Raw genomic sequence first — 48,459 nt, forward strand, 5'->3', positions numbered from 1 at the left:
TAGTCCCTCGTGTTATCAAACCTCTGGACTTTGAGTCCAGAGTGGTTTAGTTGGTACCTTCGTGTTTTTTACGGTATGCCAGATAGAATAACTGTGGCAAAACGGTGAACGATAATAGCATACAAATGATCAAACCGCCACAAATCATAATCGCTAGTGGTTTTTGTACTTCAGATCCCATTCCATTAGAGGTAGCTGCTGGTAACAATCCTAACGATCCCATTAACGCAATCATCACAACAGGACGAATTCTGCTATACACACCTTCTGAAATGGCTTGTTTGAGCGGTAAGCGTTCATGAAGATTTTCTTTCATTACTGCTACCAGAATAATTCCGTCAATGGTACACACGCCAAAGAGAATTATAAACCCAATTCCGGCAGAAATACCAAATACAGTTCCGGTAATCCAAAGCGATAAGAATCCTCCAATAAAAGCAAAAGTAACGGTAGAGATGGCAATAAGCATATCTTTTACGTTTCCAAAGTTCATGTACAACAAGAAAACAATGAGTAATAATGCTGCCGGAACAATTACGGTAAGTTGTTTGGTAGCACGCTCTTTACTTTCAAATTCACCAGCCCATTCCACGCGTGTGTCTTTATCAAAATGCAACGCTTCCGATACGCGTTGTTGTGCTTCGGCAATGGTGCTTCCTAAATCACGACCGTCAATACTAAAGCCAACTCCGGTGTAGCGACTACTGCCTTCGCGGTAAATAAAGGCCGGACCCGTTTTAAAGGAAATATTGGCAATTTCTTTGAGTTGTACTTCTTGTCCGGTAAGTGTAGGAATCAAAATATCGCCAATGGCATCTTCGTCATCTCTGTAATTTTCCTGAAAACGAATTTGAATGTCAAACTTGCGCTCATCTTCATAAAAATAAGACGCTGTTTTACCACCAATGGCCATTTCTACTACGGTTTGAGCATCTTCTGTATTTACGCCGTATTGTGCCATTTTTGCCTCGTCTAACTGAATGCGGAGTTCAGGCAAACCAATGTTTTTGTACACTTTAAGATCGGTAATTCCAGGAACTTTTTGTAATACTTTGGAAAGTTGCTCTGCCTGATTTTCCATTTTGTACAGGTCGTTTCCAAATACTTTTACAACCAAAGAACTTTTCACACCCGCCACAAATTCTTCTACATTATCTTGAATAGGTTGGCTAAATCCGAAGTTGATACCTGGAAAAATTTGCAAACTATCTTTCATTCTGGCTAATAATTCTTCCTTGGTTTCGTCATGTTTCCACTCATCTTGTGGATACAATTGAATGTGAAATTCATTATTAAAAAATCCTGTAGGATCGGTACCATCATTAGGCCTACCGGTTTGGTTCAGCACAAATTTAACTTCATCAAAATTGCTGATTTTCTTTTTAATGGCTTTTCCTGTTTTTACAGATTCTTGCAAACTCACACTATTGGGCAACGTAGCTCGTACATACACAGCACCTTCATTTAACTGTGGAATAAATTCGGTTCCGTAATTCAGAAAATGAACCACACAAGCAATGAGTACAACGCAAAAACTAGTTAAGGTAATTTTCTGGTTTTTGGTAGTCCAGGTGAATAATCTGAAAATGTTTTTTCTGAAGAAATTTACAACCGGATTATGAATCGGTTTTACGTTTTTCTTCAACATTACTTTACACATGGCAGGCACAAACGTTAAACTCAAAATCAAAGAACCTAACAGTGCATATCCTAAGGTGTAGGCTAAAGGAGTGAACATTTTGCCTTCCACTTTTTGAAATGAAAATATAGGGAATAGCGCAATTATAAGGATCAATTGCGAAAAGAAAATGTGTGGAGCCACCTTACGAATACTGTTTTTAATGGTTCCTGATTTTGAGAGTTTGTTATAGCGTTCCAAGCCAAAATGTTCTGATTTTTCTTCGAGCTGAACGTAGACACTTTCCACAATCACCAGCGTTCCTTCTAGCAATAAACCAAAGTCTAAAGCTCCCATGGAAATTAAGTTAGCCGGTAATCCTTGGATTTTTAAGAGTGTGATACTGAATAAGAACGATAATGGAATTACCAATGCTACCGTAATGGTGGTACGCCAGTTGAACAAGAAAATCAATACAATGACAGAAACTAGAATGATTCCTTCTACCAGGTTTTTACTTACTGTTTTTACTGTGGTGTTTACCAATTCAGTTCGGTCTATAAAAGGTTCAATTTTTACATCGCTTGGTAGAATTGAAGTGTTTAGTTCTGTGATTTTGTCTTTCAAGCGTTCAATCACCGCAGCCGGATTTTCTCCACGAAGCATCACCACAATTCCTTCAACAACATCTTCTTTATCATCTAAACTAACCTGACCTAAACGAGGTTTGGCAGTTTTTTCTACATGTGCAATATCTTTGATTAAAACTGGAACTGTCCCGTTTACGTTGATCAAGGTATTTTCAATGTCTGAAATGGAGGTGAGTAAACCTACACCACGTACCACATAGGCCTGCGAACCTTTTTCAATAATATCGCCTCCTACATTAATATTGCTTTTAGAAATAGCTTCGTATACATCTAGTGGTGTAAAATCGTATTGTTTTAAAGCAACTGGATCAACTTGAATTTGATAGGTTTTTTCTTCACCACCAAAACTTTGCACATCGGCCACACCAGCAACAGAAAGTAGCTCGCGCTCAATGGTCCAATCTTGAATGGCAGTTAACTCTTTTATAGGTCTTTCACTATCAATAATGTATCGGAAAATTTCTCCGGTAGCGCCGTAAGGTGGATCAATGTCCGAACTAGCTTCTTCAGGTAAATCAACACCTTGAAGTCTGTTGGCAGCATATTGTTGCGCGTAGAAATCTTCTACATCATCTTCAAAAATAACGGTGACAACCGACAAACCAAAAAGAGAAATAGAACGTACATTCGCTTTTCTGGGAATGGTGTTCATCTCTTTCATAATAGGGAGCGTCACAAATTTTTCTACTTCCTCTGCACTTCTTCCCGGCCATTGCGTAATAATACGAGCACGCGTATTGGTGACATCTGGGAAGGCTTCTATAGGCGTGTTCAAGTAGCTCACTACACCTGCAATGGCCAGCAACGCCGTTAAAAAGAAAACTATAAGGGAATGGCGTAGCGAAAAGGCCACTAAGCCATTGGTGAATTTTTTCATGGATTTAGATTTTTAGAATTCAGAAATATGAATTGATATTACATACCAGCGTAAGCATTGTACCAAAGCAAAGCATCTTTTTGAATAATGGTGTCTTGCGGATTGATACCGGATGCTATGTAGTATCCATTTTTATCTTGTTCCAGAATGCTTACTTTTTTAGGTTGTAAAGCACAGTTTCCTTGTTGAGAAGCCGTCATTACATAATATTGATCGTTGCTAAAAATCACAGCATTTTTAGGAATCCATAAAGCGGTTCTGTCTAATTTTTTTTCAGCATTTACCGTTACGTTAAGTCCTGGTTTTAACTGCATATCTATATTTTTCAAAATGATACGCGCTTTGATCACATTGTCATCTGGATCGATGATATTAGAAATGTGACTAATGCTGCCTTCGTATGTTTTATCAGGAAAAGCGTTTCCGGTAATGGTTACAGGCATTCCTTGATGTATATAAGAGATATCTTGTGCATATATGTTGGCGTTGATCCAAACTTCATCTAAATTAGATAGTGTGAACAAAGGTTCGCTACCCGCATTGATCTGCAATCCTGAAGCCATGTGACTCCCAACAATATAACCACTTACAGGAGCAACAATTTCAAAAACACCCGCCTCCGGTTTGGCACTAAACAACTCTAGATTGGTTTGTAAATTGGCAATTTGCGATTCAATTTGAGCTACATCACTTTGTGAAGCAATCAAATCTTTTTCAGAAGAAATTCCGTTATTATAAAAGCTTTGGGTAGATTTTAAATCGCGTTCAGCTACTTTTAATTGCGCGTTTAATTGCTTTAACTGAGCTTGCATAGCGTTTAGTTCGGTACTTTTTATTGAAGCTAGTACCTGACCTTTTTTTACGTTATCGCCCAACGAAACATAAGTGTTGGTAATAATACCGTCTACCAAACTAACGTATTGCACCACATTGTTAGGGTTGTAATCAATTTTACCGTTCAGCGTAATGGTGTAGCTTACTGGTTTTTCTTCGGGTTGAATTAATTGAGCCAATTCGGTGTCTGATAAACAAGGAGCTTTTTCTTCGGCTACTTTTTCAGTTTGTTTTTCGCCACATGCTTGTAAAAGCAAAGCACTCACTAATAGGTGTTTGTATAGATTCTTGATCATTTTTTTATTTTTTTGGGTGTTGTAAGTTCATTCCGGTGATGTAATTGAGTTCTTCGAGCGCATTGAAAAACTGTTGCTGATTTTCGTAAAGAATCTGCATGTTCTCGATGTAAGCTTCCATAAAATCGAGATAGTTGATCATATTGATGGTTTGATCTTTAAAGAACTGATTGTAAGCTTCCATTGCGGTATCTAGATCTTTTACATAATCTGCATCAATATCTTCAAAGAAATCTGCCACTTGCTCTAAGTTTGCGACGCTTTCGCGCACTTTAGTTTTTACATTTAAAGTTGCTTGCTGATGTGTAAACTCGGCTTGAGAAATTTCAGCAGTTGCTTGTTGAATACCACCTTTATTTCGGTCGAAAATAGGAAGGTCTAAAGAAAAACCGACTCCAATAAAATCTTGCATAATATTCCCGCCACGGTCATATCCTACAGAAAAAGTAACGTCTGGGACGCGTTGTGCTTTTTCATATGCCAATTGATTTTCAGCTTTGTTAACTGCCAATCCGGTTGCTTTTAATAAAGGTTGTAATGCAATGGCTTTGTCTTGTAGCGTTTCAATTTGCAAAGCATAAGAAGTTGTGGTGTATTGAAACGTGTCGTCGAAAATTGCGGTAAATTTTAGCGTAGTATTGTCTGGTAAATTCAGCATTACCAATAAGTTTTGCTGTTGTGCATTTAAAGATTCCTGCTCATCAATAATCTCATTTTTCAGGTCGAAATTGGTAGCTTGTAATCTAATTAAATCAACTTTACTAACGTTTCCTTCCTCAAACTGATCGCGATAAGCTTTGATCAACGTTTCTAAAGAGTTCGATTGTTTTTGAAGTAGTTCAATGTACAAACGGCTGTATTCAAAATGATACAAGGTTTCTCTAAATTCGGTTCGTAAACTCAATAGAAAATCTTCTAGATACGCACTTGCCATTTCTTGAGAAACTTGTGCTATGGCCACTCTTTTTTTTCGTTTTCCTGCTAATTCAACCAACTGTTCAATTTGTGCAGCAACTTGCCTGTAGCGTCCAAAATCAGCATCACCAAAAAGTCCCGGTAATTGTTCACCGTTTCTTTTTTGATAGTCGGTAGCCCAAAGATTCATCTCGTCTACAGTAAGTGTAGGATTTGGCCATACTTTTGCCTGAATTATAGCCGCCTCTGCGATGTCTAGATTTAACTTTTCTGCTAACAACGATAAGTTGTTTTTTAGCAATAATTTTTCTGCCTCGTCTTGGGTAAGTGTCACAGTATTGTTTGTCTGAGCCGTTATTTTACCTAAGCTCAGCAACAATAAAATGTAATATACAATAGTTTTTTTCACTGTGTTTTGATTTTACACAGCAAAGGAAGTTGAGGAAGGTTAAGCACGCTTTTGTGCTACATTAAAATAAGATTAGAATGGCATGAAAACGCTTTTAAGGTATCGTTACCGTAATGGTGGTTCCGGTGTTTAATTGACTTTGTAAGTGCATTTGAATGTGGTGTGCTTCTAAAATGATGGCCGCAATGCTAAAGCCCAAACCATTTCCTTCAAAAGTTCCGGCATTGGTGCTGCGATAAAAGGGTTGTTTTAAAAACGCAAGTTCTTGAGGCGGAATGCCAATGCCTTCATCTTGAATGCTGATTTGTAATTTTTCCTGCGATTCTTTTAAAGTGATTTTTACAGGATTTTGGGAGAATTTAGCAGCATTTTCCATCAAATTAAAAAGCGCCATATATACCATGGTTTGGTTGACTTTGGCAGTAAGTATTGTTGTTTTTTCAGGTGGAATTTGTAAATCAATTTGAAATCTATCAGGATATTTTTGTTGAAGATCGTTAATGATCTCCCAGATAATTTCATCAATTCTTGTGGTAGTTTTATCTTGAATAGTACGCTGAATCCCTGAAAGTAATAGTAGATTTTTTAGAATTTGTTCCAGTCGGTGTGCTGCTTGTAAAACCGTAACGTTATTTTCTTGATATTCAGTAGTGGTTCTAGGTCTTTGTAGCGTAACTTCTAAATTATTGATAATGGAAGCTAATGGTGTTTTTAACTCGTGAGATGCATGATCAACAAAATTTTTCTGTTGCTGATAACTGTATTTAATTTCGTTCAACAGGTTATTAAAAGCCTCAAAAAGTTCTTCTAATTCGTCTTTTGTTTTAGGATACGAAAGCAATAATTCTGAAGTGTTTAAATCTAATAGATCTACTTGTTTGATAATGTTTCGTACTGGTTTATAAGCATATTTTGCAAGTTGTGAAGTAAACAAAATCAAAATAAACATACCAAAGATAAATGTAACCAACAAAATGGTTAGTAGCGATTTTTTTTGTTCTTCAATTAATTGATTTTTAGAACTTACCAATACCACAAAATCACCTTGATTATCTTTGTAAAACAACCCGTGGTAAAACACATCATCAATCTGAAAATTATAAATATTCTCATTCCTGATCTTATTCAGAATAGCTTTATTAACGTCAATTTGATCTTCCGTATTGAAAACAGTAGTGGTGTTTTGGTCGTAAATACTAATTTTACGTTCTGGATTGAGCTGATAAAATGCGTTTTGAATAGGAGAGAAGTTAGCCTTATTTAATTCATCTTTTTCCAGATAAAACATTCCGGATATTTGTGCTGTGCGCGACAAATCTTTGTAGAAAATCCGTTCGGAAGATTGGATAAATGACGTATAGATAAGTATGGAAATAATGGCAAAAATGCCTCCAAAAAGAAGGCTGCTAGTCCAGGTTATTTTGTGTTGAATTTTCATTCAGTATCGGAGATCATGTAGCCTCTTCCTTTGATCGTTTTGATGAGTTTTTTTTCGTTGGGAAGGTCTATTTTATTTCGAAGATAGGAAATGTACACGTCGATAATATTAGTATAGGTATCTTGATTGGTGTTCCAAACACTTTCTAAAATTCGGGTGCGCGAAACTACTTTGTCTTTCTCTTCTAGTAAACAACAAAGTAAAAAAAATTCTTTGGCAGATAGCTGAACATCAGTAAGACCACGAGTTATTTTGTTTTTAGCTTTATCAACTACAAGCGTGTCACAAGTTAAAATTTCGGAAGTAGTTTGCTGAATATTTTGAGAACGTCGGTACAAGGCATTGATTCTTGAAATGAGTTCTTTAAAGTGAAAAGGTTTGGTCATGTAATCATCCGCACCTTTGTCTAACGCTGCAACTTTATCATCGGCTTCGCCTAATGCGCTAAGCATTAAAACCGGAGTTTGAATGTGTTTGAAGCGAATCATTTCACACAACTGAATTCCGTTGAGTCCGGGCAACATCACATCCATAATGATGATATCCCATTGATGCCGAAAAATAAGCTCTCTAGCTACTACACCATCTTTTATCCAAGTAGTGGTGAAACCTTCTTCCAAAAGCCCTTTCGAGAGTGAAGCGCCCAAATGTGCATCGTCTTCTATGAGTAATATATGCATAATTCAAAAGTACATTTTTTTAAAAATGTATGGGAGTTATTAGAAATTGAAATTTTAGCTTAATATGTAAAACTTGGTCTTTATAACTCAATTGAGTTAGATATAGCATTGCAATTACGAAGAATTCTTGACGATGATCCAATTTTTTTGTGCGTATGCTTAATAGATATATGGATTATTTAGAGTTCATTTATTTACGAGTGTTAAGAAAATGGTAGGATATGGATCGTAGGTCTAAGGTTCTGATATGAGTCGTATAAAGCTATAACAGCATCCTTCCTTTTCGATTGTTGGAGGTACTTCTTCCCAACAGGCTTGGGATTTCCTATCAGGTATTCCGAAGCGCTGCCTCTTTTTGGGGTAGCAAAACACGCACGGTTCGGCTGAAACAGACAGCATAAGCCGCTCGTTCCTCTCTTTTATATGTCCTTATTCCTCCGTAACCGTGCAATCTGTGTCAGCATCCAAAAAAGATAACAGCTCAACGGCTCTATAGGAAGTAAATCCAACCCACGTTCATTGAAATCAGTACCTAAAAAATTGTTCGAAAAGGAAGCCTACAAAATCCAAAAAAGAAAAACGCTTCCGGATATAAAAAGTAAATCTGTTCACCGAGGTTTTGAAAGTCTTTAAAAGGCTTTTTGAAATGTGTTAACAACAGGTTTTGTGTTGAGGTATTGATGGGAAGGTGGTGGAGCTATTACTGAGTTTAGCAGTGATCAAGAAAGGAAGTTGAATTTTTTAAATCTAAATGTTATGAGTACAATCAGAAATTTTGTTCAGTTAATGGGTAATGCAGGAAATGCTCCTGAGATTACAGATTTTGAAAGTGGTAAAAAAGTAGCTCGTTTTTCCTTAGCTACCAATGAGAGCTTTTACAAAGAAGGTGAATTACAAACCGAAACTCAATGGCACAAAATTGTAGCTTGGGGGAAAACTGCCGAGATTATCGAGGGGTTTGTGACCAAAGGAAAAGAAATAGCCGTGCATGGGAAGTTAGCCACTCGTTCGTATGAGGGTAAATACAAACAGACCCATTACATCACCGAAATTGTAGCCAATGAGGTAGTACTATTGGGAAAACCTGAATAGTATGCATGAGTTATCAAGGTGAGTAAAGCGGAATCGCTTTCAAGGGTTCCGCTTTCTTTTTTATGAATCTTAAAATGAAGTAGGATGAAGCAGTTTGAAAAATATCAGGTACAAGAATTACAGGTGAGTTACTTAGGGAATTTACCGGCGAAAGCATTGCAGATAACCAGTTCGAAAGATGCCTTTCGGGTATTGCAACAGGCATGGAATCCCAACACCATTGGGTTTCAGGAAACTTTTCAAGTATTGTTACTCAACAATGCGAATCAGGTGAAAGGAATTTATAAACTGTCGATAGGAAGTGTTACAGGGACACTAGTGGATATTCGGTTGTTGTTTGGGGTAGTGCTCAAATCGGTTTCTACAGCCATCATCATAGCACACAACCATCCCAGTGGTAAAATGAATGCTAGTGAAGCAGACAAACAGTTGACCCGAAAAATCCAACAAGCCGCGGAATACTTAGATATCAAAGTATTGGATCATATTATTCTCTCTCCATTCAACGAATATATGAGTTTTGCGGATGAAGGAATGTTATAAATCACTATCTTTTAAGTGGCTTACATAAACTTTGCAAAAGAGTTACAAGGGTTATATCCTGTTATTCTTAGGAATGGCAGGATTTTTTTTACCCTTAACGTGCGTTGGTGTACAGAAGTGCTAAACTATTGCTAAAATAGCTACAACGGTTATTGATATGACTTATTTTCGTATCAGTGTTTGGGGGAATACGATTGCTATGAAAAAGACCCACTAATTTGAAAAATGAGGATATTGTGTGAGCACAGTATCCTTTTTTTATCAAACCTTTAAGAGTTACAATTTTACGCGTAGGTATAAATTTTACTATCTTCAACATCTCGAGACAATCCTTAACAGTGCATTCCATAAGCGGTAATTTTTGGATTTCCGCTATGGTTTTTTTTTACGATCGATCGTTTTCGGGATTTGACTTTCCTTGGACGTAAACGATGCGATACAGCAACGTTTATGTATTCAATTTTTTACATATAGAAGGTAGCCGACGAAGCAATTCGGAGGGCTCGAATTTTTTGGACCCTAGCGGGACGGAAAAGATTTCCATGTTAAAACCAAATAAAAAAGATAAAAAAATGATGTCATCAAAATTAAGTTTATGCTACTTGCTTTTTATAAGGTTTCTGCCTTTTTACAACAGCACATATACGTAGCACGAGTTTATTTCTAACATTGTTTAGAACGAGCATTTTGTTTTTGCCTTCCTCAGCTTTTCTTAAATAGTACTCCTTAAGATCGGGGTCATGTCGAACAGCGGCGAGGGCACACATATGAAGTTGTTTTTTAAGGGTTCGATTAGCAATAGGATGTGTTTTAGATTGTTTATGAACACTGGAACCAGAAGTATGCTCAAAAGGCACCACACCGCAGTAACAAGCGAGTTGTTTTGGATCTGTATAACGCGTAAAGAAATTTGTGAAAATGGTAAAATATACAGCCGTAATAATGCCTATACCTGTAACCGAGGTAACCAGTCCTATGGTGTTATTGAGTTGGTCATCAGAAAGAATGAGTTCTTTTAAATCCTCCTCAATACGGTTAATTTCGTTGGTAAAACATTTGATTGTTTTTTTAATGTTTTTCTCAGCGAGTTTGCCTAATTCTGGATCAAAAGCCTTCATTTCATTGGGATGCTTTTGTAAGTCAGCTTTGAATTGTACCAATTTTTCACGGACTTTAATTAATAGTTTTACCTTTTCAAGTACTAAAGGAATTGGTTTGTATAACTCTAATTCATTACAGTTTTTCTCGGCATACTTAGCTATTCGTACAGCATCAATCTTATCATTTTTACCACGTTGTATTCCAATACTTTTAGCAATTCTTAAAGACATTTCAACACAGAAATTAGCTTGTTTTTCAACAAGTTTAGCAATGATGATTCGACCATATACCCCCGTATGCTCCATGCAGATAAGCGTGTTTTCTAAAGAATATTTTTTATTCTTTAAAAGCCTGATAAAAGCGTTAACACCTTTGAGTGTATTTTCAAATTTGAAGGAAGTAGGTAATTGATCTTGTTCTATTACAGCAACATCAAAAGTACTTTTAGAAATATCAATACCTACAAAGTGAATAAAATTAGAATGTTCCATGATAAAATAGTTTAATATGAATAAAAATGAGTAGAGCAATCATAATCTGAACGCTTATCTAATCCCTGTTACTAGGTCTAAAAACCTGAATTTCCATCTGATGCAATTTCAGATAATAACCGGTAAAGGATGTAATCATTAGTTTTAAGTCTAAGAACTTTGAAAAGCAATTCAAGCGTCTTTACCGGCTGATTGTTATTCACTATCACAAAGATTATCATCTCTAAGCGAATAACCATAAGATTTTGTATTACAGGCACAAGTAAGTCTCAAAAGCGTTAATCTGAACAACTATCGAACCCCAATAATTAGGTCTAACACCTGGATTTCCATTTGATACAATTCAGAGATAACCGATAAAGGATTTTAAAATGATAAGCCTCAAACTTTGGAGTGCGTATAAAGCTCCTTTATCGGTTGAGTGTTACTTATAATTATGGAGTATTAAAAGAAGAAAAGAAACCCTTAGTGAAAGAGCTATCTTAACCGATGATAATCTCTATATAAGTAACGAATCAAAACTAAGGGGAAGAGCAAGAGGGTAACACGCCACGGGCGATGTTACAGTATTGAGATTGCTTGAAACCCTTGTCATTACTGGGGTTTGGAGCGATTGCTAACATGGTAAGATACAAAAGACTTCCTGGAAACGCTTCGGGAAGCCTTATAAACACAGTAAAAAGTTCCTGGAAGATGCGAAAAGAAGATGCCGAAAAATACAACTATACGAATATGTCGATCAAGCGTGTCACGGTGCAACACTTTGCAGAATTCTGTAAGGGATTAAAGCAAACGCGCTCCGAGGTATTGCAAGCCATGATTTACTTTTTTGAAGGGTATAAACTCTCTCCTTATGATACGTTGGATTCTCATTTGGAGCGGATAGAAAACACATTTAAAAAACGATTCAGTGCGATGATTTCCATCATCAAGGATATCGAAAAAAAGAAAATGGATCCGACTCATGAAATGTTGCAATTGCTGTTTCAGGAAGCGACCCGATGGGAGGAACCAAAATCGGAACTGAAACTGGAAAAAGGGAGTGATCCTTCCGACCATACCAAGCCTAAAAAAGAATTGCTTTTGGAGAAAATTAGACCAGAGGAGAGCAGTTCTTTGGATAGAAATTTGGATGCACAAGCTTATTATCAGGATCAATATTTTGAGGAGCAAAAACGGGTAAGAGAACTCACCCGAATGCTGGAAAAAATCTTTGCAGCGAGTTCCTATGTCGATCCCACTTTTGGAAGTGGGTATGTGAAAATTAGTATGGAGAAAAATGAATTTGAACACATGAAAATGAAAGCCTATGTACATCACGATCACACCACAGAAAACAGGGAGCAACTACCTGCAAAGCGCTTCGGATTTTGTTGCCTATTTGGAAAAAGAAAATGAAGGATTGGAAGAAGCTGCACAAGAAACCTTTTTTAATCAAGAAGCAGATGCCATAGCTGCTGAGAAAGTCATTCAGGAGATTGATACCAATACAGCGAAGCTCAAAAAAACAGAAGCGCGGTTTTATTCTTTGACGATTAATCCGAGTCAACGGGAACAAGCCATTTTACAAAATCCTAGTACGGATCTGAAAGCCTATACGCGGGAACTGATGAAGGAGTATGCGAAATCCTTTCATCGAGAAATTGATGGACGCCCGGTAAACGCTAAGGATCTGAAATACTTTGCCAAAATAGAGCACAGTCGTACTTATAAAGGTACGGACAAAGCGGTTCGGGAAAACCAATCCTATATTGCCAAGGTGGCGAAACTGGAAAATGATATTCGGAAAATAGAACGGGGGGAATTGGCAGGCAGTGTCAAGGCGACCCAACGGGAAATCGAACGTACACGCAAAGCAGCACCCCATCAACAAAATGGTCGGATGGTGGAAACTGGAATGCCCAAAGCAGGAGCGCAAACCCATGTGCATGTCATTATGAGTCGCAAAGATCAATCGAATCGCTATAGCCTGTCTCCGGGAAGTAAGTACAAAGCTTCGGAGGTAGAGTTCAATGGAAAAAAAGTCAAACGAGGTTTTGATCGGGATCGGTTTTTTCAAAAAGCAGAACAGCAGTTTGATAAACAATTTGGTTACAAACGGCATTATGTAGAACAGTACCAGGCACGGAAGACCTTACTGAAGAATCCTGATGCCTATGTGAAAAAGTTATGGCAGATGGCACCGAGTCAACGAAAACTAGGATTTCAAATCTTACGGGAAGCAGGAATTAAAACCAGTGTACCAACAGTACCAGTGAATCAGGCACAACTGGCGGCTAAAGTATTGAAACAAATTAAAAAAGGGGTGAGTCGTGCCATTCGTTCCGGCTCTATTGAGATATGACAACACAACTAGTAGAAATTATTATGTATTATGTAGCTCCGGGACTATTAATCTTAACCTTGGTGTTGGGACGGGTGTGGAGTGGACGTACACCGAAAGTACCACCAAAATATCGCTTGAAATTACAACTAGACAATGGACGTTTTACCATTGAGAATATCCGTAGAGGAATTTGCATCATTGGGGCTGCCGGAAGCGGGAAAACCGAGAGTGTGATTTATCCCATACTTCGCCATTTGGCCACGCATCAGTTTTGTGGCATTCTGCATGATTATAAGGATTTGGAATTAACGGAGATGGCGTATCCCTTGTTTGAACAGCAGCAAGTTCCCTTTTATACCATTGCGTTTGATACCTTGTACTATCGGGTAAATCCCATAGCACCTCGATACCTGCCCAATGAAGAAAGTGTACATGAGGTATCCAAGGTCCTTATGGAAAATCTATTGGAACAAAACTTATCGGAGGCGATGGGAAGCAATAAGTTTTTCTCGGATGCGGTGGAGGGCTTGTTGGCAGGGTTGATTTGGAAACTGAGAACACACTATCCTCAATTTTGTACGCTCCCGCATTTGATCGCAATTTTTCAGTACTTGGATACCGAAAGTTTGGAAAAGTTCTTGGGAGCTGATCTAACAGCCAATACCATGGCAAGCGCTTTTATCCATGGAGTGGATTCGGAGAAGCAAACGGCAGGAGTTCGTAGTACCTTGGCGAATGCCTTTAAAAAGATTGGCTCCCGAAAGTTATTTATGGCTCTCTCTGCCGATGAGGTTCCCTTGGATGTGAATCATCCCGATCGCAAAGCAGCGATCGCTATTTCTAACCACCCGAAATATGAATCTGCTTTTGCACCGGTGATTGCTACGGTGATGCACACGGTGGTGAAGCAAATGAGTGAACGGGGAAGGGAATCAGCTTTTATCTTGATGGAGGAAGCGCCTACCATTAAACTTTTACACATGCACCGAATCCCTGCAACCCTTCGGAGTTATGATATCACCACCATCTATGTTATGCAGGATAAGATTCAAAATGATATGCTCTATGGGGAGAAAGCCAGTAAGGCTATTATTAGTAATTTATCCTATCAGTTTTTTGGCAAGGCGAATGACCCGGATACCGCCAAATACTATGAACGATTTTTTGAGATAGTTACAAAACCTACTAGAAGTGTGAGTAAGGATGCCGGATGGAGTTCCAACAGTCGGATTACCAAAGGAGAAAAGGAGGTAAGCAAACACCGAGCCGATGAGTTTTTTAGATTACGTACCGGAGAGTTTATTGGGTTTGCGGATGGGAGAGATAAGAAGTTGCGGTTTCGAGTGCCGGTGATAGCGAAACAAAAACCACCGATTCCTAAGAAATACACGGAAAAGGATTTAGATACTAACTTTGAAAGAATACACAGAGAGGTGAGGGGGATGTTTGGGAGGTAAAATACTTAATATAGAAAGTTGAAGAGTATGAAATTTATATTTTTATATGAAAAAGATGTATAAATGTATTCTAATTTTTATCTTGTGCTAATTCTTTTAACTTAACATATATTATAAAGAGTTCCCAAGAATACACTATAAAGTATTTATTATTTCGTTATTTTGTTTTTTTATTAGAATTTTTAAATTAAAAGTTAATTAATGTCGTTAGATATAAGTCATTTAGAAAATGAGATAATAGATCAATTTCTTTTGGATGATTCTAAAAGACCATGGATTATTGGTTTTAGCGGAGGAAAGGATAGTACGATGTTACTCCAAATTGTATGGAGATCATTATTGAGAATAGATCCTTTCTTAAGGCAAACAAGAAGAATATATATAGTATGTAACGATACTATGGTAGAAAATCCAAGGATTGTTAAATTTATTAATTCAACATTAAATAAAATACAAAAGGCAGCTGTAGACTATGAATTACCAATAACTGTTCATCAAACGATGCCTCAATTAGAGGATAGTTTTTGGGTGAAGTTAATAGGTCTTGGATATCCAGCACCAAATAAATTTTATAGATGGTGTACTGAAAGGTTAAAAATAAATCCTACAACTAAATTTATTAAGGATAAAATTTCAGAAAGTGGAGAAGTAATAATTTTATTAGGGACAAGAAGTGCGGAGAGTTCTAATAGAGCAGCTTCAATTAAGAAACATGCGGTGAAAGGTAAAAGACTAAGAAAGCATCAACTACAAAATGCTTTTGTATTTGCGCCTATTAAAGATGTTTCAACTAATGAGCTTTGGCAATATTTAAATCAAGTTTCTCCACCGTGGGGAGGAACTAACAAGGAGCTAATAACACTATATAGGAATGCTAATGCAGGGGATTGTCCTTTGGTAATTGATGATACGACTCCAAGTTGTGGTAATAGTCGTTTTGGTTGCTGGACATGTACGGTTGTTAATAAGGATAGAAGTATGGAAGGCCTTATTGATAATGGAGAGGAGTGGATGTATCCGCTAATGGAAATAAGAAATTTTTTAGTTTTAACAAGGGATAATCCTGAAAAGTATAGACAAAAAGAGAGACGTAATAAAACTGTTTCGGAGCATTTATGGGGACCTTATACTTTTGAAACCAGAGCAAAAATCTTAAGAAGAATTTTAACAGCACAAAAGGAGATTCAGAATGCTGAAGGAGTTGAACTTATAACCCATCAAGAATTAGTTTTAATACAATACTATTGGTATCGTGATTGTTTTTTTAAGTTAAGAGTGTCAGATATTTATAATTCTATATATAATACTTCCATTGATATGAGTAAGCAACAGGAAAAATTTAAACAGGAATCAGACTTACTAAAAACATCTTGTAAGAATGAGGAGAAAGATGTTGAGTTAATACAAGATTTATTGGCTTTACAAAAGACAAAAACTTTAATGATTAAGAAGAGAGGTCTTCAATCCGATATAGAATCAAGATTAGAACAGTATTTGGAGGTGGAAAAAAAGAAATAATGACAATTAAAGAAATTGAATTATACAACTTTAGAATTTATAAAGGTGTAAATAACATCGACTTATCAGGCGATGATGAAAAAAATATATTTATTGTTAGCGGTAGAAATGGCTTCGGTAAAACAACTTTTTTAATGTCTCTTGTATGGTGTCTTTATGGGAGGCAAATGCAAGATGTAGACGATATATACAAAAAGGAAATTGATGATCAAGGAGGCTATGGTAAGTATATAGCAAATTCATTGAACCGTTTAGCTAAGTCAGAAGAGGATTATAAGTTTCATGTTTCAATAACTTTCCAAAATGTAAATATTCCTGAAGTACCATGTAAAGAAATTGTAGTAAAAAGGAGTTACAATATCAAAACTAGTTCTTCTGAGGATGTTGAAATTTTAATTGATGGTTATCCTAGTGAGTTGGCAAAGGAAGTAGGTCAAGAAATTTTTATCAGAGAATTTGTAATGCCAATAGAAATAGCTAAATTTTTCTTTTTTGATGCTGAAAAGATTGTAAGCTTGGCAGAAGTAAATACTCCAGAACAAAAGAGAAAATTGAGTAAAGCATATTCTGAAGTTTTAGGAATTAAGAAATATGAGGACTTAAAAGGAGAGTTGGAAGGGTTACAACTTAAGTTGCGTCAAGATACTGCAAGTGCAAATGAGAAAAATCAATTTCAAACTTTAAGAACTGAAATTCAGAATTTTGATGAGAGTATTAAGGAGAATGAACAAAAAATAGAAGAGCTTAGAGAAATAAGAAGCGAGAAAAATAAAGACTCAAGAGATATACAAGAGAAGCTTATAAAATCAGGTAGTTTAATTACGGTAGAGGAATTACAAGAGTTGAGAGTTCAGGAGGAAAATTTAACTGAAAAGCAAAATCAACTCCAGAGTCAGCTAAAGGAATCTTACGATATCATACCATTTGCTATAGCAGGAGAGAAATTTTTTGATGTATATACACAATTAGAAAATGAAGCGAACTATAAGGCTGCAAAATTCAAAGACGAGAATGTAAAAGGAGTAACGAATAAAATACTTACTGACTTAATAAAAGAAAAGAGACCGGATGATTTAGTTGTTGATTATAAAGTGGAACGCTTTTTTTCAGAAGCATTTGAAAGATTAATTAAAAAACATTTCTTTTCAGATACTCCTGAGCTACCGGAAGATTTTCAAACAATTCACGACTTTTCAGATTCAGAACGTAATGAGCTTTTTGCTTTGATGAGCAATATTCGTTTTTCCTTTAAAGAAACCTTTAAAAGGATAACTTCAGAATATAATCTTACAAAAAATGAAATATCTGCTATAAGAAAAAAAATTAGAGATGCTGAAACTAATCAGGAAAGTCCTATGATAGCAGAATTTAGGCTTCAAAAAGCAAATTTGGATAAAGAGATTATACGTATTGATGATACCATAGATTCTTTAAACAGAGAAATAGGAGAATTTATCAATCAAAAGACTCAAAAAATAAAGAAGAGAGATGAACTTGCTAAGAAATTAAAAGTTTCTGAAAAGAGTAAGTCAAAGGATGAACTTATCAAAAAACAAATAGGGAATTTAAAAGATTTCATAGAAATTTTTAAGATAAAGAAAAAAGAGTCTTTGGAACAGCAAATATTAGCTGGGCTTGAAACACTACTTCATAAAAAAGGCTTTGTAAAAAAGGTAGAAGTAGAAATTATAGGAGAAACAATAGATATAGTTTTAAAGAATTCTAGGGGAGAAGAAATTAAAAAAGAGTCATTAAGTAAAGGTGAACAGCAAATGTATGCAACGGCTTTATTAAGAGCGTTGGTGGAAGAAAGTGATTTACAATTCCCTGTATTTATAGATTCTCCTATGCAAAAATTTGATGAGCAACATGCGCAGAATATTGTGAAGTATTTTTATCCTAATATATCAGATCAAGTAGTTATTTTTCCATTAATCAATAAAGAACTTACAGATAAGGAGTTTAAAATATTATCAGGTTCAATAGCTAAGACTTATTTGATAAATAATATACATGAAGATAAGAGTGAGTTTTTAATGACTAACCCAGAGAATTTTATATCAACCTATAACCAAATGTACAACCATGCTAATTAATATAAGAACATCAGAGGAAAATAAGCCTATAGTTCAAGAATTAACAAGGAAGTTAGGTTTAGGAACAGAAAATGTAATTTCTCGTATTGCATTTTCATATTCATTATCTAAAAATATTAAACTTAACCTTGCAACAGATTTAGGTGATAGTAAAGGGAAGGAATATAAAGATGATATTTTATTCGGAAAGTACAGAGATTACTATATAGCATTAATTTGTCAGCATTATGAACTTTACAAAACTGATAAGGATATAGCTAAGTACATAAAGATGCATATTGATCATGGACTTCAATTAATGAATAAGCTTTTCGAGGAAAATAAAAATTATTCTGGATTAGATTTTTTATTGGAAAATTTAGAAAGCGGTATTGAAAAATTAGAAGAAAACCAAGTTTCAAATGATGCTATAATTTTTGATGAATATACTAGAAAAAATAGAGTTCTGAATAAAGATTATTTTATTGATTCTATTAAAGTTCTTGTGGGTAAATCTTTAGAGGATGAGGATATTTATTTTAATCTTAATGATACGTCATTACATAATAATGCCCATATTGCTGTTGCTGGTAATTCAGGTACAGGTAAAACTTATTTTGCAAATAGTGTTTTAAAGCAGATTGTAAAAGAAACTAATGGGAAAGTCAACTTTATTTTTCTAGATTTTAAAGGAATAACCGAAGAAGATGAGAAAAAAAATAATGACTTTTTTACAACTACAAATTGTACTTTAATTAAAGCTCCTTATAAACCTTTTCCAGTAAATCCTCTTTCTTTTATTGATATAATCAATGAGAAAAACAAGATTATGGGGATTAATAAATTTGTTGATATAATAGCAAGTTATAGTGGAATAGGTAAAAATCAGCAACAAACTTTAAAAGATGCAACAAAAAGTGTATTTGCAGAAATTAAAGGTAATGAGTATCCATCTTTTAAAGAGATATATGAAAAGGTAGTTGATTTAGAAGGAGAAAAGGTTAGCACGTTAAGAGAAATTCTTGAGAGTTTGAGTGAGTTAGATCTTTTTGAGAAAGAGAGTGATTTAAAAAATAGTTTTCTAAATGAGAATTATTACTTAAGTTTATCTGGAGATTTACCCCGAAGCGTTAGGTTTACTTCTGTATTCCTTATTATAAATTATATTTATAATACTTTTATGAATATGGACAATGCACCGATAGAAGATAATCATCAGGGAATGAGGTATGTATTGTTAATTGATGAGGCTCATACTATTTTTAAAGACAAAAAATCTCAAGATTTACTAGAGAAAATTTTAAGAGAAATAAGATCAAAAGGAGTTTCGGTTATGCTTTTGTCACAAGGTATAGAAGAGTTTAATCAACCATCTTTTGATTTTAGTAGTATGTGTGAAACTGCCTTTTTATTTGATATTAAGGATAAAACCAATTTAAAAATGATGCAAAAGTTTATGGGGATCGGGGATAAGGATGCTCTTAAGTTAAAAGCTAGCATGGAAAAAATTCAAAAATATCAGTTGGTATCAAATTTGAAAGAGTTTAAAGTAGGAGAATTATTTAAGGCCTAATTTTATGAGTAATATTGTATCTGCGAGTCCTACTAAGGATTTCTTCATTCAAATGCTTACTAAGGATATAAAACTTGAGAGAGCTATAATAGACCTAATTGACAATTCAATAGATGGCGCCAAAAATTTAAGAGGAGATAATGACTTTGATGATTTATGGATTAAAATTAAAATAGATGATTCCTCTTTTTCCATCGAGGATAATTGTGGAGGTTTTTCTTTAGACGTAGCCAAGAACTATGCGTTTATGTTTGGTAGGCCAGAAGGTAGTGGGCATGATGTTAAGCATTCTGTCGGTAGATTTGGTGTAGGTATGAAGAGGGCTCTTTTTAAAATGGGAAACCAGTTTGAAGTAGAATCACATCATCAAGAAGATCATTTTCTGGTTACTGTTGATGTTAATGCTTGGAGTAAAATTGGAGGAGATTGGAGCTTTGAATATGAAATTATTGATAAGAATAATAACGATTTAGGGGATGTAGAAGGAACATTTATTAGAGTAACTAACTTAACTCAAGATGTACTGGATGAATTTAGTTCTGAGATATTCGTTAGAAATTTAAGAGATGAGATTGAGAGAACATTAAGTTTTAGTTTGGATAAACAATTGTCAATTTATATAAATGACATCAAACTTAATAAAAGTGGATTATCTCTCTTACAATATGATGAATTAAAGCCTTTTTGTAAGACATTCGATGTAGGAGGAGTAAATGTAAAAATATATGCTGGTGTGGGCAAGGCAAGTCCAGATGATGCAGGATGGTATATTTATTGTAATGATAGGTTAGTACTTGAAAGGGATAAGACTAACCTTACTGGATGGGATGGAAGAAGATTTGGTAATTCTAATGTTCAAAAATTTCATCATATATATGCTATGTTCAGAGGTTTTGTTTTCTTTTCATCTGACAATTCTAAACTTCTTCCAATGACAACTACTAAGACTGGGGTAGATTCTAACTCAAAAGTTTTTAAAGCAGCTCGTAATGAAATGATAAATGCGATGTCACAAGTAATCACTTTTCTTAAAACATTTAATTCCGATGAGGAGAGAAATGATGTTATTACTTCATCTGAAGAAGTAGATATTATTCAATTGTCAAATCAAACATATGATTCCCGTTTTAAATATCCGACCATTAATAAAATTGGAGAAATAAATGATTCTCTTACAACTGTTTCTTTTAAAGCAGATAAAAAAGATGTTGATAAATCGAAGAAATTCTTTCATGTCTCTGCAAATAGGGAAGTAGGAGAAAAAGTTTTTGAGTATTTTATTAAATCTGAAAGCGATAATCTATGAGTGGAAGTGGAAGCGCCATAAATTATGATCTTAGAACTGGAAAATCAGTAGAAAGACAAATGTTGGCATCATCTGTTAAAGAACTATTCAAAGGGGTTAATTATAATAGGAGAAGGTATATTGGCATGGGCTCAAATTACTTCACTGATTTTAAACTTTTTCATAAGCAATTGCATATAGATAAAATGATTAGTTTTGAATCAGATGAGCAGTCCAAGAAAAGGGTTGAGTTTAATAAGCCTTTTAAATGTATAGACATAAGAATGGGAAAATCTACTAATTTACTCCCGACTTTAACATGGAATAGATCAGTAGATTTTATATGGATGGATTATGATGAAAAGCTTCAGTATGATTATTTTACAGATATTGAAACCATTTTTTCTAATATATCTAAAGGTAGTGTTTATTTAATGACCTGTAATAAACAGCTTAATCATTATGATCTGACAACTTTTAGTGAAGAATTTGGAACGTTAGTGCCTCATGATATAAACATTAATAATTTTAAAGGAGATGAAGATTTTTTATTAATAAGAAGAATGTTTATCAATAAGATTAATGATGTTATTACCAATAGGAATTACTCATTATCAGATGACAAAAAATTAATATTTAGACAACTTTTTTTCTTTACTTATAGAGATGGTGCTCCAATGATCTCTTTTGGAGGTTTTTTAGATTTTAAAAATTATTCATTTGAATTGAAAGAATATAATTTAAATAAATTCGATTTTATTAAGCAGGATGACGAAAGATTTGTTATTAATCCACCGATTATAACAAAAAAAGAAATTAATTTACTAAATTCTTGTTTGCCTGCTAATGCAAGGTTTAATAATTTGAAAAAAATCAATTTTATACCAGAGCGGGATAGAGATAATTACAAACAACTCTATAAATTTTTACCTATATATATGGATGTAATGTATTAGTATGAAAAAGAAAACAGTTTATGAGGTAGCTCTAGGTGTACTTGAGAAGATGGGGAAACCACTTTCTATAAAAGAAATATACGATTATATAGTACTTCATGACCTGTATAAGTTTAATGCGGAGAGCCCTGAAGATATCGTAAGAGTATCTGTTAGATCTCGTAGTGAAGGCCTAGATTTTCCTTCGGCTCGTAGAACGAAATATTTTCAATTTCTCAAGAATGGAACTTTTTGGATAAAAGATATTCCTATACCTGGGCAAACTATTCGGGAAAAGAAAAAGGATTCTATATCAAAGCAAACAAAGGAATCTTTAAAACATACAGTAGATGATTTAAAATCGATTCATAGTAAGCATGTCGAAGCATTTAAGGCACAAATTTTAAATCAATTAATGCAGATAGACCCAGCTTTATTTGAAGTTTTTGCCAGAGAGCTTCTAAGGGTTTATGGATTTAAAAAGGTAGAAGTAACAAATTATGTTAAGGATGGAGGAATAGATGGATTTGGACAATTAAAAGTTGGAATTACACATTTAAATGTAGCATTTCAATGCAAGAGATGGAAAAATAATTCTGTTAGCAGAACTGAAATAGATAAATTTAGAGGAGCTATTCAGGGGGATTTTGAACAAGGAATTATTTTTACAACTTCAAAGTTTACAAAGGAAGCCCTAGGTGCTACAAGGAAAGCAGGAGCTGTACCCATTATTTTAATAGATGGAAAGTCACTTGTTGAAATAATGATAGACAAAAAGTTTGGAATAGAAACAGAGACTATTCCGGTTTATATTAATGCCTTAGATAATATATTTAATAATGAATAATTATGGGAATGTAGAAATCAAAATTGTTGACCTACAAAGACATAGTCACAATATCTATAAATTTCTACTTTACTATAATCCTTATGACCAAAATACCGTTAATTCTTGGTTTTATTTAGCCTCAGGAATTGAATATGTTCATTTTTTAAGTGATAAATACGATGATTACGTCCAATGGTGTGGTTCTGCAATTGAATATGAAAATCATAGATCTAAATTTCATTCTGACCTTATCTTGAATTTAACACGCTTTAATTATATATGGGGCGGCTTGGAAGCTTTTATCGATAGTTTTGATTTTCCTAATTGCCCAAGTCGTTCAGGAAAAATTAACAAGGTGAATTATTACTTAAAAATTAATTTTCTCGAAAACTATGAGATGATAGAGTTTTATAAGGAAACAGTATATTATTTAAAAAAACTACTATCATTAAATTCTTGGTATCTTAATGATTCTGAAATTAATTCAATTAGTGAGTGTGAATGTAAAGAATTAATAGGGTTAAAAATAGTATATAAAATTAGAAATCTCTTTGCTCATGGTTCCTTAAAATTTAGTGAGCCAGACGGCTGGCATCATACTACTCCGTATGATAATGAAATAATAATAACCAGTACTCGATTAGTTCTTTTTACTTTACAAATGTTATTTATATCAGTCTATGATGATCTGAATTTCAAGATACCAAAAAGATTGCATGATAGAATAGAGAAGGGGGCAAAAGCTTCAGATTTTTTATTCAGTATGCATTTAAAATCTTATAAGTATAATTAAAATGACATAGATCTTAAATTTGAGACTACTGTTGATACTGAATTAATAACAATTTTAATTTCTTCTAAAGTATTTTCTTTACCAATAGAAAATCTAATACTATTGAAAGCCTCATTTTCACTCAAACCCATTGCTATCAATACATGAGAAGGATCTATACTCATTGATGTACAAGCACTACCATTACTAACAGCTATTAGTGGTAATTCAACATTATCAGGACTGCTTAATCCCATAATTATAGCCTCGCTATCTGCTCCTTTAAAACATAAATTTGTTACATTGAATAGTCGATTATCTCTGTTACCATTAATCGTAGTATCAGGAATTTTTAATAGTTCTGTCTCTAAATAATCACGAAGCTTTATAATTGATAATTTATTATCAATCATTTCCTTTCTGGCCAGTTCACAAGCCTTTCCTAATGATACAATCCCTGGAACATTTAATGTCCCGCTTCTCATATTTCTTTCATGTCCACCGCCATGTAGTAATGCAGGTATTTTAATCCTTGTTTTTCGTTGTCTAATATAAAGAGCTCCTACACCTTTACATGCATATATTTTATGGCCACTCATAGATAGTAAGTCTATACCTAAATCATCTACATCAATATCAATTTTCCCAACTGCCTGAGTAGCATCTGTCATAAAGATTGCTCCAACTGAGTGTGTTAATTGAGAAATTTGTTTTATTGGTTGAATTACTCCCGTTTCATTGTTAACATACATTACAGATACCAAGATAGTGTCATCTCTTAAAGTCTCTTTTAGCTTTTCTAAGGAAATGGTTCCATCAGATTTAACCGGTAAATAAGTTATTTCAAATCCTTTACTTTCAAGATACTTACATGTATCTAAAACCGCACTATGTTCTGTTGAAACTGTTATAATATGTTTTCCCTTGTTTTGGTAAGAATCGGCAATACCTTTAATTGCAATATTAATAGATTCAGTAGCTCCGCTTGTAAAAATTATTTCATTAGTTTCTGCTCCAATTAACTCTGCAATTTCTTTTCTAGATTTTTTAACAGCATTATGTGAGTCTACCCCAAATTGATGCGTACTATTGGCATTAGCAAAATTAGTGGTAAGAAATGGAATCATTTCATCTAATACTCTTTTATCAATGGGGGTTGTAGCATTATTATCTAGGTATATTAGGGACTTTTGCATTTATATTAAATTATGTAGCGCAAACTAATTAAGTTTTTATTTAAATAAAAAAATAAAGGAATGTATTTATATCAGTATTTCTTATTTTAAGTAAACAATTATTGTGATTCTAAAATAAAGTTATTTTCCCATCTACTTATATCCTTATTAGGATATAAGAATTTGATGATTTGTATAAATAAATCGGCAAAATCTTTTTGGATTTGACTTATTACAATTTCTGAAAATCTACTTAATTCTTCAATACTTATTTCATAATCTCTCACTTGTAAATGTTTATATGAGTCCTTACTAATACCTATATATTCATTGTTGAATTGAGGGTGATTTTGAAATTTTTCTTTTATTTCTGATTCTTTTGCCTTGTCCTCTCTATTAAGTTCTAAAATAATTTGATATTTGTAAGCTTTTCCTAAAATTAAATCCTTAGTAATAATGGTGAAATAGGTGTCGATTAAATTTGATTCGTCCCAAATATTTTTCCACGTTATTTCACTTCCAAAAGTTTGAAGCCCCAATTTAGAGGCTATTAGTTCGTATTGATCATTTAAAAATTTATGTCCTTCTAATAAAGTTTCATAGGTTTCATTTATTTTTTTTGCATTTTGGAAAAAGAATTTGGCGGAATCGTTCATTTTGTATGTAGTAGTTAAATTTTCAATGGTTTTAAAAAAATCATTTAAATATATCTTTTGCGATGTATCGTTAATATTATTTAAGTCAATAATATTTTTAATCTTTGATATCCATTCCCAATGTGTTATGTTGATAAATTTATCTTTTACATTTTCTGGAATAACATGATTATGTAATGTTAACAGTATACCAATTTTATTAGCATCCTTCGATTTAAAATAATTCCAATATTCCAATAGATCATTGTTTAAACGATGATGTATTTTATTTTCTATAATAATGGCTACAGGGTTTATAAGATCTCTTATGAAAATATCAATCCTTCCATTTGAAGTAGTCATTTCAGTTGTTGTAAAAGCTCTTGTAAATTGAAATTTTCTTAATGTTTTTTCGTATATAATGGAAAGTAATGCATCAAGAAATGTCGATTTGAGTTCTTCAATTTCACATGATAAATAGTATGCATAAATATTACTGTTTATATTTTCGTTGTGGTCTTTTCGAATAATCTCCAAGAAACCATCTTTTCGTTTTTCAAGTGGTATTTCTGTTTCGTTTAAAAAAACATATAATTCAGTAAAGGACATTTTTATTTCATTTTAATTTTATCTTCTATTGAAATTTGTTGGTTGAGTCTTTTTAACTTATTGTGAGATAGTCTATAGTAACTATTTTTATATCCTTTTAATTTATTAGCGATTATATAATTTTTATAAATGAATTCTCCTGGTCCATTGTATAATTCTTCTAAATTTCCGTCTTTTCGTATTATTAAGGCTAAATAATAATCAGGAATTCTATACTCTCCAAAGGGAAAATAAAAGTTTTCTTTAAAAGAAGATTTTATTTGAATTTTTCTTCCTGTTGAAATTTCAATTGCATCGTGTATTGGTGTATTTTCAGGTAGTAACTGTAAATTGTATTTTTCTGCAGCCAAAACCTCTCCAATATCTCCAACAAGTCTTCCATCTAGAGTAAAGTTTCTATTATATTGAATAAATTGTTCCTTTAGGGAAGCTGTAATCGCAAGTAACTCTTTTATTTCTTTCACTCTAAGTTTAAATATTTTTATGAATTCAAACCTAATATTTTCTTGACAAGTTCTTTATTTTCATCTAGGGAATTATTTAAAAGACTTTCTTTTATTTTTAAGAGTAATTAATTTTCAATTATAGTTAAATAGTTTAGCTTTCCAGAATTCCATTTAAGGAGTTCACCATTATTTAATGGCTTAATAGAAAGAATTTCAAATCTTTTCTTTAGATTTCCCTTTTCATCTACTTCATGTTTCTTACTATCTGATTTTAATAATTTAAGTCTGATTTTTACCATATCATACTTCAAAATTTCTTTTGGGAGAATATCATTATATGACTTTAATTTCAATGCCTTTGCTACTCTTGCTAACATTCTTATATTATATTTTGCCCTATTTTTTGGATTTTCGATTTGTCCAATATAACCTTCTGATACGCCTATGAGTTGAGCTAATGCTAATTGATCAATATATGGAGTAGACTTTGCTCTTAATTCTCTTATACTTTCAATAATATAAAAGTCTAGGTGAGACATCACAATTTCTATAATCATTTTACATATTTATATACATGTAAATCAAAAAGATTTTAATAATTAATTCACATATACATAGCTATGTAATATTTATTGTTATATTTGTAGGAATAATACATAAATTTGCAATTCTTCAAATAGAAAGATATTAGAAGCTATTGCTTAGAGTCTCGAGCAGAAAACTGGTAATTTTTAGACAACGAGATGATAAGTAACTAGCTCACGGACCCGGGGACGTGAGCTCACTTGTCGTTGTCAGGTATACCAGTACCTCTGTTCAATAAGTTGAGTTTTCACGTCCCTATTTTGTTTTTATAATGTGGTCGTTGCTTTTCCCTCACCCTTAACCATTGGAAAACTTAACTAGGAAGTACGGCAGGTCTGTTGTTGGGATCAGGGTCGGTTTGTTTTAGATTATTTGTTTTGAAACCAACGAATGCTTTTTCTTATGATCTGGATACGAATTCCATGAGCATTGGATTAGAAATAGAAAAGCCCGCTACGAGTTTGGCGACGGTAGCAGGCTTCTGTGCAGCTAATTTGATGTGAAATTAACAACAACCCAATAGTATGAAATTTTTTCTACATAGCATGGGGAGGCATGCTATATTCCTATATTTTTTATGTTTTTGCTTTTGTTTTGGAAGCCCCGGGGCGTGGGCTCAATCTACTGTGAGTCTATCTGGAACCGTATCTGATCGGGATGGTCCGATCTATGGAGCCACCATTCAGGTAAAGGGAAGTACTTCGGGTATTTTAAGTGATGAAAACGGTTATTATAAGTTACCAGTGATGGCTTCGGATACTTTGGTCTTTTCCTATCTGGGGTATCAGTCTCAGGAAATTCCTGTGGGGGGACTCAAATTAATCAATGTAGTTCTTATAGAATCCGTTAGTGAGTTGGATGCCGTAGTGGTGAATGCTGGTTATTATACGGTTTCTGAGAAGGAGCGTACCGGAAGTATAACAGGTATCTCTGGGGAAGCTATAGAAGCACAACCTGTGGGAAATGTGTTTGAAACCTTGCAGGGTAGGTTAACCGGAGTATCCATCGTTTCTACAGGAGGTATACCGGGCAGTCGTTTTGACATACAGATACGGGGGCGCAATAGCATTGCTGCCGGAAATGAACCTTTATATGTGATAGATGGCGTACCCTATATGTCTGAAAGTATGGAAGCAGTTTTTAGTGCTGCGCTAACCGGTGGAGGAAATCCTTTACAGGCATTGAATCCAGCGGATATTGAACGTATTGAAGTTCTCAAGGATGCGGATGCAACCGCTATCTATGGCTCTAGAGGAGCGAATGGGGTGATTTTGATTACCACCAAACAAGGGAAGTCAGGGAAAAGTCAACTGTCGGTATCTGTAGCCTCAGGAGCTGCTAAGATGACCCGGTTTTGGGATATGCTCAGTACCGAGGAGTATTTGGAGATGCGGCAAGAGGCCTTTGCCAATACAGGAACCACCCCAACCAATGCCAATGCACCGGATTTACTGCTATGGGATCAGCATCGGTATACGGACTGGCAGCGTAAGCTCTTGGGTGAAACTGCTGAGATTACCCAGGCACAGGTATCCTTATCTGGAGGAAATGATCGAACGAAGTATCGTTTGGGGACTTCCTTTAGGGAACAAGGGAGTGTGTTTCCCGGGGATTTTAGCAATCGTAAAGTATCCGGGAATTTATCGGTACAGCATGAATCCGAAGATGGTCGGTTTTCAACCCAAGGAACTGTTTTATATAGTAGGGATGTAAACAAACAACCTAAAAACGATCCTACTTATAATGCTTTGTACATGCCGCCTAATGCTCCTGAGATCTATTTGGAAGATGGAAGTCTGAATTTTGAGAATAGTACCTTTAGTAATCCCTATGCGCTGATATTGCAATCGTATCAAAACACTCAGTATTCCTTTGTGGGGAATTTGAATGTGAGTTATCGCCTTTTTCAGGGATTGAAATTGAAGGTTAGTGGGGGGTATAACCGCATGGATGGAGAGCAAATAGGGCAGACACCTTTGGCTTCGTTGAATCCTGCTGTATATACTACCGGAGAAGCGAGTTTTGGTCGTCGGACGTTTGACAGTTGGATACTGGAACCCCAACTGAATTATATGAGGTCTTGGAACAACAGTCGTTTGGAGGTACTAATAGGAGGAAGCTTTCAGGAGAATCAATTTCGGTTGCAGGAGTTCTATGCCAAGGGCTATACGGATGATGCCTTATTGGATAATATGGCAGCAGCCCCTTCTTTTCAGGTACGTCAGTTTTTGGAAACAGATTATCGGTATATGGCTGTTTTTGGTAGAATTAATTACAATTACAAGCATCGGTATATTTTGAATGTCACCGGTAGACGGGATGGTTCCAGCAGGTTTGGTCCGGGCAATCAGTGGGGCAACTTTGGAGCTGTAGGTGCAGCTTGGCTGTTTTCCGAGGAAAATTGGTTTAAGGATAGTATGCTGAGTTTTGGAAAACTACGCAGTAGCTATGGAACTTCTGGAAATGACCGGATTTCAGATTATGGTTATTTGGATAGCTGGACGGCTACCTATTACAATTATAATGGACAGGGAGGACTGTACCCGAGTCGTTTGTATAATCCCAATTATGGTTGGGAAGTGAATCGAAAATTTGAAGTGGCTTTGGAGAGTGGATTTTGGAAGGATCGGATACAATTTAATGTGGCTTGGTACCGAAATCGTTCTTCTAGTCAGTTGATTGGAGAGCCATTACCGGCAACTACCGGATTTGGAAGTATTCAGAACAATTTGGATGCTGTGGTACAAAATACAGGCTGGGAGTTTGAATTGCATAGTACACCTGTACAGGGTGATGTTACATGGCGTAATTCGTTGCTGTTAACAGTTCCTAAGAATAAATTGATTTCCTTTCCGGATTTGGAACTATCTACCTATGCCAATACGTATGTGGTCGGGCAGCCTTTGGATATTACCAAAGTATATAATTATACGGGGATAGATCCTGAAACCGGTTATTACACCTTTGAGGATGTGAACGGAGATGGGACGATTACGGCAGCTGAGGATAAACAAACCCTACGTCGCAGCGGGCAAAAATACTATGGGAGTTTTCAAAATACATTGAGTTATAAAGGTTGGCAGTTGGAGGCTGTTTTACAGTTTGTCAAACAAACCGGCTATAGTTACTTCTATGATTTGGGAGGGGCACCGGGGTATATAAGAAACCAACCCAACTTGGTATTGGATCATTGGCAGGCTCCAGGAGATACCGCAGGTGTTCAGGCCTATACCACAGGGGGAGTTGGAGCAAATGCTTATAACTTACTCCAATCCAGTAGTGCAGCTTATACGGATGCTTCGTATGTACGATTGCAGACGGTCAATTTCAGTTACCAGTTTCCCAAGCGTTGGCTGGATACGGTGAAGCTATCGGGACTGCGCATGTATATACAAGGACAAAACCTGTTAACTTTTACGGATTATGAGGGTTGGGATCCCGAGACCCAAAGTGTAGGATCGTTACCACCCCTGACCAGTTGGATGGTAGGTATGCAAATCTCATTTTAACCTTAGTAAGTAATGAATATGAAAAAAAAGAGAATTTATGTGATAAGTAATCCTGATAAGCATTGGATGAAGATAAATAAGATGGTATACCTGTTAGGTGGTTTGCTGCTGTTTTTGGGTAGCTGTTCTGATTTTATTGAAGTAGAGATTCCCTCTACTGAGCTCAGTGCTTCACAGGTCTTTGATAGTGATGAAAGTGCGCTCTTGGCAGCTACGGGAATGTATATTACCATGATGGACAACTTAGGATACTTTGCCAATAAGAATACCACCTTATTTGCCGGACTCTCAGCCGATGAGTTTGTGAATTTAAGTAATGATGGAGCTCAGGCAGCTTTGTATGAAAATAACCTGTTGCCTTCCAACGCCTATGTGGCAAACCAGTGGAGCGATATGTATAAAACGATTTATCAGGCCAATGCCTTATTGGCAGGATTGGAAACTTCTGAGATGGTTTCACAGGAACTAAAAGACCAGTTGATAGGGGAAGGGTATTTTATGCGCGGCTTTGCCCATTGGTATTTGACGAGGTTCTTTGGAGAAGTACCTTACATCACAGGAGTGAATTATGAGCTTAACAGTACGGTTTCTCGAATGCCGGTAGCCGAAGTGTACACCCATTTGATTAGTGATTTGGAGCAGGCAGTAGCCCTGTTACCTGAGGATTATAGTTTGTCATCAGGAGAGCGGATTCGTCCCAATCGCTATGCAGCACAAGCCCTGCTGGCTCGGGTGTATTTGTATCAAGAGGATTGGCAAACTGCGTATGATACAGCAGGGGAGATTATTGGTGCCGATAGTTTGTATGAGTTGGTGGATATAGGAGACGTATTTCATCCCAATAATAGCGAAGCTATCTGGCAATTGTATCCGGTTATTGAAGGTTTTAATACCATTGAAGGCTATAGTTTTACCTGTTGTGTAACCAGTAACTTTTCGTTGAGTGCTTCGCTGGTGGCTGCTTTTGAATCGGGAGATACACGCTTTAGCACTTGGGTAGCCAGTATGGTTTTAGGTGGTGAAACCTATTATTATCCTTACAAATATCAGGTATCTTTTTCTCCTGCCGTGGAAGAATATTATACAGTCTTCCGTTTGGCAGAAATCTATCTGATACAGGCAGAAGCGGCAGCTCATTTAAGTATGAATGCGGAAGCAGTAGCTTTACTCAATGCTATCCGAGGGCGTGCCGGATTGGAAGCTTTGGATTTGGTGAGTTCGGAGGATATTTTGGATGCCGTCATGCAGGAGCGTCGTGTGGAGCTTTTTGCCGAATGGGGACACCGCTGGTTTGACTTACAACGCAGCGGAAATACCACTCCGTTGGAGTCCAAAGCGGATTTGCAGGAAACGGATTTCTGGTATCCGATACCGGAATCGGAACGTTTGCTGAATCCCAACTTAACCCAGAATGATGGGTATTAATGTATCATAATTAAAAACATAACGAATGAAATTCATAGTTAATAAAAAAATATACTACCTCTTAGTACTGTCAAGTTTGCTACTTGGCGGTAGGAGTTACACAATGAATCAGCCGGATCCGTATCCGAAGGTAGGAGAACCCTGTCCGGGGCTTACCTTAGATTTGGAACATTACAAGGTACCTCGGGTGAATACCAAGGATTTTGAAGGAAAATGGTTGGTACTGTTTTTTTGGAGTCGGTATTGCTCGTCGTCTTTAAAGCATTTTGAGGAATTGATGAAAATTGAAGGGACGTATGGAGATCAATTACAAATTATAACCTTAACCCACGAAGGTGAAGGAGAGCACCTAATTGATAGCGTATATCGAAAAACCTATGGATATACTTTTCCTGTGGCTTATGATGAGAAAGCCATTGATACCTTTGGAATAGCAACCTTTTCGTATGTAGTGGTAGTCGATCCCACAGGAATGATTCGAAATATCAGTATGGATTTGGATATGCCCGGTATGCAGGCTATTATGGAGGGAAAGAAACCCGCCTTGGGAAACCCCAAAAATCGTAGTCAACAAGAAGCTTCGTTGCATACGTATGATTTAGAAACTCCTTTTTTGGTTAATGGAAATGGAGGAAAAGATACCGATTTTCTATATCGTTCGGTGCTCAGTAGGTGGAAGGATACTATCAAACCTTATGGCAATTATAATTTTTCGTTTGACAAAACCAAAAGAGAAGTATTTGTATCCTGTGCTGATCTATCTCGTTTATATCGGGTTGCTTATGGTCCTATAGAACCAATGTATCCACCACATCCTACTTATTGGGAATATTGGTATCGTCCGGAGTTGGAGGGGATTAGTGATACGACCGCCTTTGGATGGGATTATACCAAAACGCCGGATTTGTATGTGTACAGTTTGGTGGTGCCTGATGGCACTATGGAACTTGTTGATATACAAAAACTCATGCAGCGAGATTTAAAAAATTACTTCGGATATCAGGTAAAGGTAGAAACCCGTTCCATGCCTTATTGGAGTTTAACGGCCTCCAAAGAAACCGAACGCTTACTCAAAAGTTCCGGTGGGATTACCCACAGTGAAGGACCGAGTATTGTGCACTATACCATGATTAATAAAAAAGTAGCTGATTTGTTAAAGCTGATATGGGGTTATCATCAAGAGGGACCACCTTTTGTAGATGAAACCGGTATTACTTACAATATTGATATTACGCTGGATGGTATTTTTAATGATTTGAAATCCATACAAAAGTCCTTAGCTCGGTATGGATTAGCTTTAACCTTGAAAGAACGCGATATTAAAGTTATTGTTATTAGCGCCCCTGAATAGTTGTTCTCTATTGCAGTCCCCCTGTATTTACAGGGGAGGCTGTTGAGGAAGATGGATGGTATAACAGACCAGATCTGAACCAAACAAAGCATACAGTTGTTGGCCTACTATGTATAAATAACTGATGGATTGCCGATTATGATTAGGAATATAGCCGCTATATAAATAATGACCATTATTTAAGTCGTAAAGATCAATTACTGATAAGCTGGTCAGACTCATATGCTCTTCGTTATTGGATTTTAAGGCTGAATGTACAAATAATATTGAATCTGTAACCGCACTGTTTTTATTGACTACCAGGGGTGGTTTGGCAAACTTGGTTTGATGGTTGGGTAGTTTTACCAGTTCCATTTGCACTTTGGTAATAGTATCAATGGTATGATAGGTTTGGGTATGGGTAAAGGTTGTATCTGATAGTACGATAGTGTTTCTATAACGGTATACATACACAAGTTGGCGCGTTGTAGGGGTAATATGCAGTTGTCCATCCATATCAAAGAGCCCGTCTTGTTGTTTGGTAAGCAGGTGAGGGGCTGTTTTGATATTCGAAGGTTGGAGTTGTTTACGGGCTAGCCTACTTTGAGAGCCATCATAGATCTTTAGCATCAAATGGTTCGAACTATAAGGTTTTGCTTGTTGAAAGTAAGAGAGGGTATCCATTACATATAACGTACGTTCTTTGACAGTACCGGACAAGATAAGCGGGGTATGTCCTTCGGTTAGAAAGAGTTGGTTTTCTAATACATAAAGTCTTGCATTACCAATTGAAAAAGGAATGTTGGGAAGAGTTAGCTGGTTATGAATGGTATCTAGTGTAGTTAATGCTAACCCCAGCATATGGCTAGGATCGGTGGTATTGCCAAAATATAGGGTGTCTCTATAATATCCTGCCGGATAGTAGCTGTTGTATCCTACATCGATAATGGTATCTGGAGAAAAGAGATGGGGTGGATAGTACCGAACAAACCCTTGTGCTTGATGGCGGTTAAGAGTGGTGATTTGGAAGAGTGCAATCATGGTTATGGTAGCCAAACCCAAAGTGCTTAGAATCAATAACAGTGTTTTTTTTAGTGATGTTTTCATAAGATGTAGGTTTTGTTTTAAAATGAAAACTTCCGGGATTACCGGAAGTCATCACATAAGAAATTTAATTGTCATTAAGGCTTTCTATATTCTGTTACACAAACTGAAGGGTCATTTCCTTTACGGCTAACAAAATAGGTGATTTCATCGACCGTACAGATATTGGCATGTTCTGTACCACATTCGATTGGTACATCGGTTAGTTGACAACTGGTCGCCAACTGTGCATAGCCTAATAAGGCATCGTCTTTGTTTGCTTTGGTTGCAAAGGCGGCACCGAAGGCTAATGCAAAGACTCCGGTGGCCAGAAATAAACGTGACTTTTTCATAAGTACAAAGTTTTAAATGATTACCTACTCTGTTACAGGTTTTCGGTTTCCCCTGATCTATAGCGCTATGTATATTGTGAGTCTTTATATTGTAATTGCCATGGTGTTTTGATAAGGATTGCGAGTATGGCCAAGCTTATAAATACAATGTTAACTAGGAGATGGGTTTTCCACCCCATATTTTCTAAGATACCTCCGCAGGAACAGGGAATGAATTCGCTGTAGTTTAGGATTTGGTAAATGTATACCGTAAAACAGCTCATTAAGAATAAGGATCCATACAAGCTAATGGTTTGTAGCGGTTTGATGAAAAGTCCTAATGCGAATAGTAATTCGAGTATCGGAATACCAATCGCTACTAGGGGCGCTATCGTCGTTAGTATGGGGGATTGTTGCAATTGTACCCGAAACTGTGCATAGTCCATCAGTTTGGTGATGGCCGCATAGGAAAATAACAAGGCATAGGCAATCACGATACTTGTTCGTATGATATGTAATCCGTTGTTTTTCATAGTAAATGAGTTGATTTGGAATCATTTGCTGTAAAATTACACAGGTGGAATTATCTCTTTAGGAGCATTGTTTACCTAAAAAGGATTAATTGAACGGAGGTCGTTTTTCCTTGCGATACACACTCGGAGGCATCTGGTAATGTTCTTTGAAGACTTTGGAAAAGTGAGGAGCGGTTTTGTAGCCTAGTTTTTTAGCAATTTGCTTCATGGACAAATTGGTATCGGTTAGGTATAGGGCGGCTCTTCTCAAACGGAGTTGTTTTTGGTATTCATGTACGGTGGTATGGTACATTTGTTTGAAATAGCGCTTTAATTTGAATTCATTGGTACGTACCAAACGAGCAAGTTCGGTTAAGGAAATCATATGATCTTCCACATGTGCTTTGAGGTAGGTGGCAGCTGCTTCCAGTTTTTTGCGGTCTTCTGCAGGAATGGAACTGTTGTTGGCAAAAGTAAAGGGATCCCGTGGAAGTAGTACGCTGTCTTTGCGAACTACTTCCATAAAGGTAATCACAAGGAGTGGGCGTTGCGCTGGGGTGGTCAGCCATTGTAAGGAGCCGGACAGTTTTAGGTGGAGCCCATTCCCGGCACGGAATTCCAGTGGACAAATCAAGATGTCTTGTGGAGTACTTTTGAGTGCTTCCATGGTTTGTTGATACAATGGGAGACTTTCCGGAAGGAGTAGGTCTTGCAGGTTGGTGCCTATGAAAACTTCTGGGGGATAGTGTAATAAGGAAGGGATTTGTGAAGTTACCTGTTCTATGTGATGGGATGCATTCAAGATCATGGAACCGATGGCTATCGGGATAAAAGGGCTTTGCGTGTTTTGGAAAGCATCCCGTTGTACAAAGGCGCGTAATTCTTCATTGAGCATATTGAGTAGCGCACTGATGCCACTTAAGCAGTCTTTTTTGGAAGCTATTTTCATTTCATACATCAAGTTGCCTTGTATCATTTCCAAAAGCATGGCATGTAATTGCTCCATACGATGCTGGTGTGCTTGATTTTTCATTTTTCTTTTACGCATAGGTTTCCGTATTAAAAAGTGAATACTTTAGTGATACGGGTGAATGGATAGGAAAAAGGGACTGGGATTACCTAAAGGGTTGCAAAAATGCGATGGCTTCTGCCCGGTTGCAAAAGGTTTGGGTAGGAATGGGGGGAGCGCTTGATAGGGTAAATACTTCGGAAATCGCATGGCTTACCGGCGTTGATACCACCAGTGCCAAGGCTTTGATCCCTGTAGTCCCTTCTATGGCCATATAATCTCGAACCTCTTTACTGGCTTTAGCGATTCCTGAAATGTCACAATATACCGGCATGATGCGATTCATTTGCAAGGTGAGCCGTTGGGATACGACCCACTGCGCAGCACTGAGATTCAGGAGGAGTTTCTTTTGATAGATACAAAAGAGAATACCTTCCTGAATGTATAGTTCAGCTACAGTATGTTGTGGATTATGTAATGACATATGTAAGATTTGGTTTATAAAATTAAAAAGTTTCTATGAAAAAGTCAATTTTACCTATTTTTTTGCAAACAACTCTTACCGAAATGGTATAAAGGTTTACCGATTCGGGATTAATTCTATTTTTTGAAGTCATTTCCCTGTAAATACCCCTAAATTTTAGCGTTCAAAGTATTAGGAATGTAATCAAGAGGATCATGGCGAAGGTGAAAAACAATAATTTTTTAGATACGGTACATACGGTATTTTCAGAGGCGCGTAAGCAAGGTGCCTTGCATTTGTATGCGGAAGATTTGGAGTTGAACGGCGTGACGTTGACGATTGATGGAAAGGAGTTGGTACAATTTGGATCGACCGGCTATTTGGGGTTGGAACAGGATCCGCGCTTGAAGGAAGCAGCGATGGCAGCCATTCATCACTATGGAACTCAGTTTCCGTTATCCAAGAGTTATGTGTCGCATCCACTCTATGAAGAATTGGAAACGTTGGTTACCAAGATGTATGCTTGTCCCATCGTGATTACTAAAAATAGTACCTTAGGACATATGGGCGCCATTCCTGCCGTCGTATCGGACAGGGATGCCATTGTTTTAGACCATCAAGTACATTGGAGTGTACAGGCTGCGGCCAAACAGTTGAAGTCTCGGAGTGTTCCTATCGAAATGATTCGGCACAACCGATTGGATCTATTGGAGGAAAAAATCAAACGGTTGGCTTCCAAAGTGGAAAAGATTTGGTTCATGGCGGATGGGATTTATTCCATGTTTGGGGATCAAGTACCGATGGAAGCCTTGACGGAACTGATGCAGCGCTATCCGTCTTTGCATGTGTATGTGGATGATGTGCATGGCATGAGTTGGAAAGGGCCGAACGGAACCGGGTTTATACGAGAACAGTTAGGAACGTTACCGGATCGGGTGGTGTTGACAGGGACTTTAGGGAAAACGTTTGGTGCTGGAGGTGCTGTCATTGCTTGTCAGGATTCCGAATTGCAACAGAAAATAAAAACCTTTGGAGGACCGCTTACGTTCTCAGTGCAATTGGAACCGGCAACCGTAGGAGCAGCTATTGCTTCGGCAAAGATTCATTTGAGTGCTGAAATTTATCAGTTACAGCAAGCATTACAAGCCAACATTCAATATTTGTATAAGCTCTTGATGGCCACGGATATCCCTTTGGTGGCCCATCATCAAACGCCCATTTTTTATATAGCTGCAGGCATGCCTATTATGGGATATGAACTGATTCGACGTATGAAAGAAGACGGGTTTTATATCAATATTGGTATTTTTCCTGGGGTACCGATCAAACAGACAGGATTGCGCATCACGGTTTCTCGATTGCATACCAAAGCGCAGTTGAAAGCATTGGTGGAAGCTTTGGAATACCATTATCCTTTGGCGTTAACTGCTACCGGAGTGACGCAAAATGAAGTGCGCAGCTTATTTCAAATGCCTTTACTAAAAAATACCGTTAAGAAGGAGGTAAACCCCGACCAGGTGGGGTTACAGGTGACCGTAGTAAATTCCATTTGTAAAGTGGCTCCTGATCTATGGAATACGACCATGGGAAAACGTAATGTATTTGATTGGCAAGGCATGCAATTTTTAGAGGAAGTGTTTTCAGGTAATAAGCGCCAAGAGCACAATTGGTCGTTTCAGTATGTGTTAATAACGGATTCGGAAAACGTTCCTGTGTTGGTCACGTTCTTATCCAAGGCACTTTGGAAGGAGGATATGTTATCGCCGGCCTCGGTATCGGAACGGGTGGAACTGAAACGGTTGGGGGATCCGTATCTGATGACTTCACAGGTGGTTTCCATGGGATGTCCGTTTACCGAAGGAGCGCATTATTACCTACATCATCACCATCCGAAGCTCATGGAAGCTTGGAAGCAGTGTTTGCGTGTGGTCTCCCAATGGAGCGAAGAAGCGGCGTGTCGTATGGTGGTTTTACGGGATTTTGATACCGATACGGTGTATCAGGAGTATTTGTTACAACAAGGGTTTGTTCCCATAGCGATGCCGGAATCTACTACGATCACACTGAATGTAGGGGAGACGTTACAGGCGTATTTTGAACGGTTATCGTATCGATCTCGGAAGCATTTTCGTAAGGACATTGTGCCGTTTTGTGAGCATTTTGAAGTGTTGGTACAGGAGCGTTTGGATGAAAAGGAACAGGCGATCGCCTCGGCCTTACTGGAAGCTGTTCGGAAGCGAAATGTAGGGCTGAATACCTTCTCGTTTCCTGAGCCATTGATCCCTGGCATGAATGCACATCCCCATTGGGAGTTTATTACATTACGGTTACTTCCAAAATATCATGAAGGAGACCAAGGGTTATTGGTAGGCGTGATGTTTGCGTATAAGAATCAACAACATACCTATACTCCGGCTTTTATAGGCATGGATTATGCCTATACGGAAGCACATCAAATTTACCGTCAATTGTTGTTTCAAACCATTGTACGAGCGCACGCCTTGGGATGTCGGCAAATTGATTTTGGATTGACAGCCGGCTTTGAAAAGAAGAAATTGGGAGCTCGCATTCGAGCGCAACTGGCATTTGTACAGACCAAAGATAATTTTATAGTGGATTGGCTAGAATTGATGCAGCAAAATACCCTGCTGTAATCAGTAAGTACGAATGTTGAATCCAGTAGCCATGATGATGTATGAAGAAGCGATGCCAAGAAATATTACACCAATTTTATACCCAATTAGATGGAATTGTACAGACGGAGTTGATTGCCTTAGAACAAACGCAACCGGGAATTGAGTTATGTCATCATACGTTATGGGAACTCCGGCAATTACTTATGTTGTACCCGAAATTGTCTCAAGAAGATGAAATCTACTTTTTTAAGCATATCAAACCCCAACCCTTACAGCATTTGATCTACTTCTATGAAGTACGCAATTGTTATTTGCAATTGCCGAAAGGGGCGGTCAAACGTCAATTGGATTTTTTAAAATTTCGATTGTTAGGCATTTCGGAGTCTATGAGTATGCACCGTGATTTTCTATTTTACATGGAACAGCAATGTACCTTTCAGGATCAGCTGTATTTTGTACGGAAACCAAAGGTCGTCATGCCGCTCATACCGGAGTTGATGTTTTATGTGGACCCTGATTTTGCAAGTTCTCATGATGTGTTGTGGGCACGATTGCTAGCCAAACAAAAGGAAATGTCTTTTTTACAACAGTTGAAACAGCGTCTCAAACAACAACAGTATCCTACAACTTCCGCTATTCACCTTCCGGAACTGCATTGGACGGCTTCCAAAACGGCTTTGGTAGAACTTATTTATGCACTGTACAATGCCCATGCGATTAACGATGGGGAAGAGGACATTGCTAAAATTGCTGCCGGTTTTGAGGTGTTGTTTGATGTAAAACTGGAAAATGTCTATAAAACGTATGCAGAAATTAAAGAGCGTAAAGGCAAACGCGCTCGTTTTGTCCGAAAACTTTGGGAAGGATTTATTAAAAAAATGGAGGAGGAAGATGGGTTTTGACACCAACTTCATAGTTAAGTTGTTTTTAATTGTTTTTTTTGAGGTTTAGGCTGGTTGTCTTTCGTTGTGAACCCTTGTCATCACTACATTTTTTTTCCCAGCTGGGAAAGACCTACGAAAACTAAAAATGTACATGTTAAGTTAGCAAAATCGCAATCTTAAGATAGGATTTGCGATTTTTTAATGCTTTTCGATACCGTGAGGTACGAAGTTGTAAATGTTAAATGTTTTTCCCAGCTGGGAACGCATAGGGAAAGAATGTGAATGGGTTTGTGCAGCTTTGTCTTGAAAGTCAAATCTATGGGCAATGCCTTCCCTTTTAAAAAGACGTAACCTGGGAAGGTGTTGCTTTTTTAAAACATGTATTCGTATGGCAGCAACCATTATTACGACAGATGAGCTTCGTGAATTTAAACTAGAATTACTAGAAGCCTTTAAAGAACTTTTAGCACAGCAGGGTGCTATGCAACAGAAAAGATGGATGAAATCCAAAGAGGTCCGAGACCTGTTAGGGATTTCTCCGGGAACTTTACAAAACCTACGCGTGAATGGCACCTTACCGTTTTCGAAAGTGGGTGGGGTCTTGTATTATCAGTATCAGGATGTGATGCAGGTATTGGAGCAGAACCGTGTTGATTCATATGTGGTATGCAAGAGGTAAATTACATTCATCACTTAAATGAGGTTCTGGAATTGTTTTCAAGGGATGGACGATTAAACCCTTCTCATGTGAGTTTGTATATGGCACTCTTCCGATTCTGGAACCTCAATTATTTTAGACCTTCTTTTTTTATTCAAAGAGAGGAGGTTATGGAATTGGCAAAACTCGGATCGAAATCAACCTATCATCGGTGTTTAACGGATCTGAGTAACTGGAGTTATATTCTGTATGAACCCTCCCATAATCCGTTTAAAGGAAGTCGGGTGCATATGTTTGAATTTGATGTAGCAAAGGAGCGGGAGAACTGTCCCAAATCCGAGACAACCGGTGGACAAGAAGTGGACTCAGACTGTCCCGAATCAGAGACAAGTACTGGACAAGCGTTGGTATCTATAAACAAACCTATTCAAACAGTAACAAACAAAAAAAACAGTAACAAACCTAAAAATTGTAAAAATCAAAAAAAATGGAATGCTGGTGAAAAGAAAAACAAACAAAAAGGAAGTGTCCCATATACGGACAACCTCCATACCTGTAACGATAAAAATTATGATGAACCGCTATGAAAGACTATGCACCACATATCATCAAGGAAGGGAACCTGGAATTTCATTTAGGAAGGTTGGAGGGAAGTCGTGTGAACTATGATTTTGAAAAGATCTGGCAATATTTGCTGGTTAAAGGAAAAATGCTGTTTGGGGAGCGTTTTCATTTGTATGAGGTGGACAGGGAAGTGATTTATAAACTGTGTCTGTACATGATTAAAGATGCAGCGAGTTGTAAAAAAGTGGGACTCGATGTAAACAAAGGGATTTTGCTCACCGGGCCTGTGGGGTGTGGAAAGACATCCCTCATGCGATTGGTAAAACACATTGTACCGCATGTCCGCTCGTATGAAGTGATCCCCACCCGAAACATTGTCTTTGCGTTTAATCACATTGGGTATGATACCATACAGCAGTTTGGAAATAGTAAGTTCTTTTGTTTGGATGATTTAGGAGTAGAGCCTACTGGACGGTATTTTGGCAAGGATTGCAATGTAATTGGAGAGGTGTTGTTGTCCCGATATGAGTTGTTTTTAAATCATCAGGTGCGGACGCATGCTACTACGAATTTGAATGCAAAAGAATTGGAAGTACATTATGGGAATCGGGTACGCAGTCGGATGCGACAGCTTTTTAACCTGGTGGCTTTTGATAAGAAGAGTCGGGATAAGCGGAGGTGAGATAAAGTATTATTGAACATGAGAAATGGTATCTTTTGAAATTCCCGTTTCTTTCCCGATTTGTGTTTTATCTTTACCGGTATGAAGATATTGGTGATAGAAGATGAGCCGCAATTATTGCAAAGTATTCAGGAATCTTTGGAAAAGGAACAGTATGTAGTAGCCACTGCAAGTGATTATCCGGAAGCGTTGGAAAAAGTTTTTGTGTATACCTATGACTGCATTCTATTGGATATTATGCTGCCTCATGGCAATGGACTTACCTTGTTAGAAGAGCTTAAAAAAGCCGGAAAAAGTGAAAATGTAATTATCATATCAGCTAAGGATGCTTTGGAGGATAAACTCAGTGGTTTGGCTTTGGGAGCTGATGATTACCTAACCAAACCCTTTCATTTAGCAGAACTCAATGCCCGAGTAAAAGCCGTATTACGCCGCAAAGAGCAACAGGGAAAGCAATTGGTGAGCGTAGCGAATACTTCGCTGGATTTGGAAGAACGCTTATGTTGGGTTCATGAGCAGCTATTGGAGCTAAACCGTAAAGAATTTGATGTATTGCATTATTTTCTACTGAACAAAAACAGACTTATAAGTAAAACAGCATTGGCAGAACATGTTTGGGGAGATCATGCTGATCAATCGGATAATTTTGATTTTGTGTATTACCAAATAAAGAATTTGCGTAAGAAACTACAAGAGGCTGGTGCGGATATACTCATTACCGCCGTATATGGCATTGGGTACAAACTTGTGATATCATGAAGTTACTTAACCGTTCCATTACGTATGTATCCATTTCTATTTTTGGAATTGTCACCATATGGGCAGTTGTTTTTTACATCAACATGCTGAATGAAATTAAAAGCAGTATTGATGAGGGATTGGAAAATTACAAGCGTTTGATTATTGAGAATGCCACCCAAGATTCATCCTTATTGAAAAAAAAGTATTTTGATGAAAGTTTCTTTACCATAACCCCCATCAGTAAAGAAAAAGCATTGGCTTTTAAAGATACCTATGTAGATACTATTTTACTCATGCAGGATGCAGATGACCAGGCTCCTGAAGAAGAACCTGTACGTATGCTTACCACAGCATTTGAAATCGATGGAGGGTATTATGAGTTAAAAGTAGCCAACTCTATGGTGGAAGAAGATGATTTGATTGATGAACTCTTTTGGGATGTGATCTGGCTGTATGTTATCTTAATCATCGGAATTGTCATCATCAACAATGTAGTATTGAAAAAACTGTGGCATCCCTTTTATCAAATGTTACAGCACCTAAGAAACTTTCGGTTGGATAAAACCGCCACAATTCCTCAAGTGAGTACAAAAACACAGGAGTTTCAGGAACTACAATCCGCCTTACAGCTTATGCTACAGCAAAGTGTACGTACTTTTGAACAACAAAAGGAGTTTATAGGGAATGCTTCGCATGAATTGCAAACACCTTTAGCCATCGTCTTGCATAAACTAGAGTTGTTGATTGAAACCGATTCTTTATCGGAGTTACAGGCAGCACACATCTCGGAAATCTATGAGACCATTCAACGGCTTACCCGATTAAACAGATCCTTACTATTACTGACCAAGATTGAAAATAAGCAGTTTGTAACACCCGTTCAGCTAGCTTTTAATAAGTTGGTTAAAGCAAGTTTACAGGATTTTGAGGACATGATTGCCTTTAAAAAGCTTGATGTTGTGCTGGAAGAAGAGGCAGAAATTCTCGTAGCGATGGATGAAAATCTAGCCCATATCTTCGTGTCTAACCTGCTTAGAAATGCTATTTTTCATAATAGTGAAGGAGGGAAGCTTTACATAACTATCAATCCACATAGTGTTACCATTGCGAATACAGGTTCCGATGCACCGTTAGATGAAGAACACATATTTACCCGCTTTTACAAAGGGAATCCCCAAATCAAGCATACCGGGTTAGGGCTGTCTATTGTAAAAGCTATTTTGGAAAGCTATGGCTATTCAATCGAGTATACTTACCAAGATACCTTACACTGTTTTACTTTTAGATTTTAACCTTTCTTTTAGATCAGATTCCCAATTGTTTCCCATTTTAGGTGGTTGCTTTGTCTTATAAATTAATACAATAGATATGAAAAAGCAATTGTTAGGAATCGGATTATTTATAGGATTGTTATGGAATGTACAGGCACAGGAAATTCCTCAGCGTGAAGTGCCCTCAGTAATTGTCAATCAATTTCATCAACAATTTTCCAAAGCGAGTGATGTTGAATGGGAAATGGATGGGAAACTGTATAGTGTAGAGTTTGAAACCAATTGGGGGCTCGATCACGAAGTGTGGTATGCTGCGGATGCTACTATGCAACGCCATAAAGAAGATATCGATGTTACGCAATTACCCAAAGCTGTTGTGAGCAGTATTGAAGAGCAATTTGATGGGTATACAATAGATGATTTGGAGCGTATTACTGAAGGCAAAGAGGTGGTGTATAAAATGGAACTCAAATCAACCCATCATCAGGATTTGAAGGTGGTCATGAATGCAACCGGAAAGGTCTTACTAAAAACCATTGATTAATGCGTATTGGGTGGTTCGTAACTTGTATGCTGGCAATGACGCTCTCGTTGCAAGCACAAGAAAAACAAGAAGAAAAATGGTATGAGCGATTAAGTTTAGGAGGGTATATGCAAGTACGGTATAATGGACTTTTTGAAACCAATCCGGATCTGTATTGTGAACAATGCGATGAGAATTGGGGCAGTGAAGGAGGCGGTCTTTCTTTTCGCCGGATTCGTTTTAAAATTAAAGGACAAATTACACCGCACATATTTGTATATTTTCAACCGGATTTTGCTAAATCTGTAGGGGAAGAACATTTTGTAGGCCGTGTAAAAGATGCCTATGTAGATGTGGGAGTGGATGAAGCCAGTGAATTTCGCTTTCGGATTGGTCAGAGTAAAGTGCCTTATGGGTATGAAAACATGCAGTCCAGTAGCCATCGGATTCCGTTAGATCGGGATGACGCCATGAATAGTGGGATGAAAGATGAGCGAGATCTGGGTGTGTTCTTTTATTGGGCGACTCAGAAACAGCGCAGGTTGTGGAAACAGCTTCGAAAAGCTGGTTTAAGTGGCGGTGATTTTGGGATGTTTGCTTTTGGTTTCTACAATGGACAAACGGCCAACCATTATGATGAAAACAAGGAATTTCATTTGGTGACACGGTTTACATTCCCGATAACAATTGGTAATCAGGTTATAGAACCAGGTATTCAGGCGTATACGGGAAAATATGTAGTTACCGAACATGGGAGTACTATAGAGGTTAATCCTGATGGGTATGTAGATCAAAGAGTTGGCGCTTCTTTTGTTTTATACCCACAACCGTTCGGAATACAAGCAGAATACAACATAGGGAAAGGTCCTGAGTATGATGTAGCAACCCAAAGTATTGCTGTGAAACCTTTACAAGGTGGATATATCACCTGTAGTTATTACATTCATAAATGGGGACAGGACTTTTATCCGTTTGTTCGCTATCAATATTATGATGGTGGTAAAAAGCATGAATTGGATGCGCGTAGTTATGCGGTTCATGATACTGAAGTAGGCGTGGAGTGGCATCCTTTTAAGCATTTTGAATTGGTAACGGAATATACCTTTTCTGATCGCCGGTTTGAGGATGATGTGAATCCCTTTAATCATCAAAAAGGAAGTTTGATGCGAATTCAGGCGCAGGTGAAGTTTTAAAAGATACTCATAGTAATTCTTTGACGGGGATTACTGTGAGTATATTAAAGACTAGCTAAGCGGAGGTAAATCAACTTGTAACAGTTCTTTAAGAACTTCTTTTTTATAGTTTTTCATTTAAATCTTGTCTTCCAACAATGGCCATTATTTCAATAATATTGTCATTTATTCTATAGTAAATGCTATCAGCTCCACATACGCAGCGTCTGTATCCTTTTTTTATATAGTCTACCGATTCGAATGAAAAGGGACGTTCAGCAATCATATCAAAATACTTAAAAAAAGATTCGAAATAGTTGTCCGCTTGGGTCATTCCAAATTTTTGAACTCCGTACTGGTGAATCCGAATTAAGTCATTCTTTGCTTCATTTGTCAATTTGTAGTTAGCCATTTAATAAGGACTTTGATTGGGCTAAAATACTTTCTTTACTATCGTTCGTAAATCCACTATTTTCAGCTGTTTCCAACTTAGCCCTAATCCAATCAATTTGCGCTTGTTGTTTTCGGGCTTGTCTTATTAGGTCGTTAACCAATTCACTCTTACTTGAGTATTCTTTATTCTCCACTTGTGCTTTTAACCACTCATCATTGGGCTCCGTTAATGATATACTTTGTCTAGACATAATTTCATTGTTTGATGTAAATATACACCAAAAACGAATCACTTACAAATAGTTATAACTAGTTTATATTAAGAATAAAGTATACACAATAATGGTTGTTTTTCCAATATATTTCAATTTACCTTAGTCATGACTTAATCGAAGAACTTAAATAAGCTGTGTTAACATCATTTTCGAACCGCCGTATACGCGACCCATACGTATAGTGGTGTGATAGGCTCTCCCTGCTCTTATCTGGCAAGGTAGTCTACTCGATTAGCTGCAGTTTTTATTTTAAATTATCCCAAAACTCTGGTGGATATTGGTCAACATCCAATGCATCTAAATTTATTGACATTCGATTTATATATTCTTTTCTGGTGTTTTTTTGACCATATTTTCTGTCCCGTTCAGCTTCCATTTGTTTATTTCTTTTTTTCTCTCTAATAATTTCTTTTTGAAGCCTTAAATATTCTCTCTCATCATTAATATAATTAAAAAAATCAGCTGATTTTTTATTTTTAGAAGAAAGCAATTCTTCAAAGTTTAAGCTTTTTTCATTTTCAAGAATGTTTTTATACTCGTCGATGAATGTCGGTCCAGTTAGGTCATTTATTTTCAACGAATTTTTATGAGGATGAACTGATGGTGGAATAGACAATTCCCAAGCGAGTCTCCTTTTTGTCCAATTGTAAGAAAGATGATAAGCACAACATAAACTTGAAGGATTTGAAACGAAAGTTTCGATTAAATCTGTTAGACCATAATCATTTTCTATTGATTCTTTCAGAACTCCAATTTTATAATTTATACAATTTAAATTTCCTAATTCTTTGGCTTTGATAAAACTATCCAAAGCTAGTTTGTTTAATTTTAATTCGGAAAACAGTACACCTTGAATGTAGTATCCATAAATACAGTCATTATTCTTTAAATATTTTAAAATTAAATCTAGCCCTTTATTTAAAAGCTCGTTTTGCTTATCTACATCTACGTAGGAATATAGAAAAGCTTGAGTAAAATAATAGTCAAGTGAATTTTCGGAAGCACTATATTTTAGTGTTTTTGAAGGAACGATTTTTTCAAAATCAAACATATAATCATCTTTCCAACCATTTCCGCATTGGCAACTTACCAAATCTAATCCTTGCTTGAAAAATTCAGAAGCTTTTGAGTATTGTTTTGAGTTCATAAATTCAAAACCATGGACAATAAAGGATTTTCCTAGATTTTCTAAATCAAATCTTTTGATTAAGTCAATTTTTATGTTAGGATCAATGATTTCTTTCATAACTATGCTTATTTCAAATGTTTGCTAACGGGTTTGTATATGAAAAGTAGCGGATTTTTTGCACGAACTTTTCGGTTAAACACAGACCTTAAATTTATAAAATTCATTTCGATTTAGCACCTAAACCGCTATTTTTTATATACGTTGTGTGTGCCCAGCATGGGCATCTTTACTATATCGAAGATATAATATTAATCTTGAGGGTGCAAGTCCCTTATGGGCAGGGGTAACGCCTTGAACCATTAGTAAGTCGCAAGGTTGCTAGTTGTGAAGCTAGGACTGAAAGAAGCGAGACTACAAATTTCGGTACTGAGGAACACGAACCATATACCGAGGCTATGAGGTCGGATGAGTAGGCACATAACTGCGAAGTCCCAAATATCTTATATAGATAAGCACCGAAGTAGTAGATATGGCAGGAATCGAAAGAAAGAAGATGTTCTTACCTGGGGAGGTCTCCGCAGCTACGAGTTGGCATAGCGGAGAAGTCAGCAGCGGTCATAGTAGTACTATTTGCTGGAAGGGTACGAAGGACCAAACGAAAATGGTTCTTAATGCGCTATGGAGCATGATGTTGTTAATGGTAG

General features: G+C 36.6%; 42 protein-coding genes. 24 read left to right on the forward strand and 18 right to left on the reverse strand.

Annotation, left to right across the window (positions count from 1 at the left end; all coding sequences use genetic code 11):
• Nucleotides 1-46 precede the first annotated feature (46 nt).
• From BM383_RS17385 to BM383_RS17405, 5 genes are all read right to left on the reverse strand, one after another.
• The gene (locus BM383_RS17385) at nucleotides 47-3,145 is read right to left on the reverse strand and encodes an efflux RND transporter permease subunit (protein ID WP_093026429.1); all 3,099 of its coding nucleotides are present in this window, start codon (nucleotides 3,143-3,145) and stop codon (nucleotides 47-49) included.
• 38 nt (nucleotides 3,146-3,183) lie between these two features.
• Nucleotides 3,184-4,275, reverse strand: coding sequence for an efflux RND transporter periplasmic adaptor subunit (locus tag BM383_RS17390; protein WP_093026430.1), 1,092 nt, complete (start codon nucleotides 4,273-4,275; stop codon nucleotides 3,184-3,186).
• A 4-nt stretch (nucleotides 4,276-4,279) separates the two neighbouring features.
• Nucleotides 4,280-5,599 carry a TolC family protein gene (locus BM383_RS17395; RefSeq protein ID WP_093026431.1) on the reverse strand — a complete coding sequence of 440 codons (1,320 nt, stop codon included), beginning with the start codon at nucleotides 5,597-5,599 and terminating at the stop codon, nucleotides 4,280-4,282.
• 94 nt (nucleotides 5,600-5,693) lie between these two features.
• Nucleotides 5,694-7,037 carry a HAMP domain-containing sensor histidine kinase gene (locus BM383_RS17400; RefSeq protein WP_093026432.1) on the reverse strand — a complete coding sequence of 448 codons (1,344 nt, stop codon included), beginning with the start codon at nucleotides 7,035-7,037 and terminating at the stop codon, nucleotides 5,694-5,696.
• Nucleotides 7,034-7,717, reverse strand: coding sequence for a response regulator transcription factor (locus BM383_RS17405; protein ID WP_093026433.1), 684 nt, complete (start codon nucleotides 7,715-7,717; stop codon nucleotides 7,034-7,036). Before BM383_RS17405 ends, BM383_RS17400 begins: the two co-directional genes overlap by 4 nt.
• A 756-nt stretch (nucleotides 7,718-8,473) precedes the next feature.
• Here BM383_RS17405 and BM383_RS17410 point away from each other — a divergent pair.
• On the forward strand, nucleotides 8,474-8,809 hold the full coding sequence (locus BM383_RS17410; RefSeq protein WP_093026434.1) for a single-stranded DNA-binding protein: 336 nt from the start codon (nucleotides 8,474-8,476) through the stop codon (nucleotides 8,807-8,809).
• An 84-nt stretch (nucleotides 8,810-8,893) separates the two neighbouring features.
• Complete coding sequence (locus BM383_RS17415) at nucleotides 8,894-9,352, forward strand: JAB domain-containing protein (protein WP_093026435.1); 459 nt, start codon at nucleotides 8,894-8,896, stop codon at nucleotides 9,350-9,352.
• A 593-nt stretch (nucleotides 9,353-9,945) separates the two neighbouring features.
• Here the strand turns inward: BM383_RS17415 and BM383_RS17420 are convergent.
• Entirely contained in the window at nucleotides 9,946-10,944 is a 999-nt protein-coding gene (locus BM383_RS17420) for an IS110 family RNA-guided transposase (protein WP_093026436.1), read from the reverse strand.
• 621 nt (nucleotides 10,945-11,565) lie between these two features.
• On the opposite strand from BM383_RS17420, the gene BM383_RS17425 reads away from it, so the two are divergent.
• The 10 genes from BM383_RS17425 (at nucleotide 11,566) to BM383_RS17470 (ending at nucleotide 23,735) form a co-directional block, all read left to right on the forward strand.
• Nucleotides 11,566-12,342, forward strand: a complete 777-nt coding sequence (locus BM383_RS17425) for a BfmA/BtgA family mobilization protein (protein WP_093026437.1) — start codon at nucleotides 11,566-11,568, stop codon at nucleotides 12,340-12,342.
• Complete coding sequence (gene mobB, locus BM383_RS17430) at nucleotides 12,254-13,288, forward strand: MobB family relaxase (protein ID WP_093026438.1); 1,035 nt, start codon at nucleotides 12,254-12,256, stop codon at nucleotides 13,286-13,288. The genes BM383_RS17425 and mobB overlap by 89 nt, the downstream gene beginning before the upstream one ends.
• Nucleotides 13,285-14,727 (forward strand): type IV secretory system conjugative DNA transfer family protein, encoded by a 1,443-nt coding sequence (locus BM383_RS17435; RefSeq protein WP_093026439.1) that lies wholly within the window; start codon nucleotides 13,285-13,287, stop codon nucleotides 14,725-14,727. The genes mobB and BM383_RS17435 overlap by 4 nt, the downstream gene beginning before the upstream one ends.
• 201 nt (nucleotides 14,728-14,928) lie before the next feature.
• Nucleotides 14,929-16,245 (forward strand): DNA phosphorothioation system sulfurtransferase DndC, encoded by a 1,317-nt coding sequence (gene dndC, locus BM383_RS17440; RefSeq protein ID WP_093026440.1) that lies wholly within the window; start codon nucleotides 14,929-14,931, stop codon nucleotides 16,243-16,245.
• Nucleotides 16,245-18,341, forward strand: a complete 2,097-nt coding sequence (gene dndD / locus BM383_RS17445) for a DNA sulfur modification protein DndD (RefSeq protein ID WP_093026441.1) — start codon at nucleotides 16,245-16,247, stop codon at nucleotides 18,339-18,341. The genes dndC and dndD overlap by 1 nt, the downstream gene beginning before the upstream one ends.
• On the forward strand, nucleotides 18,331-19,893 hold the full coding sequence (locus BM383_RS17450) for a DndE family protein (protein WP_093026442.1): 1,563 nt from the start codon (nucleotides 18,331-18,333) through the stop codon (nucleotides 19,891-19,893). Before dndD ends, BM383_RS17450 begins: the two co-directional genes overlap by 11 nt.
• A 4-nt stretch (nucleotides 19,894-19,897) precedes the next feature.
• Nucleotides 19,898-21,199: an ATP-binding protein gene (locus BM383_RS17455; protein WP_093026443.1), complete on the forward strand. Its 1,302-nt coding sequence runs from the start codon at nucleotides 19,898-19,900 to the stop codon at nucleotides 21,197-21,199.
• Nucleotides 21,196-22,134 (forward strand): O-methyltransferase, encoded by a 939-nt coding sequence (locus tag BM383_RS17460; protein WP_093026444.1) that lies wholly within the window; start codon nucleotides 21,196-21,198, stop codon nucleotides 22,132-22,134. Before BM383_RS17455 ends, BM383_RS17460 begins: the two co-directional genes overlap by 4 nt.
• Before the next feature lies 1 nt (nucleotide 22,135).
• The gene (locus BM383_RS17465) at nucleotides 22,136-22,960 is read left to right on the forward strand and encodes a restriction endonuclease (protein ID WP_093026445.1); all 825 of its coding nucleotides are present in this window, start codon (nucleotides 22,136-22,138) and stop codon (nucleotides 22,958-22,960) included.
• Nucleotides 22,953-23,735: a hypothetical protein gene (locus BM383_RS17470; protein ID WP_093026446.1), complete on the forward strand. Its 783-nt coding sequence runs from the start codon at nucleotides 22,953-22,955 to the stop codon at nucleotides 23,733-23,735. The genes BM383_RS17465 and BM383_RS17470 overlap by 8 nt, the downstream gene beginning before the upstream one ends.
• Here the strand turns inward: BM383_RS17470 and BM383_RS17475 are convergent.
• From BM383_RS17475 to BM383_RS17490, 4 genes are all read right to left on the reverse strand, one after another.
• Nucleotides 23,732-24,910 carry a cysteine desulfurase family protein gene (locus tag BM383_RS17475; RefSeq protein WP_093026447.1) on the reverse strand — a complete coding sequence of 393 codons (1,179 nt, stop codon included), beginning with the start codon at nucleotides 24,908-24,910 and terminating at the stop codon, nucleotides 23,732-23,734. The genes BM383_RS17470 and BM383_RS17475 overlap by 4 nt on opposite strands.
• A 98-nt stretch (nucleotides 24,911-25,008) precedes the next feature.
• Complete coding sequence (locus tag BM383_RS17480; protein WP_093026448.1) at nucleotides 25,009-26,133, reverse strand: PD-(D/E)XK nuclease family protein; 1,125 nt, start codon at nucleotides 26,131-26,133, stop codon at nucleotides 25,009-25,011.
• A 2-nt stretch (nucleotides 26,134-26,135) separates the two neighbouring features.
• Entirely contained in the window at nucleotides 26,136-26,597 is a 462-nt protein-coding gene (locus tag BM383_RS17485; RefSeq protein WP_093026449.1) for a DUF6998 domain-containing protein, read from the reverse strand.
• Between the two features lie 107 nt (nucleotides 26,598-26,704).
• Entirely contained in the window at nucleotides 26,705-27,136 is a 432-nt protein-coding gene (locus BM383_RS17490) for a helix-turn-helix domain-containing protein (RefSeq protein ID WP_093026450.1), read from the reverse strand.
• Nucleotides 27,137-27,688: 552 nt separating this feature from the next.
• On the opposite strand from BM383_RS17490, the gene BM383_RS17495 reads away from it, so the two are divergent.
• The 3 genes from BM383_RS17495 (at nucleotide 27,689) to BM383_RS17505 (ending at nucleotide 33,449) form a co-directional block, all read left to right on the forward strand.
• Nucleotides 27,689-30,673 carry a SusC/RagA family TonB-linked outer membrane protein gene (locus BM383_RS17495; RefSeq protein WP_093026451.1) on the forward strand — a complete coding sequence of 995 codons (2,985 nt, stop codon included), beginning with the start codon at nucleotides 27,689-27,691 and terminating at the stop codon, nucleotides 30,671-30,673.
• A gap of 81 nt (nucleotides 30,674-30,754) precedes the next feature.
• Entirely contained in the window at nucleotides 30,755-32,098 is a 1,344-nt protein-coding gene (locus BM383_RS17500) for a RagB/SusD family nutrient uptake outer membrane protein (protein WP_177229160.1), read from the forward strand.
• Between the two features lie 25 nt (nucleotides 32,099-32,123).
• On the forward strand, nucleotides 32,124-33,449 hold the full coding sequence (locus tag BM383_RS17505) for a thioredoxin-like domain-containing protein (protein ID WP_093026453.1): 1,326 nt from the start codon (nucleotides 32,124-32,126) through the stop codon (nucleotides 33,447-33,449).
• Between the two features lie 27 nt (nucleotides 33,450-33,476).
• On the opposite strand, the gene BM383_RS17510 is transcribed toward BM383_RS17505, so the two are convergent.
• The 5 genes from BM383_RS17510 to BM383_RS17530 all read right to left on the reverse strand — a co-directional run bounded on the left by BM383_RS17510 (nucleotide 33,477) and on the right by BM383_RS17530 (nucleotide 36,848).
• On the reverse strand, nucleotides 33,477-34,535 hold the full coding sequence (locus BM383_RS17510; RefSeq protein WP_093026454.1) for a hypothetical protein: 1,059 nt from the start codon (nucleotides 34,533-34,535) through the stop codon (nucleotides 33,477-33,479).
• Nucleotides 34,536-34,609: 74 nt separating this feature from the next.
• Entirely contained in the window at nucleotides 34,610-34,864 is a 255-nt protein-coding gene (locus tag BM383_RS17515; RefSeq protein ID WP_093026455.1) for a DUF6520 family protein, read from the reverse strand.
• 65 nt (nucleotides 34,865-34,929) lie between these two features.
• Entirely contained in the window at nucleotides 34,930-35,376 is a 447-nt protein-coding gene (locus tag BM383_RS19135) for a MauE/DoxX family redox-associated membrane protein (RefSeq protein ID WP_093026456.1), read from the reverse strand.
• Between the two features lie 85 nt (nucleotides 35,377-35,461).
• The gene (locus BM383_RS17525) at nucleotides 35,462-36,403 is read right to left on the reverse strand and encodes a helix-turn-helix transcriptional regulator (protein ID WP_093026457.1); all 942 of its coding nucleotides are present in this window, start codon (nucleotides 36,401-36,403) and stop codon (nucleotides 35,462-35,464) included.
• A 67-nt stretch (nucleotides 36,404-36,470) separates the two neighbouring features.
• Entirely contained in the window at nucleotides 36,471-36,848 is a 378-nt protein-coding gene (locus tag BM383_RS17530) for a DUF7793 family protein (RefSeq protein WP_093026458.1), read from the reverse strand.
• Nucleotides 36,849-37,042: 194 nt separating this feature from the next.
• On the opposite strand from BM383_RS17530, the gene BM383_RS17535 reads away from it, so the two are divergent.
• From BM383_RS17535 to BM383_RS17575, 9 genes are all read left to right on the forward strand, one after another.
• The gene (locus tag BM383_RS17535) at nucleotides 37,043-39,481 is read left to right on the forward strand and encodes an aminotransferase class I/II-fold pyridoxal phosphate-dependent enzyme (RefSeq protein ID WP_093026459.1); all 2,439 of its coding nucleotides are present in this window, start codon (nucleotides 37,043-37,045) and stop codon (nucleotides 39,479-39,481) included.
• 41 nt (nucleotides 39,482-39,522) lie between these two features.
• Nucleotides 39,523-40,365 carry an RteC domain-containing protein gene (locus tag BM383_RS17540; protein ID WP_093026460.1) on the forward strand — a complete coding sequence of 281 codons (843 nt, stop codon included), beginning with the start codon at nucleotides 39,523-39,525 and terminating at the stop codon, nucleotides 40,363-40,365.
• A 370-nt stretch (nucleotides 40,366-40,735) separates the two neighbouring features.
• A complete protein-coding gene (locus tag BM383_RS17545) occupies nucleotides 40,736-41,026 on the forward strand; it encodes a helix-turn-helix domain-containing protein (RefSeq protein WP_093026461.1) in 291 nt (96 codons plus the stop codon).
• Nucleotides 41,014-41,592, forward strand: coding sequence for a hypothetical protein (locus tag BM383_RS17550; RefSeq protein ID WP_093026462.1), 579 nt, complete (start codon nucleotides 41,014-41,016; stop codon nucleotides 41,590-41,592). The genes BM383_RS17545 and BM383_RS17550 overlap by 13 nt, the downstream gene beginning before the upstream one ends.
• The gene (locus BM383_RS17555) at nucleotides 41,589-42,251 is read left to right on the forward strand and encodes an ATPase (RefSeq protein ID WP_093026463.1); all 663 of its coding nucleotides are present in this window, start codon (nucleotides 41,589-41,591) and stop codon (nucleotides 42,249-42,251) included. Before BM383_RS17550 ends, BM383_RS17555 begins: the two co-directional genes overlap by 4 nt.
• 81 nt (nucleotides 42,252-42,332) lie before the next feature.
• Nucleotides 42,333-43,010 (forward strand): response regulator transcription factor, encoded by a 678-nt coding sequence (locus tag BM383_RS17560; RefSeq protein WP_093026464.1) that lies wholly within the window; start codon nucleotides 42,333-42,335, stop codon nucleotides 43,008-43,010.
• On the forward strand, nucleotides 43,007-44,284 hold the full coding sequence (locus BM383_RS17565) for a sensor histidine kinase (protein WP_093026465.1): 1,278 nt from the start codon (nucleotides 43,007-43,009) through the stop codon (nucleotides 44,282-44,284). Before BM383_RS17560 ends, BM383_RS17565 begins: the two co-directional genes overlap by 4 nt.
• 76 nt (nucleotides 44,285-44,360) lie before the next feature.
• Nucleotides 44,361-44,807 (forward strand): PepSY-like domain-containing protein, encoded by a 447-nt coding sequence (locus BM383_RS17570; RefSeq protein ID WP_093026466.1) that lies wholly within the window; start codon nucleotides 44,361-44,363, stop codon nucleotides 44,805-44,807.
• A complete protein-coding gene (locus tag BM383_RS17575; RefSeq protein WP_093026467.1) occupies nucleotides 44,807-45,979 on the forward strand; it encodes a porin in 1,173 nt (390 codons plus the stop codon). Before BM383_RS17570 ends, BM383_RS17575 begins: the two co-directional genes overlap by 1 nt.
• 103 nt (nucleotides 45,980-46,082) lie before the next feature.
• Here the strand turns inward: BM383_RS17575 and BM383_RS17580 are convergent, their stop codons facing one another.
• The 3 genes from BM383_RS17580 to BM383_RS17590 form a co-directional block, all read right to left on the reverse strand.
• Complete coding sequence (locus BM383_RS17580; RefSeq protein ID WP_093026468.1) at nucleotides 46,083-46,370, reverse strand: type II toxin-antitoxin system RelE/ParE family toxin; 288 nt, start codon at nucleotides 46,368-46,370, stop codon at nucleotides 46,083-46,085.
• On the reverse strand, nucleotides 46,363-46,602 hold the full coding sequence (locus BM383_RS17585; protein WP_093026469.1) for a ribbon-helix-helix domain-containing protein: 240 nt from the start codon (nucleotides 46,600-46,602) through the stop codon (nucleotides 46,363-46,365). The genes BM383_RS17580 and BM383_RS17585 overlap by 8 nt, the downstream gene beginning before the upstream one ends.
• 268 nt (nucleotides 46,603-46,870) lie before the next feature.
• Nucleotides 46,871-47,872 carry a hypothetical protein gene (locus BM383_RS17590; protein WP_093026470.1) on the reverse strand — a complete coding sequence of 334 codons (1,002 nt, stop codon included), beginning with the start codon at nucleotides 47,870-47,872 and terminating at the stop codon, nucleotides 46,871-46,873.
• Nucleotides 47,873-48,459: the final 587 nt, after the last annotated feature.

Origin of the sequence: Pustulibacterium marinum (assembly GCF_900116665.1) — a bacterium.
GTDB classification, from domain to species: domain Bacteria; phylum Bacteroidota; class Bacteroidia; order Flavobacteriales; family Flavobacteriaceae; genus Pustulibacterium; species Pustulibacterium marinum.

Excerpts from the sequence above, each read along its gene's own strand:
- BM383_RS17385 (WP_093026429.1), bottom strand. The coding sequence starts at position 3,145 with ATGAAAAAATTCACCAATGGCTTAGTGGCCTTTTCGCTACGCCATTCC.
- BM383_RS17390 (WP_093026430.1), bottom strand. The coding sequence starts at position 4,275 with ATGATCAAGAATCTATACAAACACCTATTAGTGAGTGCTTTGCTTTTA.
- BM383_RS17400 (WP_093026432.1), bottom strand. The coding sequence starts at position 7,037 with ATGAAAATTCAACACAAAATAACCTGGACTAGCAGCCTTCTTTTTGGA.
- BM383_RS17405 (WP_093026433.1), bottom strand. The coding sequence starts at position 7,717 with ATGCATATATTACTCATAGAAGACGATGCACATTTGGGCGCTTCACTC.
- BM383_RS17410 (WP_093026434.1), top strand. The coding sequence starts at position 8,474 with ATGAGTACAATCAGAAATTTTGTTCAGTTAATGGGTAATGCAGGAAAT.
- BM383_RS17415 (WP_093026435.1), top strand. The coding sequence starts at position 8,894 with ATGAAGCAGTTTGAAAAATATCAGGTACAAGAATTACAGGTGAGTTAC.
- BM383_RS17420 (WP_093026436.1), bottom strand. The coding sequence starts at position 10,944 with ATGGAACATTCTAATTTTATTCACTTTGTAGGTATTGATATTTCTAAA.
- BM383_RS17425 (WP_093026437.1), top strand. The coding sequence starts at position 11,566 with ATGGTAAGATACAAAAGACTTCCTGGAAACGCTTCGGGAAGCCTTATA.
- mobB (WP_093026438.1), top strand. The coding sequence starts at position 12,254 with ATGTACATCACGATCACACCACAGAAAACAGGGAGCAACTACCTGCAA.
- BM383_RS17435 (WP_093026439.1), top strand. The coding sequence starts at position 13,285 with ATGACAACACAACTAGTAGAAATTATTATGTATTATGTAGCTCCGGGA.
- dndC (WP_093026440.1), top strand. The coding sequence starts at position 14,929 with ATGTCGTTAGATATAAGTCATTTAGAAAATGAGATAATAGATCAATTT.
- dndD (WP_093026441.1), top strand. The coding sequence starts at position 16,245 with ATGACAATTAAAGAAATTGAATTATACAACTTTAGAATTTATAAAGGT.
- BM383_RS17450 (WP_093026442.1), top strand. The coding sequence starts at position 18,331 with ATGCTAATTAATATAAGAACATCAGAGGAAAATAAGCCTATAGTTCAA.
- BM383_RS17455 (WP_093026443.1), top strand. The coding sequence starts at position 19,898 with ATGAGTAATATTGTATCTGCGAGTCCTACTAAGGATTTCTTCATTCAA.
- BM383_RS17460 (WP_093026444.1), top strand. The coding sequence starts at position 21,196 with ATGAGTGGAAGTGGAAGCGCCATAAATTATGATCTTAGAACTGGAAAA.
- BM383_RS17465 (WP_093026445.1), top strand. The coding sequence starts at position 22,136 with ATGAAAAAGAAAACAGTTTATGAGGTAGCTCTAGGTGTACTTGAGAAG.
- BM383_RS17470 (WP_093026446.1), top strand. The coding sequence starts at position 22,953 with ATGAATAATTATGGGAATGTAGAAATCAAAATTGTTGACCTACAAAGA.
- BM383_RS17475 (WP_093026447.1), bottom strand. The coding sequence starts at position 24,910 with ATGCAAAAGTCCCTAATATACCTAGATAATAATGCTACAACCCCCATT.
- BM383_RS17480 (WP_093026448.1), bottom strand. The coding sequence starts at position 26,133 with ATGTCCTTTACTGAATTATATGTTTTTTTAAACGAAACAGAAATACCA.
- BM383_RS17490 (WP_093026450.1), bottom strand. The coding sequence starts at position 27,136 with ATGATTATAGAAATTGTGATGTCTCACCTAGACTTTTATATTATTGAA.
- BM383_RS17495 (WP_093026451.1), top strand. The coding sequence starts at position 27,689 with ATGAAATTTTTTCTACATAGCATGGGGAGGCATGCTATATTCCTATAT.
- BM383_RS17500 (WP_177229160.1), top strand. The coding sequence starts at position 30,755 with ATGGTATACCTGTTAGGTGGTTTGCTGCTGTTTTTGGGTAGCTGTTCT.
- BM383_RS17505 (WP_093026453.1), top strand. The coding sequence starts at position 32,124 with ATGAAATTCATAGTTAATAAAAAAATATACTACCTCTTAGTACTGTCA.
- BM383_RS17510 (WP_093026454.1), bottom strand. The coding sequence starts at position 34,535 with ATGAAAACATCACTAAAAAAAACACTGTTATTGATTCTAAGCACTTTG.
- BM383_RS17515 (WP_093026455.1), bottom strand. The coding sequence starts at position 34,864 with ATGAAAAAGTCACGTTTATTTCTGGCCACCGGAGTCTTTGCATTAGCC.
- BM383_RS19135 (WP_093026456.1), bottom strand. The coding sequence starts at position 35,376 with ATGAAAAACAACGGATTACATATCATACGAACAAGTATCGTGATTGCC.
- BM383_RS17525 (WP_093026457.1), bottom strand. The coding sequence starts at position 36,403 with ATGCGTAAAAGAAAAATGAAAAATCAAGCACACCAGCATCGTATGGAG.
- BM383_RS17530 (WP_093026458.1), bottom strand. The coding sequence starts at position 36,848 with ATGTCATTACATAATCCACAACATACTGTAGCTGAACTATACATTCAG.
- BM383_RS17535 (WP_093026459.1), top strand. The coding sequence starts at position 37,043 with ATGGCGAAGGTGAAAAACAATAATTTTTTAGATACGGTACATACGGTA.
- BM383_RS17540 (WP_093026460.1), top strand. The coding sequence starts at position 39,523 with ATGAAGAAGCGATGCCAAGAAATATTACACCAATTTTATACCCAATTA.
- BM383_RS17545 (WP_093026461.1), top strand. The coding sequence starts at position 40,736 with ATGGCAGCAACCATTATTACGACAGATGAGCTTCGTGAATTTAAACTA.
- BM383_RS17550 (WP_093026462.1), top strand. The coding sequence starts at position 41,014 with ATGCAAGAGGTAAATTACATTCATCACTTAAATGAGGTTCTGGAATTG.
- BM383_RS17555 (WP_093026463.1), top strand. The coding sequence starts at position 41,589 with ATGAAAGACTATGCACCACATATCATCAAGGAAGGGAACCTGGAATTT.
- BM383_RS17560 (WP_093026464.1), top strand. The coding sequence starts at position 42,333 with ATGAAGATATTGGTGATAGAAGATGAGCCGCAATTATTGCAAAGTATT.
- BM383_RS17565 (WP_093026465.1), top strand. The coding sequence starts at position 43,007 with ATGAAGTTACTTAACCGTTCCATTACGTATGTATCCATTTCTATTTTT.
- BM383_RS17570 (WP_093026466.1), top strand. The coding sequence starts at position 44,361 with ATGAAAAAGCAATTGTTAGGAATCGGATTATTTATAGGATTGTTATGG.
- BM383_RS17575 (WP_093026467.1), top strand. The coding sequence starts at position 44,807 with ATGCGTATTGGGTGGTTCGTAACTTGTATGCTGGCAATGACGCTCTCG.
- BM383_RS17580 (WP_093026468.1), bottom strand. The coding sequence starts at position 46,370 with ATGGCTAACTACAAATTGACAAATGAAGCAAAGAATGACTTAATTCGG.
- BM383_RS17585 (WP_093026469.1), bottom strand. The coding sequence starts at position 46,602 with ATGTCTAGACAAAGTATATCATTAACGGAGCCCAATGATGAGTGGTTA.
- BM383_RS17590 (WP_093026470.1), bottom strand. The coding sequence starts at position 47,872 with ATGAAAGAAATCATTGATCCTAACATAAAAATTGACTTAATCAAAAGA.